Origin of the sequence: Streptomyces sp. NPDC006372 (assembly GCF_040612515.1) — a bacterium.
GTDB lineage: Bacteria > Actinomycetota > Actinomycetes > Streptomycetales > Streptomycetaceae > Streptomyces.
Window position 1 is genome coordinate 54,510 of the sequence record NZ_JBEXQJ010000017.1, and the last position, 56,025, is coordinate 110,534.

57 protein-coding genes and 1 riboswitch (2 of these 58 running past the window's edge) are annotated in these 56,025 nt (G+C 71.9%); of the genes, 20 read left to right on the plus strand and 37 right to left on the minus strand.

All coding sequences use genetic code 11. The annotated features are described in order from the left end of the window. The 13 genes from ABZ016_RS23990 to ABZ016_RS24050 form a co-directional block, all read right to left on the minus strand. Nucleotides 1-461 carry the 5' portion of a cell division protein FtsK gene (locus ABZ016_RS23990; RefSeq protein WP_356918704.1) on the minus strand. It extends 1,621 nt beyond the left edge of the window, so only the first 461 of its 2,082 coding nucleotides appear in the window; the start codon lies at nt 459-461; the stop codon falls past the left edge of the window. Between the two features lie 84 nt (nt 462-545). Then, the gene (locus tag ABZ016_RS23995) at nt 546-719 is read right to left on the minus strand and encodes a DUF6257 family protein (protein ID WP_356918705.1); all 174 of its coding nucleotides are present in this window, start codon (nt 717-719) and stop codon (nt 546-548) included. Further along, nucleotides 712-924, minus strand: coding sequence for a hypothetical protein (locus ABZ016_RS24000; RefSeq protein ID WP_356918706.1), 213 nt, complete (start codon nt 922-924; stop codon nt 712-714). Before ABZ016_RS24000 ends, ABZ016_RS23995 begins: the two co-directional genes overlap by 8 nt. An 80-nt stretch (nt 925-1,004) precedes the next feature. Next, the gene (locus ABZ016_RS24005; protein ID WP_356918707.1) at nt 1,005-1,217 is read right to left on the minus strand and encodes a hypothetical protein; all 213 of its coding nucleotides are present in this window, start codon (nt 1,215-1,217) and stop codon (nt 1,005-1,007) included. Nucleotides 1,218-1,219: 2 nt separating this feature from the next. After that, on the minus strand, nt 1,220-1,543 hold the full coding sequence (locus ABZ016_RS24010; protein WP_356918708.1) for a hypothetical protein: 324 nt from the start codon (nt 1,541-1,543) through the stop codon (nt 1,220-1,222). Continuing rightward, nucleotides 1,540-1,710 carry a hypothetical protein gene (locus ABZ016_RS24015; protein WP_356918801.1) on the minus strand — a complete coding sequence of 57 codons (171 nt, stop codon included), beginning with the start codon at nt 1,708-1,710 and terminating at the stop codon, nt 1,540-1,542. The genes ABZ016_RS24010 and ABZ016_RS24015 overlap by 4 nt, the downstream gene beginning before the upstream one ends. Beyond that, complete coding sequence (locus tag ABZ016_RS24020) at nt 1,707-2,825, minus strand: hypothetical protein (RefSeq protein WP_356918709.1); 1,119 nt, start codon at nt 2,823-2,825, stop codon at nt 1,707-1,709. Before ABZ016_RS24020 ends, ABZ016_RS24015 begins: the two co-directional genes overlap by 4 nt. Further along, nucleotides 2,822-3,331: a hypothetical protein gene (locus ABZ016_RS24025; protein WP_356918710.1), complete on the minus strand. Its 510-nt coding sequence runs from the start codon at nt 3,329-3,331 to the stop codon at nt 2,822-2,824. The genes ABZ016_RS24020 and ABZ016_RS24025 overlap by 4 nt, the downstream gene beginning before the upstream one ends. Beyond that, nucleotides 3,328-3,510, minus strand: a complete 183-nt coding sequence (locus ABZ016_RS24030) for a hypothetical protein (RefSeq protein WP_356918711.1) — start codon at nt 3,508-3,510, stop codon at nt 3,328-3,330. Before ABZ016_RS24030 ends, ABZ016_RS24025 begins: the two co-directional genes overlap by 4 nt. Nucleotides 3,511-3,521: 11 nt before the next feature. Then, entirely contained in the window at nt 3,522-3,890 is a 369-nt protein-coding gene (locus ABZ016_RS24035) for a hypothetical protein (RefSeq protein WP_356918712.1), read from the minus strand. Then, on the minus strand, nt 3,887-4,108 hold the full coding sequence (locus ABZ016_RS24040; RefSeq protein WP_356918713.1) for a hypothetical protein: 222 nt from the start codon (nt 4,106-4,108) through the stop codon (nt 3,887-3,889). Before ABZ016_RS24040 ends, ABZ016_RS24035 begins: the two co-directional genes overlap by 4 nt. Beyond that, the gene (locus ABZ016_RS24045) at nt 4,105-4,554 is read right to left on the minus strand and encodes a hypothetical protein (RefSeq protein ID WP_356918714.1); all 450 of its coding nucleotides are present in this window, start codon (nt 4,552-4,554) and stop codon (nt 4,105-4,107) included. Before ABZ016_RS24045 ends, ABZ016_RS24040 begins: the two co-directional genes overlap by 4 nt. Continuing rightward, on the minus strand, nt 4,551-4,946 hold the full coding sequence (locus tag ABZ016_RS24050; protein ID WP_356918715.1) for a hypothetical protein: 396 nt from the start codon (nt 4,944-4,946) through the stop codon (nt 4,551-4,553). Before ABZ016_RS24050 ends, ABZ016_RS24045 begins: the two co-directional genes overlap by 4 nt. Before the next feature lie 99 nt (nt 4,947-5,045). Here ABZ016_RS24050 and ABZ016_RS24055 point away from each other — a divergent pair, with 99 nt between their 5' ends. From ABZ016_RS24055 to ABZ016_RS24070, 4 genes are all read left to right on the plus strand, one after another. Beyond that, nucleotides 5,046-6,431 (plus strand): ATP-binding protein, encoded by a 1,386-nt coding sequence (locus ABZ016_RS24055; protein WP_356918798.1) that lies wholly within the window; start codon nt 5,046-5,048, stop codon nt 6,429-6,431. Beyond that, a complete protein-coding gene (gene dprA / locus ABZ016_RS24060) occupies nt 6,428-7,588 on the plus strand; it encodes a DNA-processing protein DprA (RefSeq protein ID WP_356918716.1) in 1,161 nt (386 codons plus the stop codon). Before ABZ016_RS24055 ends, dprA begins: the two co-directional genes overlap by 4 nt. A gap of 272 nt (nt 7,589-7,860) precedes the next feature. Continuing rightward, entirely contained in the window at nt 7,861-8,703 is an 843-nt protein-coding gene (gene whiG, locus ABZ016_RS24065) for an RNA polymerase sigma factor WhiG (protein WP_356918717.1), read from the plus strand. Between the two features lie 94 nt (nt 8,704-8,797). Beyond that, nucleotides 8,798-9,355, plus strand: a complete 558-nt coding sequence (locus ABZ016_RS24070; protein ID WP_356918799.1) for a TetR/AcrR family transcriptional regulator — start codon at nt 8,798-8,800, stop codon at nt 9,353-9,355. Between the two features lie 118 nt (nt 9,356-9,473). Here the strand turns inward: ABZ016_RS24070 and ABZ016_RS24075 are convergent, their stop codons facing one another. Then, nucleotides 9,474-10,052, minus strand: a complete 579-nt coding sequence (locus tag ABZ016_RS24075; protein WP_356918718.1) for a M23 family metallopeptidase — start codon at nt 10,050-10,052, stop codon at nt 9,474-9,476. A 273-nt stretch (nt 10,053-10,325) separates the two neighbouring features. Here ABZ016_RS24075 and rpsB point away from each other — a divergent pair, with 273 nt between their 5' ends. The 6 genes from rpsB (at nt 10,326) to ABZ016_RS24105 (ending at nt 15,623) form a co-directional block, all read left to right on the plus strand. Beyond that, nucleotides 10,326-11,252, plus strand: coding sequence for a 30S ribosomal protein S2 (rpsB, locus tag ABZ016_RS24080; protein ID WP_356918719.1), 927 nt, complete (start codon nt 10,326-10,328; stop codon nt 11,250-11,252). A gap of 152 nt (nt 11,253-11,404) precedes the next feature. Continuing rightward, nucleotides 11,405-12,241 (plus strand): translation elongation factor Ts, encoded by an 837-nt coding sequence (gene tsf, locus ABZ016_RS24085; protein ID WP_356918720.1) that lies wholly within the window; start codon nt 11,405-11,407, stop codon nt 12,239-12,241. Between the two features lie 184 nt (nt 12,242-12,425). Further along, nucleotides 12,426-13,184 (plus strand): UMP kinase, encoded by a 759-nt coding sequence (gene pyrH, locus ABZ016_RS24090; protein ID WP_010044452.1) that lies wholly within the window; start codon nt 12,426-12,428, stop codon nt 13,182-13,184. A 166-nt stretch (nt 13,185-13,350) separates the two neighbouring features. Continuing rightward, nucleotides 13,351-13,908 carry a ribosome recycling factor gene (gene frr / locus ABZ016_RS24095; protein WP_006136598.1) on the plus strand — a complete coding sequence of 186 codons (558 nt, stop codon included), beginning with the start codon at nt 13,351-13,353 and terminating at the stop codon, nt 13,906-13,908. Next, nucleotides 13,908-15,035, plus strand: coding sequence for a phosphatidate cytidylyltransferase (locus ABZ016_RS24100; protein ID WP_356918721.1), 1,128 nt, complete (start codon nt 13,908-13,910; stop codon nt 15,033-15,035). The genes frr and ABZ016_RS24100 overlap by 1 nt, the downstream gene beginning before the upstream one ends. Before the next feature lie 135 nt (nt 15,036-15,170). Beyond that, nucleotides 15,171-15,623 (plus strand): SRPBCC family protein, encoded by a 453-nt coding sequence (locus tag ABZ016_RS24105; RefSeq protein WP_356918722.1) that lies wholly within the window; start codon nt 15,171-15,173, stop codon nt 15,621-15,623. Nucleotides 15,624-15,641: 18 nt separating this feature from the next. Here ABZ016_RS24105 and ABZ016_RS24110 read toward each other — a convergent pair whose 3' ends face one another. Continuing rightward, on the minus strand, nt 15,642-15,995 hold the full coding sequence (locus ABZ016_RS24110) for a DUF6233 domain-containing protein (protein ID WP_356918723.1): 354 nt from the start codon (nt 15,993-15,995) through the stop codon (nt 15,642-15,644). Between the two features lie 68 nt (nt 15,996-16,063). Further along, on the minus strand, nt 16,064-16,747 hold the full coding sequence (locus ABZ016_RS24115) for a hypothetical protein (protein WP_356918724.1): 684 nt from the start codon (nt 16,745-16,747) through the stop codon (nt 16,064-16,066). Nucleotides 16,748-16,976: 229 nt separating this feature from the next. Between ABZ016_RS24115 and rlmN the strand changes: the two genes are divergently transcribed. The 5 genes from rlmN (at nt 16,977) to ABZ016_RS24140 (ending at nt 22,859) form a co-directional block, all read left to right on the plus strand. Beyond that, entirely contained in the window at nt 16,977-18,083 is a 1,107-nt protein-coding gene (gene rlmN, locus ABZ016_RS24120; RefSeq protein WP_356918725.1) for a 23S rRNA (adenine(2503)-C(2))-methyltransferase RlmN, read from the plus strand. 24 nt (nt 18,084-18,107) lie between these two features. Next, a riboswitch (TPP riboswitch) is annotated at nt 18,108-18,214 on the plus strand. Between the two features lie 76 nt (nt 18,215-18,290). Next, a complete protein-coding gene (locus ABZ016_RS24125) occupies nt 18,291-19,376 on the plus strand; it encodes a thiamine ABC transporter substrate-binding protein (RefSeq protein ID WP_356918726.1) in 1,086 nt (361 codons plus the stop codon). Then, nucleotides 19,352-21,016: an iron ABC transporter permease gene (locus tag ABZ016_RS24130; protein ID WP_356918727.1), complete on the plus strand. Its 1,665-nt coding sequence runs from the start codon at nt 19,352-19,354 to the stop codon at nt 21,014-21,016. The genes ABZ016_RS24125 and ABZ016_RS24130 overlap by 25 nt, the downstream gene beginning before the upstream one ends. After that, nucleotides 21,017-22,036 carry an ABC transporter ATP-binding protein gene (locus tag ABZ016_RS24135; RefSeq protein ID WP_356918728.1) on the plus strand — a complete coding sequence of 340 codons (1,020 nt, stop codon included), beginning with the start codon at nt 21,017-21,019 and terminating at the stop codon, nt 22,034-22,036. A 25-nt stretch (nt 22,037-22,061) separates the two neighbouring features. Continuing rightward, nucleotides 22,062-22,859, plus strand: coding sequence for a maleylpyruvate isomerase family mycothiol-dependent enzyme (locus tag ABZ016_RS24140; protein WP_356918729.1), 798 nt, complete (start codon nt 22,062-22,064; stop codon nt 22,857-22,859). Between the two features lie 58 nt (nt 22,860-22,917). Here the strand turns inward: ABZ016_RS24140 and ABZ016_RS24145 are convergent, their stop codons facing one another. From ABZ016_RS24145 to ABZ016_RS24175, 7 genes are all read right to left on the minus strand, one after another. Further along, nucleotides 22,918-23,607 (minus strand): LAETG motif-containing sortase-dependent surface protein, encoded by a 690-nt coding sequence (locus tag ABZ016_RS24145; protein ID WP_356918730.1) that lies wholly within the window; start codon nt 23,605-23,607, stop codon nt 22,918-22,920. 143 nt (nt 23,608-23,750) lie between these two features. Further along, entirely contained in the window at nt 23,751-24,875 is a 1,125-nt protein-coding gene (locus tag ABZ016_RS24150) for an LOG family protein (RefSeq protein ID WP_356918731.1), read from the minus strand. A 23-nt stretch (nt 24,876-24,898) separates the two neighbouring features. Further along, the gene (locus tag ABZ016_RS24155) at nt 24,899-25,306 is read right to left on the minus strand and encodes a VOC family protein (protein WP_356918732.1); all 408 of its coding nucleotides are present in this window, start codon (nt 25,304-25,306) and stop codon (nt 24,899-24,901) included. A 98-nt stretch (nt 25,307-25,404) separates the two neighbouring features. Then, nucleotides 25,405-26,985, minus strand: a complete 1,581-nt coding sequence (locus ABZ016_RS24160) for a hypothetical protein (protein ID WP_356918733.1) — start codon at nt 26,983-26,985, stop codon at nt 25,405-25,407. Continuing rightward, nucleotides 26,967-27,716 carry an ATP-binding cassette domain-containing protein gene (locus tag ABZ016_RS24165; RefSeq protein WP_356918734.1) on the minus strand — a complete coding sequence of 250 codons (750 nt, stop codon included), beginning with the start codon at nt 27,714-27,716 and terminating at the stop codon, nt 26,967-26,969. Before ABZ016_RS24165 ends, ABZ016_RS24160 begins: the two co-directional genes overlap by 19 nt. Nucleotides 27,717-27,934: 218 nt before the next feature. Beyond that, nucleotides 27,935-29,296, minus strand: coding sequence for an aspartate aminotransferase family protein (locus ABZ016_RS24170; protein ID WP_356918735.1), 1,362 nt, complete (start codon nt 29,294-29,296; stop codon nt 27,935-27,937). A 19-nt stretch (nt 29,297-29,315) separates the two neighbouring features. After that, nucleotides 29,316-29,831, minus strand: a complete 516-nt coding sequence (locus ABZ016_RS24175; RefSeq protein ID WP_356918736.1) for an Lrp/AsnC family transcriptional regulator — start codon at nt 29,829-29,831, stop codon at nt 29,316-29,318. Nucleotides 29,832-29,995: 164 nt separating this feature from the next. Between ABZ016_RS24175 and ABZ016_RS24180 the strand changes: the two genes are divergently transcribed. Beyond that, nucleotides 29,996-31,435 (plus strand): gamma-aminobutyraldehyde dehydrogenase, encoded by a 1,440-nt coding sequence (locus tag ABZ016_RS24180; RefSeq protein WP_356918737.1) that lies wholly within the window; start codon nt 29,996-29,998, stop codon nt 31,433-31,435. Between the two features lie 76 nt (nt 31,436-31,511). Here ABZ016_RS24180 and ABZ016_RS24185 read toward each other — a convergent pair whose 3' ends face one another. The 11 genes from ABZ016_RS24185 to ABZ016_RS24235 all read right to left on the minus strand — a co-directional run bounded on the left by ABZ016_RS24185 (nt 31,512) and on the right by ABZ016_RS24235 (nt 45,337). Beyond that, nucleotides 31,512-32,990, minus strand: coding sequence for a zinc ribbon domain-containing protein (locus tag ABZ016_RS24185; RefSeq protein ID WP_356918738.1), 1,479 nt, complete (start codon nt 32,988-32,990; stop codon nt 31,512-31,514). Beyond that, complete coding sequence (locus ABZ016_RS24190) at nt 32,987-33,547, minus strand: phage tail protein (protein ID WP_356918739.1); 561 nt, start codon at nt 33,545-33,547, stop codon at nt 32,987-32,989. Before ABZ016_RS24190 ends, ABZ016_RS24185 begins: the two co-directional genes overlap by 4 nt. Further along, complete coding sequence (locus tag ABZ016_RS24195) at nt 33,544-35,508, minus strand: putative baseplate assembly protein (RefSeq protein WP_356918740.1); 1,965 nt, start codon at nt 35,506-35,508, stop codon at nt 33,544-33,546. The genes ABZ016_RS24190 and ABZ016_RS24195 overlap by 4 nt, the downstream gene beginning before the upstream one ends. Next, nucleotides 35,508-35,948, minus strand: coding sequence for a GPW/gp25 family protein (locus tag ABZ016_RS24200; protein WP_356918741.1), 441 nt, complete (start codon nt 35,946-35,948; stop codon nt 35,508-35,510). The genes ABZ016_RS24195 and ABZ016_RS24200 overlap by 1 nt, the downstream gene beginning before the upstream one ends. A gap of 55 nt (nt 35,949-36,003) precedes the next feature. Further along, nucleotides 36,004-37,908: a VgrG-related protein gene (locus ABZ016_RS24205; protein WP_356918742.1), complete on the minus strand. Its 1,905-nt coding sequence runs from the start codon at nt 37,906-37,908 to the stop codon at nt 36,004-36,006. After that, on the minus strand, nt 37,908-38,633 hold the full coding sequence (locus tag ABZ016_RS24210; protein ID WP_356918743.1) for a tail protein X: 726 nt from the start codon (nt 38,631-38,633) through the stop codon (nt 37,908-37,910). Before ABZ016_RS24210 ends, ABZ016_RS24205 begins: the two co-directional genes overlap by 1 nt. 35 nt (nt 38,634-38,668) lie before the next feature. Continuing rightward, nucleotides 38,669-39,091: a phage tail protein gene (locus tag ABZ016_RS24215; RefSeq protein ID WP_356918744.1), complete on the minus strand. Its 423-nt coding sequence runs from the start codon at nt 39,089-39,091 to the stop codon at nt 38,669-38,671. A gap of 3,458 nt (nt 39,092-42,549) precedes the next feature. Next, nucleotides 42,550-42,708, minus strand: coding sequence for a DUF6760 family protein (locus tag ABZ016_RS24220; RefSeq protein ID WP_356918745.1), 159 nt, complete (start codon nt 42,706-42,708; stop codon nt 42,550-42,552). Continuing rightward, entirely contained in the window at nt 42,705-43,232 is a 528-nt protein-coding gene (locus ABZ016_RS24225) for a hypothetical protein (RefSeq protein ID WP_356918746.1), read from the minus strand. Before ABZ016_RS24225 ends, ABZ016_RS24220 begins: the two co-directional genes overlap by 4 nt. After that, the gene (locus tag ABZ016_RS24230) at nt 43,232-43,675 is read right to left on the minus strand and encodes a phage tail protein (protein ID WP_003993305.1); all 444 of its coding nucleotides are present in this window, start codon (nt 43,673-43,675) and stop codon (nt 43,232-43,234) included. The genes ABZ016_RS24225 and ABZ016_RS24230 overlap by 1 nt, the downstream gene beginning before the upstream one ends. Nucleotides 43,676-43,747: 72 nt before the next feature. Beyond that, nucleotides 43,748-45,337: a phage tail sheath subtilisin-like domain-containing protein gene (locus tag ABZ016_RS24235; RefSeq protein ID WP_356918747.1), complete on the minus strand. Its 1,590-nt coding sequence runs from the start codon at nt 45,335-45,337 to the stop codon at nt 43,748-43,750. A gap of 293 nt (nt 45,338-45,630) precedes the next feature. Here ABZ016_RS24235 and ABZ016_RS24240 point away from each other — a divergent pair, with 293 nt between their 5' ends. Continuing rightward, a complete protein-coding gene (locus tag ABZ016_RS24240) occupies nt 45,631-47,052 on the plus strand; it encodes a hydrolase (RefSeq protein WP_356918748.1) in 1,422 nt (473 codons plus the stop codon). Nucleotides 47,053-47,056: 4 nt separating this feature from the next. Next, entirely contained in the window at nt 47,057-48,478 is a 1,422-nt protein-coding gene (locus ABZ016_RS24245) for an RICIN domain-containing protein (RefSeq protein WP_356918749.1), read from the plus strand. A gap of 31 nt (nt 48,479-48,509) precedes the next feature. On the opposite strand, the gene ABZ016_RS24250 is transcribed toward ABZ016_RS24245, so the two are convergent. The 3 genes from ABZ016_RS24250 to ABZ016_RS24260 form a co-directional block, all read right to left on the minus strand. Next, nucleotides 48,510-50,495, minus strand: coding sequence for an ATP-binding protein (locus ABZ016_RS24250; RefSeq protein ID WP_356918750.1), 1,986 nt, complete (start codon nt 50,493-50,495; stop codon nt 48,510-48,512). 170 nt (nt 50,496-50,665) lie between these two features. Then, complete coding sequence (locus tag ABZ016_RS24255; RefSeq protein ID WP_356918751.1) at nt 50,666-51,349, minus strand: DUF4255 domain-containing protein; 684 nt, start codon at nt 51,347-51,349, stop codon at nt 50,666-50,668. Between the two features lie 162 nt (nt 51,350-51,511). Next, a complete protein-coding gene (locus tag ABZ016_RS24260) occupies nt 51,512-52,180 on the minus strand; it encodes a response regulator transcription factor (RefSeq protein WP_356918752.1) in 669 nt (222 codons plus the stop codon). A 336-nt stretch (nt 52,181-52,516) separates the two neighbouring features. Here ABZ016_RS24260 and ABZ016_RS24265 point away from each other — a divergent pair, with 336 nt between their 5' ends. Continuing rightward, the gene (locus ABZ016_RS24265) at nt 52,517-55,369 is read left to right on the plus strand and encodes an AAA family ATPase (protein ID WP_356918753.1); all 2,853 of its coding nucleotides are present in this window, start codon (nt 52,517-52,519) and stop codon (nt 55,367-55,369) included. Nucleotides 55,370-55,494: 125 nt separating this feature from the next. Beyond that, nucleotides 55,495-56,025 carry the beginning of a sigma-70 family RNA polymerase sigma factor gene (locus ABZ016_RS24270; RefSeq protein WP_356918754.1) on the plus strand. 1,116 nt of this gene lie beyond the right edge of the window, so the window shows 531 of its 1,647 coding nt (coding positions 1-531); it begins with the start codon at nt 55,495-55,497; the stop codon falls past the right edge of the window.

The window sequence follows — 56,025 nt, forward strand, 5'->3', positions numbered from 1 at the left end:
AGGCCGAACACGGCGTCGACCACGACGATCAGGCCGCGCAGGCGGACGCGGTTACCACGGAGCCGGGCGAGGTGCAGGTACTCGTCGACGTCCTCGGTACGGACGGCGTGGTCGCGCAGCGGGGCGGCCTCGCGGTCCCACATCCACCGGTTCGTCTCGGCGACGAAGCGGCAGGCGCCGCGCGGGGACATGGCGGCCAACTGCACGGCGTACCAGGGGGCCCGGAGCCCGTGATAGGCGGCGGCGTACCCGAGACGGTTCGCGGTGTGGCGGGTGGTCGTGGCGAACTCGGTGCGGTCCTTCAGCCACGCGGGCAGGATCGGGCGCCGCTTCTCGTCGGTGACGCCCGGTGCGGGCAGCTTCGGGTTGTCGACGGGTACGGGCGTATCCGGCTGGTCGGGTACGGCAGGTGCGGGTGTACTCGGGGCCTCGGCGTTGGCGGGTACGACGGTGTCCGTCACGCTGGTCTCTCCGGTCGTTCTTGTGGCGGTCCGGGGCCCGGGGCGGCCGGTCGCTTGGCCGTGGACGGCCGCCCCGGGGCGCGGCTACTTCTTGCTGCTGGCGGCCCGCTTGCGGGCCTTCTCCTTGATGCGCTCGATGCCGCGGTCGATGTCGGGCTGGTGGGTGATGCCGGCGGCCGCGCGGCGCAGGCCCTTCACCTCCAGGCGGACGATGGCGGCCTTCTCGCTGAGCGTCAGCTTCACCTCGGGCTCAGGCATCGGTGGTCTCCGTCTCCTCGGGCAGGGCGTCGGCGAGGGCAGCGTGGGTGCGGGCGATGTCCGCCCACAGCGCGCCGACGGCGGCGAGCGGTTCGGCCCGGTGCCGGTCGTTGTGGCTGTGAGCGGCGTCCTCCGCGTATCCGGCGAGGCGCTCGGCGCGGAGCAGGGCCTCGTCGGCGCAGTTCATGTGCTTGGTGTGGTTCACGGGTTCCTCCAGGTTGTGGGCCGGGCTGTCCGGCCCCACCGCTCCCCCACGGGCGGGCCGTGGGGGACGGAAGGGCCAGGTCAGCGGCGGGGGTAGCCGTGGCCGGGCGGGGGGTAGGTGGTGCCGTGCTCCGGGACGGCGGCACCGAGGACGGTCTCCTCGAACTCGTCGAGCGGGCCGCCGTCGACCGGGTCGCCGGTGCGGGCGGCGTAGGCGTCCTCGACGCCCTGAAGGATCCGGTTGGTGCGGGCGTCGTCGTCCGACGCCGTCTCGGTGCGGCGGAAGAAACCCATGGTCAGCGTCCCTTCTGGTAGTCGCGCCACATCGAGCGCAGGACGAGGGCGAGGATTGCGACGGAGATGCCGCCGATGGCGATGGCGATCGAGGCGAACGCGATCCCCACGCCGCCGATGCACACGGCGCAGGCGAGGGCGAGCCACTCGCCCGTGCTCCGGCCGGGCTTGTGCTGGTGCTCGCACGCCGGCCGCGCGGCGGGCTGCTGTGCCTGGGCGGCCTGGGCCACCTTCAGCGCGGCCATGGCCAGGGCCAGCACGTCGGAGTTGCTCTCGGCCTTGGCGACGGCGGCCTCGGCCTTGTCGAGGGGGGTCGGCTCGGTCATCGTGCCCACCCCCTCGGCAGGTGCGGGCGGGCTACGGCACCGAGGGCGAACGCAACGAGCAGAGGCTGGGACAGCAGGGCCGTGCCGATGGCGGCCACGACGGCGAGCACCGGCGGGAAGGTGACGAGCAGGCCGAGCAGGACGCCGAGCATCAGGTAGCGCATCACGCGTATCCCCCTTCCATCGGCTTGGCCGGGGCCTCCGGCTGGGGCTTCTTCGCGGCCCGCGACAGGGCGGTGCGCACGTAGGGCTCGTCGACCAGCAGGCGCCGGTGCTGGGCGATGTGCTCGGCGATCTCGCGCGGTGATGCGCCATCGCCGAGAGCTGATGCGGCTTCCTCGACGGCGCCTTGCAGGTTCACCGGTTCCAGGGCGTTGACCTGCTGATGCGCGGACGCATCAGGTCGATGCACCTCGTACTCCGGGGGCCGCTGCCCGAGGACCAGGGCGACCGCGACGGCGTCCACCGGTACGCCGTAGGTACCGAGCAGGTGGGCAAGCTCGGCCGGGGCAGCATCAGGTCGCGCATCATGTGCCAGGCGGATCGCATCAGCCGGGTCCATCTCAGCGAAGCGGGCGCGCAGTACCTCGGTGGCGGAGGCCGGGCGGGTCGGTGCGGGCGCCTCCTCGACAGCCGCAGTGACGGCCTGGCCGTACATGCCAGCAAGGGCGGCATCAGCTCCGCCGCGGACGCGGACACGCTGGACGTCGACCAGGCCGGCGCCCAGCTCGGCGTCGCCCACGCCCACGTGCTTCGCCAGGCTCCAGTACCGCCGGACGGCGATGCGTCGCTTCCACGCCCCGGGATGGCCGTTGGCGACCGCGTGGTGATGGGCGAGCTGCCGGGCGGCATCGGCGTTGCGGCGGAGCGTCTCGGCGTCCACGCCGGTGCGGTAGACGACGATGCTCCGGGCGATGAAGCTGAGGCCCTCGGCGGCGCCAGACATGGCGAGCGGGGTGACCGCGTACACCGCGGCCTCGCGTGGGCTGCTGGCGATGGTGACGCCGATGCAAGCGGCAGACACGGGGGCGAGCCACATGCCCGCCCGGACCACGGCCGGGGAGGACATGCCGAGCATGGTCCGGCCGAGCATGACCATTCCGAGGATGACGGTGAGGCCCTCGCCCGCGGCGACGACGCCGGCGGCGGTGGCCTGCCGGTGGAACTCGGAGACGGCGTTGCCGTAGGTGCCGATGCCCCCAGCGACGCCGACGGCGACCATGGCGGCGGCGGCCGCACCGAGGACGAGGGCCTGACCGCGGGTGAGTTCACGGGGGTTCATCGCGCCTCCCCTGCCAGCGGCATCGGCTGGATACGCCAGGCCACCTCGGTGGCGTGGCAGTCGGTGCCGGGGGCGCCCTGAGTAAGCCAGCCGTCGGGGTGCGCGCCGTCGCGCTCGGCGGCCTTCTCGGCGTCCTCCCGGCTGGGGTGGACACTGTGGAGCTCACCGCGGCGCATCAGGACGAACACGTGCTGCTGCGCCGTGGCGGTCTTCCGGGCGGTGCGGAGCAGCATCCGCAGGGCGGCCCGGTCCTCGGTGTCGAGGAGCACCTGGGCGCGCAGCGTCTCCAGCTCCCCCTCGTTGCGGGCGGCGCTGGTCACCGTGCGGGCGTGCTCGGTGCGCAGGTCTTCGAGGGCGGTCTCGGCTCGGATCGCGGAGTCGGCGGCCGTTCGGGCTTCCTTCCGGTGCTGTTCGGCCTCGGCGCGGGCGGATGCCGTGGCGGTCTCGGCCTCGGTGAGACCGGCGTGCAGCGTGCGCAGGGTCTTCGTACGAACGATTCGGATCATGCTTCGCCCACCTCCGGGGCGGCGGCGCGCACGGCACGGTGCGCGGCGAGGCAGACGCCCTCGCGGTCGCGGCGCTCGTTCGCGACGAGCAGCGCGGCCATCAGGGCGGGGACAGGGGGGAGGCGCCGGGCGGACCGGGCCGCCGCGCGGATGGCGGCGACCTCGGTCGGGCGGCGCACGGGGCCGCGGCTCACTCGGCACCCCCGTTGACGAGGCTGGCCAGCTGGTCGGCGAAGACCCGCATGTGGTCGGCGGCCGTGTCGAGGGCGGCGGCGAGGTCGTACAGGCTGGCCGGGTCCAGGGAGCCGGTGTAGTCGGACTGCTCGACGTACGCCCCGACGTCGCGGCTGGCCCGCTCGGCGAGCGGGGACTGCGTGAGCATGAGCCGGAACAGCTCGCTCCCGTTGAAGGTGAGGCGGTGTTCGGGGCCGTAGTGGGTGAGGTCGGCGCGGTGCTGGGGCTGCGGGTTGCGGTGTCCGGCGCACCAGGAGGGTTCGGGGAGGGTGACGTTCCCGTGGTCCTCGGTGGGGAGCGTGACCGTGCGGGGCTCGGTGGTCACCGGTGCTCACCCCGTTCGGCGTCCAGCGCGGCGAGCAGGTCGTGCAGGACGTAGTGGGGGCCGTAGGCGGCGCGGATCATCTCGTCCCGGTCGTGGATGTTCGCCTTGGCCTTCTCGTCGAGGATCTTCCGGGCCCGGTCGATGGCGTGCTCCAGCGACGGGACGACGACGTGCGCGTCCCTCTCCAGGTCGAACAGCGGGTCGTAGGAGGTGCTCACTGGCTGGCACCTCCAGCGGCGCGGAAGACGCGGCAGGCGGTGCCGGCCGTGGCGTGGGGGAGGGTGATGACGTAGCTGCCGGGCAGCAGGGTGAGGAGTCGGACGGCGTGACGCTCGCAGCCGTCGGCTCCGGTGTTGCTGCGGTCGAGGACGGTGACGACGGGCGGCCCGTCGCACGGCGTGGGGTCGTCGGCGTCGGCGGCCGGGCACCGTTCGGCCGGGCGCCGGGCGGGCTCGGCGCCGAGGACGCGCAGCAGGATGCGCAGGGACTCGGTGAGCGCGCCGTGGGCACGGTTCAGGGCGAACAGGTCGCGGTGGTCGACGTCCTGGTGCTCATCGAGGAGCAGCTGCGCGACGCGGGCCGCCACGGCGAGGTTGCTGGGAAGGGCCGGGGGCAGGGCGCCCGCCGTGGTGGCGGGCGCCTGCGTGGCCTTACGGCTGCTCATCGGGCGGTGCCGGCGAGGGCGGCGATGCGGGCGACGGCCGCGCGGTACTCGGGCTTGCGCGGCTTGTAGGCGCGGATCAGCATCCGGACCTGGCCGAGGGTGTAGTGGGAGACGCCGTGGGTGCGGTGGGCGCGGCCACCGGCGACGGTGCGGCGGGTGCGGGCGGTCGCCGCGGGGGTGAGGCCGATGCGCTTCGCGACCGACCGGAGGCCGTTGGCGCAGCCGGCGGCGGTGGTGCGGTCGACCCCGGCGGCGATCGCCACGGTGGCGAGGGAGCGGGGGCGGCGACGGCACGAGGACGCGAGGCGGGTGGCGGCGCCTCGGCGGCGGAGCTCGGCACGCAGGGTACGGCGGGTGGCACGACGGCCACGGCGAATGGAAGGATGCGTCACAGCGGACTCCTGGTTAGGTCAGGTCGTTCCGTGAGGCCCTCGGATGGTGTTGGTAGCACCGCCGGGGGCCGCTTGCGTTAAGAGCGTCTCAGTTCAGGTATTGCCCTGGCCGTCGCGGCGGCGGTCCTCGGCGCGGCGGAGCGCATCGACCCGAGGGTCCTCGCCGACATCGTGATGATCGGCGAACTGGGGCTGGACGGGCGGGTGCGTCCGGTCCGTGGCGTACTCCCGGCGGTGCTGGCGGCGGCGGACGCGGGATACGAGCAGGTGGTGGTGCCGGAGTGTGCCGCCGCCGAGGCGTCCCTCGTGCCCGGGGTCTCCGTGCTGGGCGTGCGGAGCCTGCGACAGCTGATCGCCATCCTGGCCGACGAGCCCGTGCCCGACGAGGAACCGGATGGACCGGGCCGCCCGGATCCGCTCCTCGCCGGCCTGCGCGTGCCCGGCACGGGCGCGGCCACCGGCATGCACAGCATGGGCGCGTCCCAGCACGACCACGGCCACGACCTGGAGGACGTCGTGGGCCAGATCTCCGCGCGCACAGCGGTGGAGGTGGCCGCGGCCGGCGGGCACCACCTCTTCCTGGAAGGGCCTCCCGGCGCCGGCAAGACGATGCTCGCGGAACGGCTGCCCAGCATCCTGCCCCGACTCGGCCGGCAGGCTTCCCTGGAGGTCACCGCCGTGCACTCCGTGGCGGGCCTGCTGCCCCCGGGCAAGCCCCTGATCGACGTCGCCCCCTACTGCGCCCCGCACCACTCGGCCACGATGCAGGCACTCGTCGGAGGCGGCCCGGGCATCGCGCGGCCCGGCGCGGTGTCGCTGTCCCACCGGGGCGTCCTGTTCCTGGACGAGACGCCCGAATTCAACAGCCAGGCCCTGGACGCGCTGCGCCAGCCGCTGGAGGCAGGGCACGTCGTGATCGCGCGCAGCGCGGGAGTCGTGCGCTTCCCGGCGAAGTTCCTCATGGTGCTCGCCGCCAACCCCTGCCCCTGTGGTCGTTTCTCCCAGCGGGACGATCTGTGCGAGTGCCCTCCCTCGGCGATTCGCCGCTACCAGGCCAGACTCTCCGGCCCGCTGCTGGACCGGGTCGACCTGCGCGTGGAGGTGGACCGCGTCACCCGCACCGAGCTGACCGCCTGCGGGCCACGGGGCGAGTCCACCGCGACGGTCGCCGACCGGGTGCGGGCGGCCCGGGAACGGGCCGCGGAGCGCCTCGCCGGTACGCCGTGGCACACCAACAGCGAGGTACCCGGCCGTGAGCTGCGCAGCCGCTGGTACGCCGCGGCGGGCGCCATGGACGAGGCCGAGCGGAACCTGGAGCGTGGCGTCCTGACCGCCCGCGGCCTCGATCGCGTCCTGCGCGTGGCCTGGACCGTCGCCGACCTCGTCGGTCACGACCGGCCCGACGCGACGGACGTCGCCCTCGCGCTCCAACTGCGCACGGGCGTGCCGAGGGGCGTCCCCATGGCCATCGGAGCACTGACGTGAGCGTCACCGGCGAACCGGACGACGAACTGCTCGCCCGGATCTTCCTCACCCGTGTCCTCGAGCCCGGCGACGAGGTCGGCGGGCGGTGGGTGCGGGAGTTCGGGGTGGGGGAGGTGGCCCGGCGGCTGCGGGAGCGTGGGCTGCCTCTGCCCGGGGCGAGCGGCAAGCGGTGGGCCGGGCTGCTGGCCAGGGCCGAGGCGGCGCGGCCGCGTGCGGATCTCGCCGTCGCCCAGGACGCCGGGATGCGGTTCGTCTGCCCCGGCGGCGTGGAGTGGCCGGGACAGCTCGACGACCTCGGGGATGCCCGGCCGCTGGGCCTGTGGGTGCGGGGGCGGGCCGGTCTGCGGATGTGGGCGCTGCGGTCCGTCGCCGTCGTGGGGGCCCGGGCCTGTACCGAGTACGGGGCCCACATGGCGGCCACCCTCGCCACCGGCCTCGCCGAGCAGGGCTGGGTCGTGGTGTCCGGCGGTGCCTACGGGGTCGACGGCGCCGCACACCGCGGTGCCCTCGGCGCGGGCGGCGCCACCGTCGCCGTCCTCGCCTGCGGCGTCGACCGCCCCTACCCGCGCGGCCACACCCAGCTGATCAACAGGATCGCCGAGCAGGGGCTCGTCGTGGGGGAGTTGCCGCCCGGGGACCACCCGACGCCGAGCCGGTTCATCCTGCGGAACCGGGTGATCGCCGCCCTGACCCGCGGCACGGTGGTCGTCGAGGCCGCCCACCGCAGCGGCTCCCTGGTCACGGCGCGGGCGGCACAGCGCCTCGGCCGGCTCACGATGGGTGTACCCGGCCCCGCCACCAGCGGCCTGTCCGCCGGCGTTCACGAACTGCTGCGCGGGGAGGCGACCCTGGTCACCGACGCCGCGGACGTCGTCGAACTGGTCGGGGACATGGGACAGCTGGCCCCCGACAGACATGGCCCCGTCCTGCCCCGGGACCTGCTGGAACCGGCCACCCGGCAGGTGCTCGCCGCGCTGCCGGCCCGGGGGGCCGCCCGGCCGGACGAGATCGCCCGCGGCGCGCAGACCACGCAGGACGACGCGATCGCGAGGCTGTACGAACTACGAGCACTCGGTTACGTCGAACGACACGACGACGGCTGGAAGTTGACACGCCAGGCGATGATGTCGGTCCGCGGTGGTCCCGGACCACCCTGACCCGACCGGTTCGGCCGTCCGGGGGAACGCCGACACCCCTTGGAAATTCGCCCAGTTGGGGTTCTCCGGTGATCACACCGAGCGGCCGCGGCAACCCAGCGGAAGGCCTTCCGGAACGTATCTGCGCCGGCATCGGCCTCCGCCCTTCGCGCACCGCGACACCACAGTCACGCTACGCTCACGAGGATCCCGAAACGGACAGGCAACTCGACATCACACAGACAGCCCACCCCAGCAGCACCACTCCGCAGCAGAACGGCACAAGGCGACGAATGCCCCAGCACACCTCCGGGTCCGACCGGGCGGCGATCCCCCCAGCCGCCCGTGACGGTGGCAGCGTGCGGCCGCCCGCTCCCTCGACGCTCGACGAGCTGTGGCGGTCGTACAAGGCGACGGGGGACGAGCGGCTGCGGGAACAGCTGATCCTGCACTACTCGCCGCTCGTGAAGTACGTCGCCGGACGGGTCAGCGTGGGCCTGCCGTCCAACGTCGAGCAGGCCGACTTCGTCTCTTCCGGGGTGTTCGGGCTGATCGACGCGATCGAGAAGTTCGACATCGACCGGGAGATCAAGTTCGAGACGTACGCGATCACGCGGATCCGCGGCGCGATGATCGACGAGCTCAGGGCGCTGGACTGGATCCCGCGGTCCGTGCGGCAGAAGGCGCGGAACGTGGAGCGGGCTTACGCGACCCTGGAGGCGCGGCTGCGGCGGACGCCGACGGAGGGCGAGGTGGCCGCCGAGATGGGCATCGGGGTGGAGGAGCTCCACGCGGTGTTCAGCCAGCTGTCGCTGGCCAACGTGGTGGCCCTGGAGGAGCTGCTGCACGTCGGGGGCGAGGGCGGCGACGGCCTGAGCGTCATGGACACGCTGGAGGACACCGCCGCCGACAACCCGGTGGAGGTCGCCGAGGACCGTGAGCTGCGAAGACTCCTGGCCCGGGCGATCAACACGCTGCCCGAGCGGGAGAAGACCGTGGTCACGCTGTACTACTACGAGGGCCTCACCCTGGCCGAGATCGGCAACGTGCTGGGCGTGACGGAGAGCCGGGTCAGTCAGATCCACACCAAGTCGGTGCTCCAGCTGAGAGCGAAACTGGCGAGCTTCGGCCGTTGACCTGGCCGGATGACGGTTGGTCAGCGGGAGCTACTCCCGTCGGGCCGGGCGCGTCCGTAAAGTGGTTGACGTGCCAAGGATTCGAGCGGCCTCCGTGGCCGAGCACCGGTCGATGCAGCGAGCCGCCCTGCTGGACGCGGCTCGTTCCTTGTTGTCCGAGGGTGGTACGGAGGCGCTGACCTTCCCGGCCCTCGCCGAGCGGACGGGCCTCGCGCGGTCCTCCGTCTACGAGTACTTCCGGTCCCGGGCAGCCGTCGTCGAGGAACTGTGCGAGGTCGACTTCCCCGTCTGGGCGGCGGAGGTGTCGGCTGCGATGGAGCGGGCGGGGACGCCCGAGGCCAAGGTCGAGGCGTATGTGCGGCAGCAACTGGAGCTGGTCGGGGACCGGCGGCACCGGGCCGTGGTCGCGATCTCCGCGAGTGAGCTGGACGCGGGGGCGCGGGAGAAGATCCGGGCGGCGCACGGGGGGCTCGTCGCGATGATCGTCGAGGCGCTGGGGGAGATGGGGCACGAGCAGCCTCGGCTCGCGGCGATGCTGGTGCAGGGGGTGGTGGACGCTGCCGTGCGGAGGATCGAGCTGGGGGCGGCGGAGGAGCCGGCGGTCATCGCGGACGCGGCTGTGGGGATGGCGCTGCGGGGCGTGCGGGGCTGAGGGCGTGGGTGTTCCGCGGCCCGGCGGCGCGGGGTGCCGCTGCGCCCACCTTCCTCCAAGCTCTCGGCTCCGCTCGAGCAGGGCCCCCCATCGCCCTTAGCGGCACGATTGCCCGCAGCTAGGTGTTCTCGTAGATCGGCAGTAGTCTCGACGGCCCCCTCTGCAGGAGCCACGGCGGCAGGAGCGACAGCGGGTTCAGGTAGGTCTCCCCGTGACGCAACCCCCAGTGCACACAGGTGGCCGTGCAGTGCGAGCCGCTCGCGTCCACCGTGCCGACCACCTCGCCCGGTTCCACCTCGTCGCCCTCCTCCACCGACGCCGTCACCGGTTCGTAGGTCGTGCGCAGGGGCGGGTCGCCCGTCCCCGTCAGTTCCACCGAGACCACTCCCTTTCCGGCCACCCGGCCCGCGAAGGAGACCCGGCCCGCCGCCACGGCCCGTACCGGCGTTCCGGGCGCTGCCGCCAGGTCCACGCCTCGATGGCCCCGGCCGTAGACCGTCGCCGGGGGTTCCCAGCCGCGCAGGACCGGGGGGCGTGAGCCGACGGGCCAGGCGCGGCCGACCGCCGGCACGCCGGCATCTCCGACGGAGGAGCCCGCCGCGAGCAGCCGTGGCGGCGGGGCCAGCAAGGCCCACACCGTGAGGAGCAGCAGCAGGACCAGTCGCGTACACACGCGGACACATCGGTTCACTCGCATGGGGAAAGCGTCCCGGAGCAGCGCCCGCCACCACCCCTGGCTGTGGATCATCCCCCGGTTGTGGACAACGGCGTCACCGGGTACCCCGCGGGTCCCGTACACTTCTGGTGGCGATCCGGGTCACCGGGTCGACTTCGCACGCCCCTATACGGACCCCGGCAACGGGCCGTAGCAGCGCCCCTCGGTCCCTCGTGGCACGGCGCGCAGTGGGCGTCAGGCGCGGAAGCCGTCCGGCATCCGCGGCACAACCGAGAAATTCAAGGAGATACGGCCATGGCCGTCGTCACGATGCGGGAGCTGCTGGAGAGCGGCGTCCACTTCGGTCACCAGACCCGTCGTTGGAACCCGAAGATGAAGCGCTTCATCTTCACGGAGCGCAACGGCATCTACATCATCGACCTGCTCCAGTCGCTGTCGTACATCGACCGCGCCTTCGAGTTCGTCAAGGAGACCGTCGCCCACGGCGGCACGGTCATGTTCGTCGGCACGAAGAAGCAGGCGCAGGAGGCCATCGCCGAGCAGGCCACCCGCGTCGGCATGCCCTACGTCAACCAGCGCTGGCTGGGCGGCATGCTCACCAACTTCTCGACCGTCTACAAGCGTCTGCAGCGCCTCAAGGAGCTCGAGCAGATCGACTTCGAGGACGTCGCCGCGTCCGGTCTGACCAAGAAGGAGCTTCTCGTGCTCTCGCGCGAGAAGGCCAAGCTGGAGAAGACCCTCGGTGGTATCCGCGAGATGCAGAAGGTGCCCAGCGCCGTCTGGATCGTGGACACCAAGAAGGAGCACATCGCCGTTGGTGAGGCCCGGAAGCTGAACATTCCGGTCGTCGCGATCCTCGACACCAACTGCGACCCCGACGAGGTCGACTACAAGATCCCGGGCAACGACGACGCGATCCGCTCCGTCACCCTGCTCACCCGCGTCATCGCCGACGCCGTCGCCGAGGGCCTCATCGCCCGCAGCGGTGTCGCCACCGAGGGCAAGGGCGAGAAGGCCGCGGGCGAGCCGCTGGCCGAGTGGGAGCGCGACCTGCTCGAGGGCGAGAAGAAGGCCGACGAGGCTGCCCCCGCCGCCGAGGCTGCTCCGGCCGCCGAGGCCGCGCCTGCCGCTGAGGCTGCTCCGGCCGCTGAGGCTGCTCCGGCCGCCGAGGCCGAGAAGCCGGCCGAGGGCGAGAAGGCCGCCGAGGCCGAGCAGGCCTGACCCGTCAGTCCGAGGTGACGGCGGGAGCGCGCGACATGAAGTCCGCTCCCGCCGTTCACCCGTAGGTCAGCGGATGGACAGCGCCCCCCGGCTCCATGGGGCGCATCCGCAGATCTTCGATCTTCCAGACTTCGAGAGAGATTCACAGACTCATGGCGAACTACACCGCCGCCGACGTCAAGAAGCTCCGTGAGCTCACGGGCGCCGGCATGATGGACTGCAAGAAGGCGCTGGACGAGGCCGAGGGCAACGTCGAGAAGGCCGTCGAGGCGCTCCGCATCAAGGGCCAGAAGGGCGTCGCCAAGCGCGAGGGCCGCTCCGCCGAGAACGGTGCCGTCGTCTCGGTCATCGCCGACGACAACTCCTCCGGTGTCATCGTCGAGCTGAAGTGCGAGACGGACTTCGTCGCCAAGGGTGACAAGTTCCAGGCCGTGGCCAACACCATCGCCGAGCACGTCGCCAAGACCGCCCCGGCCGACATCGAGGCCCTGCTCGCCTCCGAGATCGAGGCCGGCAAGACCGTCCAGGCGTTCGTCGACGAGGCCAACGCCAACCTGGGCGAGAAGATCGTCCTGGACCGCTTCGCGCAGTTCGGCGACGGCTACGTCACGGCGTACATGCACCGCACGATGCCCGACCTGCCCCCGCAGATCGGTGTCCTCGTCGAGCTGGACAAGCCGAACGCGGAGATCGCCAAGGGCGTCGCCCAGCACATCGCCGCCTTCGCGCCGAAGTACCTCTCCAAGGAGGACGTCCCGGCCGAGGTCGTCGAGTCCGAGCGCCGCGTCGCCGAGGAGACCACCCGCGCCGAGGGCAAGCCCGAGGCTGCCCTGCCGAAGATCGTCGAGGGTCGCCTCAACGGCTTCTTCAAGGACGCCACGCTGCTCGGTCAGCCGTACGCTCTCGACAACAAGAAGTCCGTCCAGAAGGTCCTGGACGAGGCCGGTGTCACCCTGAAGCGCTTCGCGCGCATCAAGGTCGGCATCTGAGTCCGTACCGCGATCGACGCCCGACCCCGATAGGGTCGGCAGCAGTCGTCCGTGTACGCCGTCACATGGGTGGCGGACGACAGCAGATCTGACGAGGAGGCCATTGCCGTATGGGATGCGAACCACGCCCCACCGGCAATGGCCTTCTTCGTATGTGCAACACGTGAAAGAGGCGGGATCCCCCATGACCACCAAGGCCCAGAAGAGCGACGACGGCAAAGTGCGCGGCCGGTTTCTGCTGAAGCTGTCCGGAGAGGCCTTCTCCGGCGGTGGGGGCCTGGGCGTCGACCCCGACGTGGTGCACAAGATCGCCCGCGAGATCGCGGCCGTCGTGCGCGACGGTGCGCAGATCGCGGTCGTCATCGGCGGCGGCAACTTCTTCCGCGGTGCCGAACTCCAGCAGCGCGGCATGGACCGGGCCCGCTCCGACTACATGGGCATGCTCGGCACCGTCATGAACTGCCTCGCCCTTCAGGACTTCCTGGAGAAGGTCGGGGTGGACTGCCGGGTGCAGACCGCCATCACCATGGGCCAGGTCGCCGAGCCGTACATCCCGCTGCGCGCCGTGCGGCACCTGGAGAAGGGCCGTGTGGTCATCTTCGGCGCCGGGATGGGCATGCCGTACTTCTCCACCGACACCACCGCCGCGCAGCGCGCCCTGGAGATCGACGCCGAGGCGCTGCTGATGGGCAAGAACGGCGTGGACGGGGTCTACGACTCCGACCCGAAGACCAACCCGGACGCGGTGAAGTTCGACCACCTCGGCTACGGCGAGGTCATCACGCGCGACCTGAAGGTCGCCGACGCCACCGCCGTGACGCTGTGCCGCGACAACAAGCTCCCGATCGTGGTCTTCGAGCTGCTGGCGGAGGGCAACATCGGGCGCGCCGTCAAGGGTGAGAAGATCGGCACGCTGGTGGGGGACCCCGGCAGCCGGGACTGAGTTTCCGGGAACAACCCCGTCCGGGGGACGGACGGGACGGAGCCGGGCCGGGGGATGGACAATGTCCCGCCGGTCGGGAACCGTGCAGGAAGAAGACGCGACGCAGCCGGCCGCCGCCCCACATGGAACCGCAGCCGGGCCTACTCAAGACACGCAGGAGCAAGTGGTGATCGAAGAGACCCTCCTCGAGGCCGAGGAGAAGATGGAGAAGGCCGTCGTGGTCGCCAAGGAGGACTTCGCCGCGATCCGCACCGGGCGTGCGCACCCGGCGATGTTCAACAAGATCGTGGCCGACTACTACGGCGCGCCGACCCCGATCAACCAGCTGGCCTCGTTCTCGGTGCCCGAGCCGCGCATGGCCGTGGTGACCCCGTTCGACAAGAGCGCGCTGCGCAACATCGAGCAGGCGATCCGCGACTCCGACCTGGGCGTCAACCCGAGCAACGACGGCAACATCATCCGGGTGGTGTTCCCCGAGCTGACCGAGGAGCGCCGCCGCGAGTACATCAAGGTCGCCAAGGGCAAGGGCGAGGACGCGAAGATCTCGATCCGCTCCGTGCGCCGCAAGGCCAAGGAAGCCATCGACAAGCTGATCAAGGACGGCGAGGTCGGCGAGGACGAGGGCCGCCGTGCGGAGAAGGAGCTCGACGACACCACCGCGAAGTACGTCGCGCAGGTGGACGAGCTCTTGAAGCACAAGGAAGCGGAGCTGCTCGAGGTCTGATGAACGACTCTTCCTGGGGGGCGCCGCCACAGGCCGGGTACTGGGGGCCCACCGACCAAGGGCATGGCCACGGGCATGTCCACAGCCCTGGCCACGGCTACGTCCAGGGAGCCGCTCAGGCGGGTCCCGCATACGATGCGCATGAAGCGCCTCAGACTCGCCCCATGCCCATCGTGCCCGACGTAGCCGAGTTCGGCGGCAACCAGGATGACGACCGGGGCGTGGGTCGGCTGAGCGGCGCCCCGGTCCGAAACGAGACGAATCCGGAGCCCATGCCCGACGCCGCACAGCCGCCCCCCAAGCCGCAGAAGAAGAGCGCGGGGCGCGATCTCAGCGCCGCGATAGGGGTCGGCGTCGGGCTCGGCGCGGTGATCGTCGCGTCGCTGTTCATCGTCAAGGCCGTGTTCGTCGGGGTCGTGGCCGTCGCCGTCGTGGTGGGCCTGTGGGAGCTGACCAAGCGGCTGGACGAACGCAAGGGCATCCGGGCACCTCTCGTGCCGCTCGCGCTCGGTGGGGCCGCGATGGTCGTCGCCGGGTACGTCCGGGGTGCCGAGGGCGCCTGGGTCGCCATGGCGCTCACGGCCCTGGCCGTGCTCGTGTGGCGGATGACGGAACCGCCCGAGAACTACCTCAGAGACGTCACGGCGGGTGTCTTCGCGGCGTTCTACGTGCCGTTCCTGGCGACGTTCGTCGCGATGATGCTGACGGCGGACGACGGGCCGCAGCGGGTTCTCACCTTCCTGCTGCTGACGGTCGTCAGCGACACCGGCGCCTACGCCGTCGGATGGCGTTTCGGCAGGACGAAGCTCGCGCCGCGCATCAGCCCCGGCAAGACCCGCGAGGGCCTGGTCGGCGCGGTCACCTTCGCCATGGCCGCCGGCGCGCTGTGCATGGAGTTCCTGATCGACGACGGCGCCTGGTGGCAGGGCCTGGTGCTCGGCCTCGCGGTCGCGGTCAGCGCCACGCTGGGCGACCTCGGCGAATCCATGATCAAGCGGGACCTCGGCATTAAGGACATGGGCACCCTGCTGCCGGGACACGGCGGCATCATGGACCGGCTGGACTCCCTGCTGCCCACGGCTCCGGTGGTGTGGCTGCTCCTCGTGCTCTTCGTCGGGTCCGGCTGATCGACGGGCCCGGCCGAACCGGCCGGTTGTGTCGACGAGCTCCCGTCCGGCCGGACGGGAGCTCGTCCTCGTCTCGGGGAGACGGCCGGGGGACTGAGTGGGACGATTCAGATGTACCTCGCAAAGGGGGTCATCATGTCCATCATCCGAGAGACCATCGATGTCGACCGCCGTCCCGAGGACGTCTACGACTACGTCATGGACGCACAGCACATGCCGGAATGGCAGCTGAGCGCCATCTCGGTCGAGCGCCTCGACGAGGGCCCCGTCGGTGTCGGGAACCGGGTCCGCGTGACCCGGCACATGGGACGCCGCCGCGTCATGCCGATGACCATGGAGGTCACCGAGTACGACCCGCCGCACAGCTGGGCCATGCGCGGTGTCGACGGCCCGGTCAGGGCCCATGTGCACGGCGAGGTCGAGCCGTTCGACGAGGGCCGGCGCTCGCACGTGACGATCGACATCGACTTCGAGGGCCACGGCGTCGGCAAGATGCTGGTGCCGCTCGTCGTACGCCCCCAGGTCCGCAAGGAACTACCGCGCAACGAGCAGCTCCTCAAGGACCGGCTGGAGCACACGGGCGAGTAGGCGACGGGCTCCGGCGCGCTACTCCAGGAAACTGAGCGCCGTGTCGGGGCGGCAGTAACTGCACGCCGGCACCTGCTGCCGGAGGGCGTCGAGCGCCTGTGCCCGTGAGGCGCCGACGCACCTGCCGCTCTTCGTCACCTTCCAGCAGTCCCCGGTGTGCACCGCGACCAGGTTCCTCTTGTCCAGGCCCCGCTCGATCAGCCACTCGGGCGGGGCCGGTCGCATCTCCTCGCCCCTCAGGCGCTCCGCCTCCCGGCGCTGCTCATCGGTGATCCACCGGTCCAGCTGGGCCAACGCGGCCCTCGCCTGCTGCACCACGACACGGCGCGCGAAGAGCAGCAGGTCCAGACGGGAGGGCGAGGAGTCGTTCACGCGTTCGATTTTAGTCAGGGCTGGAGGGCGGGCGGGCATCGGCCCCGCTGCTGTCCGCCCGGGCCTGGTCACTCCTTCGCAGGCTTGAGAACGCCGCTGAAAGACACCTGCCACCTAGAGCGCCCCTTGAATACCCACCCATCTTGCTCCACGCTGATTCTGCGGTCAGACAGCAACTTCACATGCAAATATCCGTTTTCGCTGCAGATCCACGGGCCGCGCTCTTTATTGACGTCGAGGGTTGCGTCGGTCGAGTCTGCGGTGATCGCGTGCCCGGACACAGCCCACTCGCAGAGATTCTTCCCTACGACAGTGAATGAACCGTTCAAGCTGTCTGCTGATCCGGAAACCTTGAGAGTGCTTTTCAGCGGGCGGTCGAATCCTCCCTGCCGCACCTCTCCGGACCATCCTCCCCTGAGTGCAGGCTCCTCCTCCTCGAGAAGCGCACGCCCCCAGCCTGGGGCGTAGTGGACGAAAACCAGGAAGACGCCGGCGGCCAGCGCGAGTGACGACACGACGCCCAGCGTGTCAGAAATCCTCTGCCTGATGACTCCCAGGCTTTCAGTGCCATCAGGTTGGGACAGAAGCAGAGACGTTGCGGTGCCAAGCACCGTCACCACAATCAGGACGCCGAGGGCAATCTTTCCGCTAGGAACGTGTTTGCCGATCTCGTCGGAAAGAAGACTGCCGGCGATTGCCGCCGCCAGGGTCGCAATGCCGATCACCAAGAGTTTGACGCCAGATCCGCCCATGCTGCTCTCCCCCCGAAGTCGCCCCTCATGAAACACCAGGGCGATGCTGACGTAAATAACGCTGCCGTTCGAAAAACGGATGAGCGATCCGCTCTGCTGTGCGGGCCCGAGGGTGGGGTCGTCCGTGGGCCGTCCGAGGGTGGCCCACGGCGACCGACGACCAGCCGGCGGCCGGCCTGTCCGGGCAAGCCGCAGGCCACACGAATCGATCTGCGACACTGGTACGGCCATGCCTAAGCCCGGAGAACTCACATTCGTCGCCCCCCGCGGAGCCAAGAAGCCGCCGCGGCACCTTGCCGATCTCACTCCTGCCGAGCGCAAGGAGGCCGTTGCCGCGGTCGGGGAGAAGCCGTTTCGTGCCAAGCAGCTCTCGCAGCACTACTTCGCGCGGTACGCGCACGATCCGGAGCAGTGGACCGATATTCCGGCCGGTGCGCGGGGGCGGCTGCAGGAGGCCCTGCTGCCCGAGCTGATGACCGTCGTGCGGCATCTGTCGACCGACCAGGGCACCACCCGCAAGACGCTGTGGCGGCTGTTCGACGGGACGCTCGTCGAGTCGGTGCTGATGCGTTACCCGGACCGGGTGACCATGTGCATCAGCTCGCAGGCCGGCTGCGGGATGAACTGCCCGTTCTGCGCGACCGGGCAGGCGGGGCTCGACCGGAACCTGTCCACCGCCGAGATCGTGCACCAGATCGTGGACGGGATGCGGGCCCTCAGGGACGGAGAGGTCCCCGGCGGCCCGGCACGGCTCAGCAACATCGTGTTCATGGGCATGGGCGAGCCCCTCGCCAACTACAACCGGGTCATCGGGTCCATCCGGCGGCTCACCGACCCCGAGCCCGACGGGGTGGGGCTCTCGCAGCGCGGGATCACCGTCTCGACGGTCGGTCTCGTCCCGGCCATCCACCGGTTCGCCGACGAGGGCTTCAAGTGCCGGCTCGCCATCTCGCTGCACGCGCCGGACGACGAACTGCGTGACACCCTCGTGCCCGTGAACACGCGGTGGAAGGTCCGGGAGGTGCTGGACGCCGGCTTCGAGTACAGCGCCAAGTCCGGACGTCGGCTGTCCATCGAGTACGCGCTGATCCGGGACATCAACGACCAGGCCTGGCGCGGTGACCGGCTCGGGCGGCTGCTCAAGGGCAAGCCCGTGCACGTCAACCTCATCCCGCTGAACCCGACGCCCGGGTCCAAGTGGACCGCCTCGCGGCCCGAGGACGAGAAGGCGTTCGTGGAGGCCATCGCCGCGCATGGTGTGCCGGTGACGATCCGGGACACCCGTGGTCAGGAGATCGACGGGGCGTGTGGTCAGCTCGCGGCCACCGAACGGTAGTCTGACCACCGTAAGAACATCTGCATATTCCGACAGGGGAGCGCCACAGCGCTGAGAGTGCGGCACACGGCCGCAGACCCTCCGAACCTGGCCCAGGTCATTCTGGGTAGGGAGATCGGTCACCACTCGAGCTGTTGCGCCCTGCCCGGGACCACGGAAGTCCCGGGCAGGGCCGCGTCTTCTCCTGGTCACTCCAGGAGGAATCCAGTGAGCAACAAGAAGAAGCGGCTGACGGCGGCGGTCGTCGGGCTCGGCATGGCCGGCACGCTCGCCGCGTGCGGATCGTCCGACGGCGGCCAGGGGGCCGGCGACTCCAAGACCGTCACCCTCGTCAGCCACGACTCGTGGGCCGTGTCCAAGGACGTCATCGCGGCCTTCGAGAAGCAGTCCGGCTACAAGGTGAACGTCCTGAAGGACGGCGACGCCGGGCAGGCCGTGAACAAGGCGATCCTGACCAAGGACAACCCGCAGGGCGACGTCTTCTTCGGCGTCGACAACACCCTGCTGTCCCGCGCCCTCGACAACGGGCTCTTCCAGCCGTACGAGGCGAAGGGCGCCGACCAGGTCAAGGCCGAGTACCGCGTCGACCAGGACCAGCACCGGGTCACGCCCGTCGACACCGGCGACATCTGCGTCAACTACGACAAGAAGTACTTCGCCGAGCACAAGCTGCAGCCGCCGCGGAGCTTCGACGACCTCGTCAAGCCGCAGTACAAGAACCTGCTCGTGACCGAGAACGCCTCCGCCTCCTCGCCCGGCCTCGGCTTCCTGCTCGGCACCGCCGCCGCGTACGGCGACGGGGGCTGGCAGGGCTACTGGAAGAAGCTCAAGGCCAACGGCGTGAAGGTCGTCGACGGCTGGGAGCAGGCCTACAACGAGGAGTTCTCCGGCTCGGCCGGCGGGAAGAAGGCCAAGGGTGACCGGCCGCTCGTCGTGTCGTACGCCTCCTCGCCGCCCGCCGAGGTCGTCTTCGCGGACCCGAAGCCGAGCACGGCGCCGACCGGCGTCGCCGAGGGCACCTGCTTCCGGCAGGTCGAGTACGCCGGGCTGCTCAGCAACGCCGGGAACACCAAGGGCGGCAAGGCGTTCCTCGACTTCCTGCTCAGCAAGAGGTTCCAGGAGGACATGCCGCTCAACATGTTCGTCTACCCGGTGCGCGAGGGCGCCCAGGTGCCGCCGGAGTTCGTGAAGTACGGGCCGCAGACGAAGGATCCCGAGACCATGGACCCGGCGAAGATCGCCGACCACCGTGACCAGTGGGTCAAGTCGTGGACCTCACTCGTACTGAAGTAGCGCGCCGGACGCGCGGGAACGCGGCGCGGCTCGGGCTCCTCGCCGTGCCCGTCGCGTTCTTCGCGGTCTTCTTCGCCTACCCCGTCGCCGCGATCGTCGCGCGCGGTCTGAAGGTCGACGGGGCCTGGCAGCTCGGGCGGATCGGCGAGGTGCTCGCGCAGCCCGACGTCCGGCACGTCCTGTGGTTCACCACCTGGCAGGCGCTCGTCTCGACCGCGCTCACCCTGCTCGTCGCACTCCCCGGCGCCTACGTCTTCGCGCGCCTGGACTTCCCGGGCAAGCAGGTCCTGCGAGCGGTCGTGACCGTGCCGTTCGTGCTGCCCACGGTCGTCGTCGGCACGGCGTTCCTGGCACTGGTCGGACGGGGCGGGCTGCTCGACGAGTTGTGGGGCGTCCGGCTGGACACCACCGTGTGGGCGATCCTCCTCGCGCACGTCTTCTTCAACTACGCGGTCGTCGTGCGGACCGTCGGCGGGCTCTGGGCACAGCTCGACCCGCGGCAGGAGGAGGCCGCGCGGATGCTCGGCACGTCGCCCCTGCGGGCCTGGCGGCGGGTCACGCTCCCGGCGCTGGCGCCCGCCGTGGCCGCCGCCGCGCTCATGGTCTTCCTGTTCACCTTCACCTCCTTCGGTGTCGTCCAGATCCTCGGCGGGCCCACCTTCTCGACCCTGGAGGTGGAGATCTACCGGCAGACGTCGGAGATCTTCGACCTGTCCACGGCGGCCGTCCTGACACTGATCCAGTTCGCCGCGGTGGGTGCGATCCTCGCCGTGCACGCCTGGACCGTACGGCGGCGCGAGACCGCGCTGCGGCTGGTGGACGCCTCCGTGACCGCACGCCGGCCGCGCGGCGCCGGGCAGTGGGCGCTGCTGGGCGGGGTGCTGGCCACCGTCCTCGTGCTGCTCCTGCTGCCGCTCGCCGTGCTGGTGCAGCGGTCCCTGGGCGCGGCCGGCTTCGGCTACTACCGGGCGCTGACCAGGAACGACGGGGGAGTGTTCCTGGTCCCGCCCATCGAGGCGATCGGCAACTCCCTGTCCTACGCCGTCGCCGCCACGCTCATCGCCGTGGTGATCGGCGCGCTCGCCGCTGTCGCGCTGACCCGCCGGGACGCCGGGCGGTTCGTGCGCGGCTTCGACGCGCTGCTGATGCTGCCGCTCGGGGTGTCCGCGGTGACCGTCGGCTTCGGGTTCCTGATCGCCCTCGACGAGCCCCCGCTGGACCTCAGGTCGTCGTGGATCCTGGTGCCGCTCGCGCAGGCGCTGGTCGGGGTGCCGTTCGTCGTGCGGACCATGCTGCCCGTGCTGCGGGCGGTCGACGTGCGGCTGCGGGAGGCGGCCGCGGTGCTGGGGGCCTCGCCCTGGCGGGTGTGGCGGGAGGTGGACCTGCCGATGGTGCGGCGGGCGCTGCTGATCGCGGCCGGGTTCGCCTTCGCCGTCTCGCTCGGGGAGTTCGGGGCGACGGTGTTCATCGCGCGGCCGGACCGGCCGACGCTGCCGGTGGCCGTGGCGCGGCTGCTGGGCCGGCCCGGTGAGCTGAACTACGGCCAAGCGATGGCCCTTTCGACGATCCTTATGGTGGTGTGCGCCGTGGCCCTGCTGGTGCTGGAGAAGCTGCGGACGGACCGGAGCGGGGAGTTCTAGATGCTGCTGAGCCTGGAGGGCGCGACGGTCCGTTTCGGCGGGCGGGCCGTGCTGGACGGCGTCGATCTGGAGGTCGCCGAGCACGAGATCGTGTGCGTGCTCGGGCCCAGCGGCAGTGGCAAGTCGACCCTGCTGCGGGTGGTGGCCGGGTTGCAGCCGCTCGACTCCGGGCGGGTGGTGCTCGACGGGCGCGACCAGGCGGGCATCCCCGCGCACCGGCGTGGCGTCGGCCTGATGTTCCAGGACCACCAGCTGTTCCCGCAGCGGGACGTCGGCGGCAACGTCGCCTTCGGGCTGCGGATGCACGGGGCACAGAAGCGGCAACAGGCCGAGCGCGTACAGCAGTTGCTGGACCTGGTCGGGCTGCCGGGCGCGGACCGCCGGGCCGTCGCGGCGCTGTCCGGCGGGGAGCAGCAGCGGGTGGCACTGGCCCGGGCCCTCGCGCCGAGCCCGAGGCTGCTGATGCTGGACGAGCCGCTGGGCCAGCTCGACCGCTCGCTCAGGGAGCGGCTCGTCGTCGAACTGAAGGAGCTGTTCGGCCGGTTGGGCACGACCGTGCTGGCCGTCACGCACGACCAGGGGGAGGCCTTCGCGCTGGCCGACCGGGTCGTGGTGATGCGGGACGGGCGGATCGCCCAGGCCGGTACGCCGCTCGAGGTGTGGCAGCGGCCCGCCGACGCGTTCGTGGCCCGGTTCCTCGGCTTCGAGAACGTCGTCGAGGCGACGGTCGGGGCGGAGGCCGCGGACACGCCGTGGGGCAAGGTGCCGGTGCCGGAGGGCGCCCCGCAGGGCAGCCGGACCGTCCTGGTACGGCCCGCTGGCGTACGCCTGGTGCCCGCCGACGCGGGCCTGCGCTGCACGGTGACCGCCCGCACCTTCAAGGGCACCCATGTCTCCGTCCACCTCCAGCCGGAGGACGCCCCGCGCCTGGAGGCGGCGTGCGCGCTGCGGGCGGCCCCGGAGGTCGGGGACGAGATCGGGGTGGAGTTCGACGCGGCCGAAATCGTGGTGCTGGGCTGATCGTCCCGCGCCTAGGGTGCGGGGCATGACGTCACTCGCACACGACCGCTACTGCGACGAGATCGCCCACCAGACCGTCCTGTTGAGGTCGGTGGTGACCTCTGGCGCCGATTTGACCGCGACCGTGCCGACCTGCCCGGACTGGTCGCTGGAGCAGTTGGTCCGGCACATGGGCGGTGCCCTGCGCTGGGTGGAGCTCATGGTGCGGACCAGGGCCCGGGAGGAGGTGCCCGAGGAACAGGTACCGGGTGCCGAAGGGCCTGAGGACCGCGGGGACGCCGCCGCGCTGGACGCCTGGCTGGCGGAGGCCGGCGAGCAGGTCGTCGCCGCGCTGCGGGAGGCCGGGCCCGACGCGAAGGTGTGGGGCTGGGCGGGGACGCTCAGCGCCGGTTTCTGGGCCCGCCGTATGACGCACGAGATCACCGTGCACCGCGCGGACGCCGCGCTCGCCGCCGGACTGCCCTTCGAGGTCGCGCCCGACGTGGCCGCCGACGCCGTCGACGAGTGGCTGCAGATCGTGGAGCACGTGCAGCGGACGGCACCGCACGACGCGGCGCGGGAACTGCGCGGCCCGGGCCGCAGCATTCACCTGCACGCCACCGACACCGGGCCCGAGCTGAACGCCGAGTGGCTCGTCGAGCTCACCGAGGAGGGCGTCACCTGGCGCCGGGGCCATGAGAAGGCCACGGTCGCACTGCGCGGGCCGCTCACCTCCGTGCTGCTCGCGTTCTACCGCCGGCTGTCGCTGGACGCCCCCGAGCTGGAAGTGCTGGGGGAGCGGGAGCTGCTGGAGTTCTGGCTGGAGCGGGCCACGTTCGGATGAGACGCATGTGGCCCGCCCCTGCGAGAGGGGCGGGCCACATCACGGAGTGCCGCGGGCGTCAGCTGTCGTTGTTCGCCCCGCGACGGCGCATGCCGAAGAAGACCGCGCCGCCACCGACGACGACCAGGGCCGCCGCGACACCGGCGATGATGCCGGTGTTGGAGTTGGCGCCGGTCTCGGCGAGGTTGGAGTCACCGGCCGGGCCGGGCGCGTTGCCCGCCGGCACGGTGCTCTCGCTCTCCGACGGCTCCGGAGCCGGGGTGTCCGTCTCCTCGGCGGGCTTCGAGGGGGAGGCCGACGGGGTCGGCGTGGCCGGGGGAGTCGAAGCCGGGGGCTCCTCCTCCTTCTTGCACGCCGTGGCCGGGGTGACGAGGTTCGGCTTGATGTCCTCGTCGACGTACGGAGCGGCCTTCACGTGGATGCGGTACTCCGCGCTCGGCTTCCAGTTCTCGGTGAAGGTGATGCTGGTGCCCTCGCGGGAGCCCTTGACCACCTGCTCGCCGACCTTCTTGACGTCGGCGCCGTTGTTCTCCTGGTACACGGTGACCGTCGCCGGAACACCGGCGGGGTCCACGTCGGTGACGGTGATGACGCCCTTGTCGCCATCGCACTTCGCCTCGGCCGAGAACTCGCTGATGTTGCAGGCGAGCGCGGTGCCGGAGGCGCCGAGCGCGAGCGCGGCCGAGGCGGAGACGACACCGAGGATGCGCACGGCGCGTGCGCGGCGGAATACGGACAGAACTGCCACGTTTGTCCTTTACAGGATATGAAGAGCGGGGGGTTGAGGCAGTGTTGACTGTGCATCAGCACCACCACCAGGCTCACAGGTCTATAAGCGCTGCATAAGTAGTGTCAACGCATATGCAGCGTGCAAGCACTTGCTTTGCCTTCTTATTGCCCGCCGAGACGTTTCAACGCCTCCGGCGCCTCCTCGATCCGCTCCACCAGCGCGATCCGCTCCTCCATCGAACGCCCCCTGGCCAGCGACCGGAGCAGCGGCCATGTGGGCAGCTCCTCCGTCCAGTGCGTGCGGTTCACGAGCACCATGGGCGTCGGCTCGCCGCGCGACTCGTAGTAGTTCGGCGTCGCGTTGTCGAAGATCTCCTGCACGGTTCCGGCGGCGCCCGGCAGGAACACCACGCCGGCGGTGGACCGGGCCAGCAGGCCGTCCTCACGGGTGGCGTTGGCGAAGTACTTGGCGATGTGCGAGGCGAACGCGTTCGGCGGCTCGTGCCCGTAGAACCAGGTCGGGATGCCGACGGAGCGGCCGCCCTGCGGCCAGCGGGTGCGGATCTCGAAGGCGGCGGACGCCCACTGGGTGATCGACGGCGTGAAGTGCGGTGCCTTGGCGAGCAGTTCGAGCGACTCGGTCAGCATCTCGTCGTCGAACGGGGCGGCGTGGGCGCCGAGGTTCGCCGCCTCCATCGCGCCGGGGCCGCCGCCGGTCGCCACCGTGAACCCGGCGCGGGCCAGCTCCCGGCCGAGCCGTGCGGCTCCCGCGTACTCCTCGGTGCCGCGGGCCATCGCGTGGCCGCCCATCACACCCACGACCCGGGCGCCGGAGAGGAGTTCGTCGAGCGCGTCCGAGACGGAGTCGTCGTGGACCGCGCGCAGCATGGAGGCGTAGATGTCCCCGTCCGCCTTGGTCCGCTGGAACCAGGCGTAGGCGCGGGCGTCGGGCGTGGCCTCGTAGCCGTCGGCCAGTGATGTGAACAGTTCGTCCGGCGAGTAGACCACGCCGCGGTACGGGTCGAAGGGCAGGTCCGGGACCGGCGGGAAGACCAGGGCGCCGTCCGCGCGTATCTTCGCGGCGGCCTCCTCGCGCATAGCGCAGCCGAGGAAGACCGCGGCCGCGGTGTCCGTGGAGAGCAGCTCGCGCGTACGGTCCGTCAGGTCGACGGCCTGCACGCGGTACCCCGCGAGCGTCCCGCGCGCCGAGACGGTCGCGTCGAACTCCTCGAGGGTCTCTATCTCACGGTCGTCGTGGTGGGCCGCATGGGCGGGCATCGTCTGCACCCGCCCATGCTAGGCACACGGGTTCAGCCCTGGACGGCGGCCGGGTCCATCCACACCACCTCGAAGGTGTGGCCGTCCGGGTCGTCGAAGGCGCGGCCGTACATGAAACCGTGGTCCTGGGTCTCGCCCGTGACGGAGCCGCCCGCCGCGACCGCCTTCTCGACCAGCTCGTCGACCTTCTCCCGGCTCTCTGCGCTCAGCGCGATCAGCACCTCGCTGGTCTTCTTCGAGTCCGCGATCTCCTTCTTCGTGAACTGCAGGTACTTCTCACCGGTGTGCACCATCACCACGATGGTGTCGCTGATCACGACGGAGGCGGTGGTGGCGTCGCTGAACTGCTCGTTGATCGTGTAGCCGAGCTCGGTGAAGAACTTCCTGGACGCGTCGAGGTCGGTGACGCACAGGTTCACGAAGATCATCTGCTGGTACATGTGAGGTCTCTCCCAACGGGTCCGTGTCGTTACGCGGATACAGACCGGGGTCCGGCGCGGAACTCATCGCCGTCCGGGGATTTTTTTCGTACCGGTTCTCAGTGCGCCAGGGGCAGCGCCGCCAGTTCGGCGACCGTCAGCGTGAGCGGGCCGAACAGGGCGAGCAGCACGCTCGCGCGCAGGGCGGCGGCGCCCCGCAGCATCGTCGCGGGGGCGCCGAGCCGCACCAGCGCGGCGGTGGTGTCGGCGCGTGCCTGCCGGGCCTCGACGGCGGCCGTGAGGAGAGTCGCCACGGTGCAGCCGGTCACGAGGACCACGCCGAGGGTGGTGAGCGGACCGAGCGACAGTCCGTCCGGGCCGTGCAGCAGCGCCATGGCGAACGCGGCCGACAGCACCGCGCAGACCACGCCCAGGGGACGGCCGATACGGGTGGCCTCCGCCATGAGGACCCGCCCGGCCAGCAGCCGGAGGGCGCCGGGGCGGGCCGACTGGAGCAGCCGGCCGCACAGATGGGTCAGGCCCGGACCGGCCAGGGCCAGACCCACGGCGGCCAGCGCCCAGCCCATCAGGACGCCGGGCGCCGCGCCGGAGAAGGTGAGGTCGGGGGGTGTGGGGGCGGTGCGGCTCGTGTAGGTCTCCACGGCGAGACCCGCGGTCAGGACGGCGATGCCCCAGGGGAGGCCGGACGGCGCGGCGGTGGGGGAGCCGAGCAGGGCCGCCTCCGGCACGGCGAGGGCGGCGGCGGTGTCCGCGTCGTCGGCGAAGTCGGCGGCGTGCCGGGTCTGCTGCCGAGCGGCGTCGCCGGCCGACTCGACGGCGAACTGCAGGGCGGGGTTCCCGGCCGTGCTCGAGCCGGGCACGGCGTCCGGAGCCTCCGGGTGCGGGCCGGACGGCCGAGCGGGATCGTCGGCCACGCTCACGGCGGTCCCGGTGTCCCGTACGGCCGTGGCCGTCGCCGGGACGGATCCGCCCGTCCGGGCGGACGGAGGCGCACCGTTGCGCCCGTCGGACCCGGCCGGCTCCGCCTGCTCCCCGGCCCCGCTGTCCGTCGGCCGGACGATCTGCCGCCCGAAGCGGCCGTACGTCCCGAACGTCTCGGGCGCGCTCGTACGCCGGTAGGCGCCGAAGCGGCCGTACGTCCGGCCCGCCGGGGCCGGTGCCGGCCCCGCCTCCCTCGGCCGCAGTGTCAGGGCGACCGCGACCGAAGCGCCCAGGGGCACGATCGCGAGCAGGGTCAGGGCCCCGGGCAGTGGCAGCGGCCGATCCGCGGCGAGGAAGTCGGCGGCGGCGCCGTCGAAGGGCATGCCCGTCAGGTCACCGCGCAGATGCAGGAAGAACAGCAGCGCCAGCATCGAGCCCAGCGTGCCGGAGAGAGCCGTCGTCGTCGCCGAGACGGCCATCAGGCGCAGCGGGCCCAGGCCGATCGCCGAGAGGCCGGGACGGGGCTTGGTACCGGGGTCGGTGCGGGCCACCGCGACCGCGAAGTACACCGTGGCGGCCAGCGGAGGGGCGCACCAGGCCAGGCGCAGCAGGCCGGTGCCGGGGGAGCCGGGGCGGCCCATGGCGTAACCCAGGGCGCAGAGCAGCAGGAAGGACGTGCCCGCCGAGGCGGCCGTGACCAGGAGACGGCGCAGCTGGACGGCGGGGTGGGCGTCGCGGGTCAGACGGAGAGCGAGCACGCCGCCCGGCCTTTCGGCTCAGCGGTCTCGGGGACCGGAGGCAGGTGCACCGTCTGTACGCACCGCCCGTCGATCAGGGACAGCGTGCGGTCGGCGAGCGCCGCGGTCTCCGGGTCGTGGGTGGCCAGGACGACCGTGATGCCGTGGGAGCGCGCCGCCGTGGTGAGGGTGCGCAGCGCGTGGGCGCGGTCGGCGCGGTGCAGGGGCGCCGCGGGCTCGTCGGCGAACAGCACCGACGGGGCGGGGGCGAGGGCGCGGGCGATGCACACCCGCTGCCGCTCGGCCTGCACCAGCTGGTGCGGTCGCTTGCGGGCGCTCTCGCCGATGTCCAGCCGCTCCAGCCACTCCAGGGCCGCCTTCTTGGCACGGCGCCGGCTGGTGCCGCGCAGCATCAACGGCAGGGCGGTGTTCTCCCAGGCGTTGAGCTCCGGGACCAGCGTGGGGGCCGGGTCGATCCAGCCGAAGCGGTCGCGGCGCAGCCGCTCCCGGGTGAGGGGGCCCATGGTGTGCACGGGCACGCTGTTGAACCACACCTCGCCGCGCCGGACGGGCAGCAGACCGGACAGGCACCGCAGCAGGGTCGTCTTGCCACTGCCGCGCGCGCCGCTGACGGCGAGGATCTCGGCCTCCCGCACGCCGAGCGAGACACCGCTGAGAGCGGGGGAGCCGTCCTCGTGCTGGAAGTGCAGCGCGCGTGCCCAGAGCACGTCGTTGTCCGGCGGGGCCTCCATGTGCGTACACCTCGGTTCAGATCCGTAGTTCCCGTGCCGTTCCCCCGTGCGGGGGAACGAAGGCAGGGCCGATCAGTCACTTGGCACGCTAGGCAGAAGGCGGCGGGACGCCGGACAGCACGCGGCCCCGGGCCGCCGTTTCTCACTCGAACGGGCGGCACCGGGGCTGGTGTTGATCATCCAGGCAGACGATCGGAGAGGCGACGGCCGGGCGGCGGTCAGAGCTTCGTCCACGCCTCCGACAGGGTGGCGCGCAGGATCTGCTCGATCTCGTCGAACGTCGACTGGTCGGAGATCAGCGGCGGCGCGAGCTGGACGACCGGGTCGCCGCGGTCGTCGGCGCGGCAGTACAGGCCGTTCTCGTACAGCTTCTTGGAGAGGAAGCCGTACAGGATCCGCTCGGTCTCGTCGGCGTCGAAGGACTCCTTGGTGGCCTTGTCCTTGACCAGCTCGATGCCGTAGAAGAAACCGTTGCCGCGGACGTCGCCGACGATCGGCAGGTCGTGCAGCTTCTCCAGGGTGGAGCGGAAGTTGCCCTCGTTGTCCAGGACGTGCTGGTTGAGGTTCTCGCGCTCGAACAGGTCGAGGTTGGCCAGGCCCACGGCCGCGGAGACCGGGTGGCCGCCGAAGGTGTAGCCGTGCAGGAAGGTGTTGTCGCCCTTGTAGAACGGCTCGGCCAGGCGGTCGGAGACGATGCACGCGCCGATCGGGGAGTAGCCCGAGGTCATGCCCTTGGCGCAGGTGATCATGTCCGGGACGTAGTCGAACTTGTCGCAGGCGAAGTACGTGCCCAGACGGCCGAAGGCGCAGATGACCTCGTCCGAGACGAGCAGCACGTCGTACTGGTCGCAGATCTCGCGGACCCGCTGGAAGTAGCCCGGCGGGGGCGGGAAGCAGCCGCCGGCGTTCTGCACCGGCTCCAGGAAGACCGCCGCGACCGTGTCCGGGCCCTCGAAGAGGATCTGCTGCTCGATCTGGTCGGCGGCCCAGCGGCCGAAGGCCTCCGGGTCGTCGCCGAAGATCGGGGCGCGGTAGATGTTGGTGTTCGGCACCTTGTGCGCGCCCGGCACCAGCGGCTCGAACGGGGCCTTCAGGCCCGGCAGGCCGGTGATCGACAGGGCGCCCTGCGGGGTGCCGTGGTAGGCGACCGCCCGGGAGATGACCTTGTGCTTGGTGGGCTTGCCGACGAGCTTGAAGTACTGCTTGGCGAGCTTCCAGGCGGTCTCGACCGCCTCACCGCCGCCGGTGGTGAAGAAGACCTTGTTCAGGTCGCCCGGGGCGTGACCGGCGAGGCGCTCGGCCAGCTCGACGGCCTTGGGGTGGGCGTAGGACCACACCGGGAAGAACGCCAGCTCCTGCGCCTGCTTGAAGGCGGTCTCGGCGAGCTCGACGCGGCCGTGCCCGGCCTGTACGACGAACAGGCCGGCGAGACCGTCCAGGTAGCGCTTGCCCTGGTCGTCGTAGATGTACGTGCCCTCGCCCCGGACGATGGTGGGGACGGGGGACTTCTCGTACGACGACATGCGCGTGAAGTGCATCCACAGGTGGTCGTACGCGGTCTGGGAGAGGTCCTTGCTCACGGCTATCGGGTCCTCACGGTTATCGGGTTCCCCACATGTAGGTCTGCTTCTTGAGCTTCAGGTAGACGAAGCTCTCGGTGGAGCGCACTCCGGGGACGGCCCGGATGCGTTTGTTGATGACGTCCAGGAGGTGGTCGTCGTCCTCGCAGACGATCTCCACCATCAGGTCGAAGGAGCCTGCGGTCATCACCACGTACTCGCACTCGGACATGGCCGACAGCGCGTCCGCGACCGACTCCACGTCGCCCTCGACGTTGACGCCGACCATCGCCTGTCTGCGGAAGCCCACGGTGAGCGGGTCCGTGACGGCGACGATCTGCATCACGCCCTGGTCGAGCAGCTTCTGGACCCGCTGGCGCACGGCCGCCTCGGAGAGGCCGACGGCCTTGCCGATGGCGGCGTACGGCCGGCGGCCGTCCTCCTGGAGCTGTTCGATGATGGCGAGGGAGACGGCGTCCAGTTGGGGACCGCCGTTCCTGGACTCGCGGGAGTCCCTCTGGTCTGCGCTTCGACTGGCCACGGGGTCACTGTGCACGAGGTCTCGACACTTCCGCAAGGTCTGATCGATGAAATCCGTCGTTTGCGTCCCCTGCAACTGCGGATTCCGCATGTATGACGGGGGAGGGGGTGTTGAAAACGTGGTACGGCCGACTAGGGTGGGTGTCTCAAGTACTGGACATCCGAACTGGAGGGCCGGCAGTGAGCACCGAGCTTCGTCGTCTGCGCAACTACATCGGCGGTGAGTTCCGGGACGCCGCCGACGGACGGACCACCGAGGTGGTCAATCCCGCGACGGGTGAGGCGTACGCGACCGCTCCGCTGTCCGGGCAGGCGGACGTGGACGCCGCGATGGCGGCGGCCGCCGAGGCCTTTCCCGGCTGGCGAGACACCACGCCCGCCGAGCGTCAGAAGGCCCTGCTGAAGATCGCGGACGCCTTCGAGGAGCGCGCCGAGGAGCTGATCGCGGCCGAGGTGGAGAACACGGGCAAGCCGATCGGGCTGACCCGCTCCGAGGAGATCCCGCCGATGGTCGACCAGATCCGCTTCTTCGCGGGCGCGGCGCGGATGCTCGAGGGCCGCTCGGCCGGCGAGTACATGGAGGGCCTGACCTCCATCGTGCGCCGTGAGCCGGTCGGGGTCTGCGCGCAGGTCGCCCCGTGGAACTACCCGATGATGATGGCCGTGTGGAAGTTCGCCCCGGCGCTCGCGGCGGGCAACACGGTCGTGCTGAAGCCGTCCGACACCACCCCCGCCTCGACGGTCCTCATCGCCGAGATCATCGGCTCCGTCGTCCCCAAGGGTGTCTTCAACGTCATCTGCGGCGACCGCGAGACCGGCCGCCTGATGGTCGAGCACGACACCCCGGCGATGGCCTCCATCACCGGCTCCGTACGGGCCGGCATGCAGGTCGCCGAGTCCGCCGCCAAGGACGTCAAGCGCGTCCACCTGGAGCTCGGCGGCAAGGCGCCGGTCGTGGTCTTCGAGGACACCGACATCGCCAAGGCCGTCGAGGACATCTCCGTCGCGGGCTACTTCAACGCCGGGCAGGACTGTACGGCCGCCACGCGCGTGCTCGTCCACGAGTCCATCCACGACGAGTTCGTCTCCGCGCTGGCGAAGGCCGCGTCCGAGACGAAGACGGGGCAGCCGGACGACGAGGACGTGCTGTTCGGGCCGCTCAACAACCCCAACCAGCTCGCGCAGGTCGAGGGCTTCATCGACAGCCTGCCCGCGCACGCGCGCGTGGAGACCGGCGGCAAGCGGGTCGGCGACAAGGGCTACTTCTACGCGCCGACCGTCGTCTCGGGCCTGAAGCAGGACGACGAGATCATCCAGAAGGAGGTCTTCGGCCCGGTCATCACCGTGCAGTCCTTCCGCGACGAGGACCAGGCGGTCGAGTGGGCCAACGGCGTCGAGTACGCGCTCGCGTCCTCCGTGTGGACCAAGGACCACGGCCGGGCCATGCGGATGTCCAAGAAGCTCGACTTCGGCTGTGTGTGGATCAACACGCACATCCCGCTGGTCGCCGAGATGCCGCACGGCGGCTTCAAGAAGTCCGGCTACGGCAAGGACCTCTCGGCGTACGGCTTCGACGACTACACGCGGATCAAGCACGTGATGACGTCGCTGGACGCGTAGGCGCTCAGCCAGGCTGCGCGCGGCCCCGGACGGTCTGTTTCCGTCCGGGGCCGCGGTGTTGTTCCGGGGAGTGCGCTCAGCCGCCGTTCGCGCTCGACGGGCCGAAGAACTCGATCTCGGCGATGGACACCTGCTTCTTCGCCGAGGTGCCGTAGGCCGAGTCGATGGTGAAGCGGACGGCGGACACCTCGCCCACGCGGAAGGCACGGCGCTGCGGGCCGGCGCCCTGGTCGAGGGTGAGCTTGCGGGTCGTCGTCCTGCCGTCGGCGCCCGTGACGGTGGCCGTGACGCGGTGCGGGAGCGCTGACTTGCGCAGGTCCTCGGCGCGGGTGGAGATGCCCGGCGTGATGATCAGGTCCAGGAGGCGGGTCGGCTGGTCGAAGCGGGCCTCGATCCACTGGCCCTGGGCGGACTCGGACACGCCCGGGCCCCACCAGGTGTCGTTGAGCTTGTCGAACACCAGGTCCGGCTTGTGGCCGGGGTAGTGGCGGGAGGCGCTGTAGCGGTCCGGGGAGACCGGGGCGCGCTTGGCGAAGTGGTCGCGGGTGGCCTGGACGCCCTTCGGGATGTTGAACGCCAGGACGATCAGCAGGGTGAGGACGATCGCGGCGGCCAGCCAGGACAGGACGCGGTCGAAGGCGCGGCGCAGCCGGGGGCGGTCGCCCGCCCAGGGCGCCTCCTTGCTGCCGAAGGGGCCGAACCGCCGCCACCAGGGGAGCCGGCCCGGGGTGGGCCCGGCACCGGCCATCGGCATCGCGCACCGGGCGCAGAAGTGCCGCTCGGGGCGGTTCCGGGTCGCGCACCAGGGGCACGGGGCGCCGCCGTCGACGCCGTGTTCCTCGCCGGGGGCCCGGACGGCCTGCGGACGCTGCGGGGTGGGCCGGCCCGGGAGGACGGGGGAGACGGCGGGGGGCGGGGTGGGGGCGGGCTCGGGCTCGCTGACCGGGACGATGAGGCGGCGGGCGCGGGTGTGGATGCCCGTGGTGGTGGACGGATCCGGGGTCGGGGTCGGGGTGGCCGCGGGGACGGGCTCGGTGGGGGCGGTGTCGTCCGGGGCCGGGTGGGTTCTGTTGTCGGCTGGTGTTTCCGGGTGGTGCGTGGACTGAGGGGAGGGGGCGGCGGAGTCGGGTTCCGGGCGATGAGCGGCCGGGGCGGTGGCGGCTTGCCCGGGGGTGGTGCCGGCAGCGGGGTCGGCGGGGGTGGCGCGAGGAGCGGCGGCCTGCGTCGCACCGGCCGTGCCCAGGCGGTCCCGGGAGGTGTGGGGGAGGCCCGCACCGCCGTCCGGGCGGGAGGAGATGGGTGTGCCGGAGGAACGGGAGGTACCTCTGGCACCGTCGGTACCGGATGCACCGGCCTGGTCGGAGCCACTGGAGGCACCAGAGGCACTGGACGCTTCGGAGGCACTGCGGGTGCCGGCAGTACCGGCGGCGGCGGAACTCCCGGCCGCGGCGGCAGCCCTGTCCCTCCAGCCGAGTACCGCGCCGCACGCGTCGCAGAACGACTGGCCCGGTTGCGCGCGGGTGCCACAGTCGGCGCAGTTCTGGGGGGTCGTCATGGTTGCGGGGTCCTTTCGGCGGTCGCGGTCACCTGGACCGTGTACGGCATGTGAGCAGGGCGGGCGGCGGACACGAGGGTGTCCAGGCGGTGGTGGTCCGCCGTGGTGGGTGCGGGAAGACGCAGGCGGACATGGAGATGGGGGCGCGGATCGCCGGGGAACGGGCCCAGCGGGCGGGCGTTCCAGCTCGCGGCACCGCTCTCCGTGATCTCCGGTTCCACACCGAAGGCGAGCCGTACCGTCTCGGACAGCCCGCGCCGGGTGCCGCGGATGCGGTGCAGATACGCGGCGGCGCCCACGGCGGCCCGCAGCAGCGGCTCGGGTTCGCCGCCCTCGGTCTCCGCGCCGACCCAGTTCCCCAGCCACTGGGTGAAGTCCAGCGGCGCCAGGGACGGCCGGAAGTAGGTGTCGAGACAGTCCAGGACGCTGAGGATCGGCGCGATCACGTCGTCGAGCCCGCCGACGAACCGCTGGGCCAGGTCGTCGTCGGCGAACACCGCCGGCAGCATCGCCCCGATCGGCGCGGAGGATCCGAGACCGTCGATCGAGCCCCTCATGAGGAACCGTCTCCGATCACCCGGACGCGGTGGTCGAAGGAGAAGACCAGCGACGGCGCCGACAGGTCGATACGGTCCGTCGGTTCGCCGCGTTTGCCGGTGAGGGGGTCGGCGGGGTGCAGCACCACCTCGTCGACCAGCTCGACACCCGGCACACGCTGCAGCACCGCGAACACCTCCCCGGCCTGGACGGGCCGCCCGAACGGCCAGCCCGTGCCGTTCGCGCCACCGGTCAGCGGGTCGAGATGCCGGTACAGCGCGTCGTGCGCCTGCCTCCGCACCCGGTCGGTGTCGACACCCCGGAAGGCGTGCACGGTGGCCACGACCGTGACGCCCTGGTAGTACGGCGGCCCCACGGCCAACCGGGTGCCGATCAGGCGCCGTTCGTCCAGGTGCCGGGTGATGCGGTCCAGCAGGGCGTCACCGGGCACCAGTTGCTCGAAGCGGAGGCGGCCACCGGGGTCGGGCACGGCCTGCGGCACGACCAGCACCCGCACGGCGTAGGCCCCGTGCTCGCCCTCCTTGCCCTCCAGGCAGGTGATGCGCGCGGTCTCGGGGGCGGCGCGGCGGGCCAGTTCCTCGTAGTCGCGCAGGGTCACCGCCCGCTCCTGGGCGCGCAGGGTGATCGGGGCCCGGACCTTCGCCTCCTCCACCGTCTCCCCGTCCACCCCGCCGCGCGCGGCCTCGCGATTGACGACCTCGGAGACGTACGGGATGGAGGTGCGCAGGATCTGCACCGCGCCGCGCGCCACGTTGCCGGCGCGGCCACCGCCCGTGCGGTAGCGGCGGGCCCGTACGGGGGCGCCCTTGGGGGCGACCGTGCCGTACTGCCGCAGGGAGCCGTCGGGTTCGCGCACGGCCGGGCCGAACGCGATCTCGCCGGTCGTGGCGTCGAGTGTGATGTGCCGGTCCTCAGGCCCCGACGAGGCGAAGTTCGGCACGACCCGCCAGTCCGTCCAGCCGTCGTGCTCGGCGGTCTGCAGCAGCACCGGAGGGTCGTCGCCGACCACGGGCGCGTGCGCCAGCCGCAGCCGCTGGCCCGGCAGCCCGGTGGACTCGCCGAGCGCCTCGTCGTACACCGTCTCGGCGTGCACGGTGGCGGTGGTGCCGCCGATCGTGAACGCCTCCACGGCCCGCACGGTGGGCGAGGTGGTGTAGAACGGCTGGTCGGGCAGGGGGTCGGTGACCCGGCAGCGCAGCCAGCCCGCCTCCTGGCCGGCGTTGCGGGACAGCACGTGCCCGCCGGGGACGTGCAGCACGACCTCGCCGGGACGGTTGAGCCCGCCGGTGCCGTCCCGGTCGACCTCGCAGGGCTGCCAGCCGTCCGCGGTCCACGCCTCCCAGACCAGCGGCGGCTGCCGCGGATCCACGCCGACGCCGTCGACCCGGCTGTCCAGGTCCAGGGCGAGCGCGCAGTGCGGCACCGCCGCGGTCAGACCGAGCAGCATGCAGTCACCCGGGCGGGGCGACTCGGCGAAGCACAGCAGGTCCTTGTCCCCCGCGGCGAGATCGTGCGTCCGGTCGACGACCGGCTCCCCCTGGTGCTGCACCAGCAGATGACGCAACGCGCTGGGCACCACCATCAGTTCGCGCTCCGTCGCGAAGACGACCGCCTCCTCGCTCTCGGTGCGCAGCGTCGCGACCTCCGTGCCGACCGGCACCCGCACCGGCTCCTCCTGCGGTGCCGACAGCCAGAACGTCACGTCCGTGCGGGCCGCGGACGGCGGGAACAGGGTGATCCCGACGAGGTCCAGGAACGCCAGATGGTTCTTCTCCGGCACCCGGTTGAGCCGGTAGACGATCTGGTCGGCCATGTGGGCGACCGTCTCGACGAGGGTGACGCCCGGGTCGGAGACGTTGTGGTCGGTCCACTCCGGGGCGCGCTGCTGGATGTAGCGCTTGGCGTCGTCGACGAACTGCTGGAAACGGCGGTCGTCGAGGTTGGGTGAGGGCAGGGCCATCAGCGGTCGCTTTCGGGGGCGGCGCCCGCGCCGGGGGCGTCGGGCTCCTCGTGGGACGGAATGACGTAGAAGGGGAAGACCAGGCTGCGGGGGTTGTTGGTGCCGCGGATCGAGTAGCGGACGTCGATGTAGAGCACGCTCTGGTCGGTGCCGGCGCTGACCTCGACCTCGTCGACCTCGATGCGCGGCTCCCAGCGGTCCAGACTGACGTACACCTCGTGCTGGATCCGGCCCGCGGTCTGCTCGTTGACCGGCGCGAACACCAGGTCGTGGATGGCGCAGCCGAAGTCCGGACGCATCGGCCGCTCGCCCGGCGCGGTCGACAGGACCAGCCGGATCGCCTCCTCGATCTCCCGTTCCCCGCTGACCAGCGCGATCCCGCCGGTCGGCCCGATACGCAGTGGGAACGACCAGCCGGAGCCGACGAACTGCTCGGCCATCAGTGGGCCACCTGCCTTCTCCTCATCCTGACGATCTTGAAGAGCTCGACGGTCGTCACGGCAGCGGATACGGCTTGCTGTTGACCAGCACCGCGCCCTGCAGCGCGATGGTGATCGCCCGGATTCCGACATTCGCAATGGTGTTGACCTGGACCGTGCCGCCCGCAGTGAACGTCGCGGCGCCGACCGCCTTGAGATTGAGCGCGCCCATCGCGTCCACGGTGACCGCACCGCCGAGCGACTTGAGGTTGACCAGCCCGCGGCCCTGGATGTTGACCAACCCGCCGCTCTTGATGTTCACGGACCGCCTCGCGCTCAGCGTGAGATCGGTGCCGGCCTCGACCGACACCGACCGGCTGCCCTTGATCGTCACCGACCCCTTGCTGTCCACGACGATCTCGGTCTTGGTCCGGTCCAGGTTGATGGTCAGCTGCTTGTCGCCCGAGACCAGCCGTACCCCCTGCTTGCGGAGGCCGGTCTTCTGGCTGAGCAGGTCCATCCGGTTGCCGTCCCGGTCGGAGACGGTGTGCCGGCTCGCCTTCTTGCGGACGGTGTCGTGCAGCGGCACGTCACCGACCGTGGTCGGCTTGTCCCGCCCGTTGTAGAGACCGCCGATCACGAACGGATGGTCCAGGGCACCCCGGTCGAACGCCACCAGCACCTCGTCGTTGACGTCCATCGGGAACACCCCGCCACCGCCCAGACCGCCCATCTGCACGGTCCTCGTCCAGTCGCTGACGTAACTGTCGTCCAGCCACGGGAACTGCAGCCGGACCCGCCCCTGCTTGAGCGGGTCGTTCACATCGGTGACCAGCGCGTTCGCCACGCTCGGCATCCGGGGCGCGGTCTGCGACCCGCCGCCCGAGGCCAGCCCGTACAGCGAACGCCACTGCCGTCCGCTGACGGTCACCCACGCCTCGTAGTGCTTGCCGTCGCCGAAGTCGTGCCGGACCGAGGTGACGGTGTACTTGCCCTCGAAGGGCACTCCGACGTCCGCCAGCGCCACCGGAACTCCCGGGCGCAGTTTGGGGTTTCCCCGGGCGACGACCTCCAGCTCGGCGAACGAGCCGGTGACGTCGTCGGCGAGGGCGTCGGCGGCGAACCGCACCTCGTTCTGCTTGGCGTAGGGCGTTCCCGTCTCCACGAGCTTCGCGGCCTTGAACTTCCCGGCCGCCGCGCCCGGGGTGGTGCCGATGGTGATGCCGGGATTGCCGGTGGCCGCCGCGGTGGCGGTCAGCTTCTTCTTCGTCGTCACGTCCCAGCCGCGCGACTCGACCTTGGCCACCTGGTCGGCGGCGGTGACGGCGGCCCGCAGGCGCAGGATGTCGTGCCCGCCCTGGAGGACGAACGGGCTCTTGTCGCCGTCGGTCTGCGGGGAGGGCGCCCCGGAGGCCGACTTGGGCTTCACGAACTGGAACTTGCCGTCCGCGTCCACCGACATGACCATCTCGTTCTCGTCGGCGAGCCGGGCGAGGAAGTCCCAGTCGGTGACGTTGGACTGGCTGATGAACTCGTACACCGTCTTCGTCGACTCGATCCGCCCGATCGGCACCCCGTCCTTGCCGGCGAGTTTGCGGGCGATGTCGGAGGCGCTCTGGTTGCGGTAGGCCGCCACCCGGCGCTGGCGCAGCAGCCGGTGCCCGAAGTCGTAGCCGCGGACGACGGTGTAACTGCCGGTGCCGTCGTAGTCGGCCTCCAGGCCGGTGACCTCACCGGTCAGCAGCGGATTCCCGGCACCTTCGCCGTCCGCCACCGGCGCGAACACCACCTCCGTGCCGAAGGTGATGTTCAGCTTGCCCAGCAGCAGCCGGTACGGGTCGCGGAAGGTGAGCCGGAACGCGGCGGGCACACCGACCCCCTGGTCGACGTAGCTCTCCACCAGGTCCGGGGCGAACTCCGGCGGCAGCGGGGCGCCGCCGATCTTCACGTCGACGACGCTCGAAAAGGAGGACTGCACCATCAGTAACGCACCTCCTCGGCGGCCGGCAGCACCAGTTCGACGCCGGTCGGCAGCCGCGCCGGGTCGTCGATGCCGTTGGCCTCGGCGATGGAACGCCAGGCGGCCGCGTTGCCGTACTCCCGCCAGGCCAGCGACTGCAGGGAGTCGCCCGCCACGACCCGGTGCACCCGCTGCGCGGTGAGCGCGCCGGAGGTCGGGTTCTGCCGCTTCGTCTTGCTGGCGATCTCGTGCAGCTGCAGCCGGCAGGTGGCGCGGATCGGCACGCCCGTCGTCGAGAACAGCGTGTAGTCGGCCTCCACGGAGCTGACGTACGCCGTGAACCGGGCCGTCGAGAACGACCCCCACTGGAAGACGACCCAGGGCGGCGACGGCTGCTTGGCGGCGAGGCTCTTGGCCGTCACCTCGCAGCAGGCGAGCAGCGAGTCGACCTTCTTCAGGACGGTGTTGCTGTTCGGCTCGTCGGAGGAGTCGAGGAAGATCTCGACTCCCATCTCCCGGGGCTCGGCGCCCATGAACTCCGGGAGCGGGCCGACGCGTTCCATCTGCGCGGGGGTCGCCTTCCACTGGGCCCGGCGGCTCAGCGACAGCTGTGCCGGGTTGAAGTCGAAGTCGAAGGTCTTGATGATGCCGCCGGGCGTTCTGCTCTTGCCCTTGGGCGGTTCGTGGATGGCGAGTGCGGCGCGAATGAGGCTCTTGCCGGCGCCGCGCCTGCTGCCCTTGGCCATGATGTCCCGCTTCCTCCGTCAGTCCGTTCAGGCCGTCAGTCCGTGAACCCGTGGTGGGTGATCTCCAGCACCTCGGTCGCCACGGCCGGGTTCGCCGGGTCGAGGGTGGGGCCGGTCCAGCTGACGGGCAGCACGTCGATGAGCCCCCACCGCGCGACCTCCGACCCGTCCGCGCGCAGCGCCGTGATCTGGGCGGTGGGCCGCTTGATCCCGGTCTGCAGGGACGAGATCCACTTGGCCACCTTCGTGGTGTCCGGCGTGAGCGGGCGGGTCAGCCGGATCGTCGAGAACGACACGCGGGTCGGCAGCTGCCAGACGAAGCCGTTGTTGCCGCCCTCCTGGCGCTGCTCGATCTCCACCTGCGAGGACAGCCCTTCGCATCCGTTGAAGAAGCCGAGGCTCTCGCCGTCGATGCTGAGGGTGAACCAGATGGTGGATCCCGGATCCTGGCGGGACATCGGGGGCCTTTCTTCGGTGCCGGGTGGGTGTTCCGGGGCGGGTTCGGTCGGTGGCGGTTCGGTCAGTGGCGGGGGTCGCGGAGTCTGCCGATGCGTTCGCGGTCCTGGCGCAGTTCCGTGCGGATGAGGCGGGTGATGCGGCCTATGAGGCGGTGGACGAGCTCGTCGAGCTGGAAGTCGGTGAGTTCGCGGGGGTCGAACGCGCCGGTGGGGACTGCCTGGTAGGCGGGTGGGGGAGGGCCGGCCGGGGGAGCGGGTGGGGTGTACGCCGGTGGTGGGGGTTGGGCTGAGGCCGACGTCGGGGGTGAGGGGGCCGTGGGGGAGTAGGGGGGTGGTGGCGAGGGGGTGAGTGCGGGCGCGGGCGGTTGTGCCGGGGGTGCGGTGTGGCGGGTGAGGGTGGAGGCGACGGTGGCGGCTGCGGCCGCGGCGAGGGCGCCGGTGGCCGAGGTGACCGACCTGCCTGGGGTTTTGGTCGAGTTGGACGAGGTCTTCGACTTGCGGCCGAAACGTTGAACGGTGGGCGTCGAAGTCGAGGTCGGCTGGTGGGGCCGGGGTGGAGTGAGGGGTGCGACCGGGAGGGGAGCGCTTTCGGGTGTCGCGGGTTGGATCGGTTGGGTGAGTGGGGCGCCGATGGGGAGGTGGCGGGTGGTGGGTGTGGTGGGCGGAGTGGTGCGGGGTGTGCCGGGGGCCGCGTCCGGGTGCGTGGGCGTGGGCTTGGGTATCGGCTTGGGCGTGGGTGTGGGCTCGGTGGGGAGCGGGGCTCCGAGGCCCGGGCGGGGTGGGCGGGGGGTGGTGCTGGGTGTCGGGGCGCCGTCGGTGGCGGTGGGGTGTTGGGGGCGTGCGGCGTGGGACGGGTGCCGTTGGACGGTGGGGCTCGGTGCGTTTGCGGAGGCGGTTGCAGGCCGTGCACTGCCGGGCGGGGTCGACGGGGTGCTCGTCCGGCTGTTGTTGTATGAGGTTGCGGGTGTGGTCGTGGCGGAGGGTGGTTGTGGGGGTGCGTCGGCCGGAGCCGGGGACTGGACGGCTGATGACGTCGGGCTCGCGGCAGCGGGCGGTACTGCGCGACGACTCGGTGTGCGCTGGTCGGTGGCCGACCGCTGTACGGGGAGGGCGCCGGATACCGGGTCGGTGCTCTGGGGCTCGGGCCCGGGGTTGGGGCGGGGTGCCGTGGTGACGGCCCTGCGGTGGTCGGTTTTGGGTGCCGTTGCGTTGTGGGCAGGAGGGAGAGGAGCCCGTTGCACCGGGGTGCTTCCGTTGTCCCGCTGGGTTTTCCGGGTTTTGGCGGTGTCGGTCGTAGGTGTGCTGGGCTCGGCTGTTGTGGCCCGTGGCGTGGGACGGGGGCCGTTGTCGGTGGCGGCGGGGGCCTGTACTGGGGTGGTGTTCGGGGCAGCCGCGTGAGGTTCGGTGGCTTGAGCCGTAGGAACTCGCGCTGGGGCGCTGCTCGTTGTCGTGGATGACCGGCCTGCCGGGTCGGCGGTGGTCTGCGCGGGGCGGATCGGCCTGGCCGCAGTACGGGCCTGGCTCGGCACGGCCTGGCGCTGTACCGCCGGAGTCCCGGTAGCGGTCCGCACCTTCGTCAGGGACCCCGGTTGGGGCAGAGGCTTCGCAGGTACGGGGGCCGCCGGGGTGGTTCCTCGTGCTGTCGAGGGGGCGACAGGTACGGCTGAGCGCACCGGCTCACCGGCCGGGGGCGCGGGGACGGCCGGGCGCGAAGGCTCGCGCAGGGGAGCTGCGGGACCCGCGGGGCGCAGGGGCTTGTGTTCGGGAGGTGTTGCGACCGCCGGACGAAGGGGCTTGTGCTCGGGAGGTGTTGCGGCGGCCGGACGCGAGGGCTCATCCACGGGAGCCGCTGGAACGGCCGGACGCCCCGGCCCTCTCACAGGTCCCGCAGAATCGGCCGAGCGCCCTGACCCACCCGCGGGGCCCGCCGGGCTCGAATCGCCCGTGCCCGTCTGCCGGCCCGGACTCGCGGGCATGGACGACGGCGTGCCGGACCCAGCCGGTACGGACCCCGCACCTGCTGCCGAGCCGGCCGCCCTGCCCTCCGAGGCCACGGGCCTCACGCCATCGCCCGCGTCCGGCGACACCCGTGACGACGCACCCGGTGATGGCGTCCGGCTGCCGACCCTGGGCACGCGCTGCACCACGGGCCCGTTCCCCGCGCCTCGGCGATCACGAGGCGTCGCCTGCTCGCTGGGGGCCTTCTCAGCGACAGGGGTTCCAGTCGCGGGCGCAGGCATGGTGGATGACGGTGGGAGTGAGGCTGTCTGCTCAGCCTTGGCCATGGGCCGAACGACGGGTCCGTTCCCCGCGCTTCGGTAATCGTGAGGCGTCGCCTGTTTGCTGGGGGCCGTCTTAGCGGCAGGGGTTCCAGTCGCGGGCGTAGGCATGGTGGTTGATGGCGGTGGTGAGGCTGTCTGCTCAGCCTTGGCTATGGGCCGAACGACGGGTCCGTTCCCCGCGCTTCGGTAATCGTGAGGCGTCGCCTGTTTGCTGGGGGCCTTCTCAGCGGCAGGGGTACCAGTCGCCGACGCAGGCATGCTGGGCGACGCCGGTGGCGAGGCTGTCTGTCCGCCCCTGGTCATGGGCTGCACGACAGGCCCGCTCCCCGCGCCAGGATTTCCAGAACTGGCAGTCGCCCGCGAAGGCATGGCACGCGGCGGCGACACCCGTGACGACGCGCCCGGCGACACCGCGCGGCCGCCACCACTCGGCCTCCGTTGCACGACGGGCCGGCTCCCGGCGGACGGCTGGCCACCTGCCGCCGAACGCCCGGCCGCAGCTCCTCGGGCACCAGCAGCCCCGGGTGCACCAGTCACTCGCGACGACGCGCCCGGCGACACCGCGCGGCCGCCGCCACTCGGCATCCGTTGCACGACGGGTCCGCTCCCGGTGCCCCGCCGGCCGGCTCCCGCCGGACCCCTGCCCGGAGCCCGTCCACCACCCGGAGCCTCCGCAGCCTCTGCTGCCTCCGGAGCAGCAGCCGCTCCCGGCCCCCTGGGCGGAAGCGCCCGCAGTGGCACGGCCGGGGCCCGCTCCGGCACCGGCTCCTGCCCGGCCACGGGCAACGCACCCGCGTGGCGTTCGAGGCCGGACACCGGACGGGCCGTCGTCGGGCGCGGGACGTCGCCGAGTACGGCGCTCGACCGGCCGTCCAGGAGCGTGAGGGATTCCGTACCGGTGAACGACGGGTCCTGCCACGTGGGCAGCCGCCCGCCGAACCCGGCATCCGCGACCCCGGCCCGCCGCTCCGGAGCCAGGGCGCGCTGAATCGGCGGCAGTTTCGGCCAAGAGGCGGCAACCACCGGACGAGCCTCCGTGCCGGAGCCGCCGCCCCCATCAGCAGACGGCGCCTCCGGAACGGAACCCCCGTCCCCGACAGCGGACGGCGGCTCCGGAACAGGACCCGCGCCGGTCTTCCGCCCGCGCCCCCGAACCCGCTCGAAGAACCCCACTTCTCAGCCCTCCGCCCCGGACCGCGTCACCAAGGACGCGATCTGCTCGGTGAAACGGCGGCGGTCATGGTGTTCCAGGTTCAGGATGTCGTCCATGCTCCAGTGGAAGTGGTAGGCGACGTACGCGATCTCCTCGTGCAGCCGGTCGGTCGCGTACGTCACGATTCCCCCAGGCGGCTCCCGCCGAGTTCCACCTCGAACGGCTCGGAGCAGTGCGGGCACTCCACGGCCGCCCGGGTGTGGCCCTCCGCGTTGATCTGGCGGTAGAAGTCCTGGAGGAACGCCAGGTCCGAGGCGAACATGTTCTCCACGATCCCGTCGTGGACCATGGACAGCGTGCCCAGCCGGGTGATCACCCGGCCGAGCAGGACCACCGACAGGTACGCCGGGTTCTCCTGCACGCGGACGTCCCTCAGCGGAACCAGTTCGTCCCTCGCCGTCGACAGGCGCATCACCCCGTCGCGGTGGACGGTGCCGGACTCGTCGACGTAGCCGCGCGGCAGCTGGAAGGGGAACTCGGTGCGCAGGTGGTCCCGTTGAGGAGGCGGAGCCTGCGCGGCGGGGGCGGGGGAGTCCACGGCCGGGACCGGGCCCGGCCCGGGCTCCGTTCCCGCCGGGGCCTCCGCCGGTGCCGCCGCCCGCGCCTCGGGCGCGACCCCGCCCGCCCTCGCAGCCGTACGCCGCATTACTCGATGACCAGTTCTTCGAACACGATGGTCACGGTCTCCGTCAGGGCGGCCGCCTCCCCGGCCTTCACCGTGCTCGTGTCGATCTTGCTGCACCAGGCGTTGCGCAGGTTGTACCGCTTCACCGGGTTGTCCTCGAAGTCCATCATGATGATCGAGGCGTTCTTGCGGGCCGTCGCCATCCGCCCGGCGATGGAATCGTTGATCCACTGCGTGAACGACGCCGACTGGGTCATACCGCGCACCACGGTGCACTGCCCGTTCTTCTGCACGCCCGGCAGCAGGGACACCTCGGGCCTGCCCTGCGCGGAGTTCTGCTGGTACGTGATGACGTCCTGTTCGAGGGTGAGGCCGCTGACCTCGGCGAGGTACTCGACCATCACACCGTCGATCTGCAGGCCGAAGTTGTGTGAGGTGAGGGCGTCACCCGGCTGGAGACTCATGCGTTCGCTGTCCTTGTGAAGGAGGTGGAGGAGGGTGTCAGGGGCGTACGAGGGTGGAGGCGGACGGGCGGGTTACTCCTCCAGCTCGCCGCTGCCGCTGGAGAACTGGGCCAGCCGGAAGATCACGAACTCGGCGGGCTTCACCGGGGCGATGCCGATCTCGCAGATGACCCGGCCGACGTCGACCGACTCGGGCGGGTTGGTCTCCTCGTCGCACTTGACGTAGTAGGCCTCCTCGGGCCGCTGGCCGAAGAGCGCGCCGCTGCGCCACTCGTTGACCAGGAACGCCGAGATGTTGCGGCGGATCCGGGCCCACAGGTTGTGGTCGTTCGGCTCGAACACCACCCACTGCGTGCCGATGAGGATCGACTCCTCCAGGTAGTTGAAGTACCGGCGGATGTTGAGGTAGCGCCAGGCCGGGTCGGAGGAGAGGGTGCGGGCGCCCCACACGCGGATGCCGCGGCCGGGGAAGGCGCGGATGCAGTTGACGCCGATGGGGTTGAGCAGGTCCTGCTCGCCGCGGGTGATCTGGATCTCCAGGTCGACGGCGCCGCGCACGACCTCGTTGGCGGGCGCCTTGTGCACCCCGCGCTCGGAGTCGCTGCGCGCCCAGATGCCGGCGACGTGGCCGCTCGGCGGCACGAGCCGGGACTGGCCGCTGGCCGGGTCGAAGGTCTTGATCCAGGGGTAGTACAGGGCGGCGTACTTGGAGTCGTAGCCGGCCGTCTCCTGGCGCCAGACGCGGATCTGGCGGGCGTTCAGGCCCGGCGGCGGGTCGATCACGGCGACCCGGTCGCCCATCAGCTCGCAGTGCGCGATCAGCCCGAGCTGGACGGCCTTGACGGCCTCCAGGTCGATCGCGCCGCGCTGGTAGGCGGCCATCAGGTCGGGGACGGCCACCATGGAGATCTCGTCCACGGCCTCCAGGCCGCCGAAGCCGGTGCGGTCGGCCGAGTCGCCGAGGTACTGGGCCGGGCCGGGGTGCGAGGTGTCGGGCCTCTCGACAGGAGCGGCCGGCGCGGGCGCGGGGGCCGCCAGTGCCACCGTCTGGTTGTCCGGGCGGACCAGCTGCGCGGCCGGCGCGGCCTCGGTGACGGTGATGAGCTTGGAACGCTCCTTCACCTGCGTGACGACGTAGTTGCGGCCGCCCTTCTTGGCCGTCACGTCGAACGTCTCGGCGGCCTTGCCGCCGTCCTTGACGACCAGCTTGAACCGCTCGGCGGGACCCTCGCCCTCCGGGTCGGCGACCTCGACGCTCAGGTCGCCCTGGGCGATGGCGGTGACGGTGAAGGTGCCCAGCTGCTTCGGCTCGCCCGCGGTCAGCTCGGCCGGGGCCGAGCCGGACCGGCCGGTGACGGCCGCGGGGCCCTGGTCGGCGTCGGCGGACGCGCCCTCGGCGGAGCCGCCCACCCGGACGACGTACGCGGCGGAACCGCCGTTGTTGAAGAAGCCGTAGACGGAGTGCGCGAGGTAGTACCCGTCGGTGAACTCACCGAACGCCGCGACGTACTGCGTCCAGTTGGTCACCAGGGTCGGCTCGTTCAGCGGTCCGGTCGGCGCGAGCCCCACGAAGGCCGCCACCGAGGTCCCCACCCCCTCGATCGGGCGCGAGCCGCTGGCCACCTCCTCGACGTAGACGCCGGGCGACAGGTAGGACGGCATGCTCTGCTCTCCTCGGGGTACGAGACACGAACAGCTCCGACCCTCGCGCGCGTCGGATCGCCCGGGAAACGGCCTCCGGTGCCGGAGTGGGGGCAATCCGGTTGCCCGCGAGGGCAGGAACAGGGTGCGTGCGCGCCCTCAGGAACGCCGGCTCCCGTGCCCGGTCCGCCCTGACGGTGACCGGGACACAGCTCCACGGGGACCTCACGGCCCCGCGGCATGGTCCTTTCGGTCAGCCCATCGTGCCCTCACGCTTCCTGACGCACCGCCGGCACCCGGCTAGCGTCACGACGGTGAGCTTGTGGACTTCCCTGGAACCGGCCTCCGCGACCGTCGACCCCGGCAGCAGTACGACGGTGCGGTTGCGGTTGCGCAACACCGGTGACGTCGTGGACGAGTACCGTTTCGAGCCGGTGGGGCCTGTGGCGCCGTGGACGACGGTGGAGCCGTCTTCGCTGCGCTTGTATCCGGGTACGACCGGGACGGTGGAGCTGACGTTCGCGCCGCCGCGTTCTCCGGATGCGACGGCGGGGCCGAACCCGTATGCGGTGCGGATCACGCCGACGGAGCATCCGGAGGCGACGACGGTTCCTGAGGGGAATCTGACGATCACTCCGTTCACGGAGGTGCGGGCGGAGCTGGTGCCGCCGACGGTGAAGGGGCGGTTCCGGGGCCGGCCGCGGCTGGCGGTGGACAACTTGGGCAACACCAAGCTGACCGCTTCGCTCAGTGGCAGTGACAACGGCGATGAGCTGTCCTATGACCTGCATCCGGCGAATGTGCAGATCGAGCCGGGCCGGGCCGCGTTCGTGAAGACCACGCTCAAGCCGAAGAACATCATCTGGTTCGGCTCCAAGGAGCAACGGCCCTACACGCTGGACGTGCTGCGCTCGGGCGTCTCCCCGATCGCCGTGGAAGGGACGTTCGTCCAGCGCGGGTTCCTGCCCCGCTGGCTCGCCACGTTCTTCGGTCTCTTCCTCGGCCTGGCGATCACGTTCGCGATGCTGTGGATCGCCTACAAGCCCGCCGTCACCAGCGAAGCCGAGCGGACGCTGGCCGCCGGTGCCACCATCGCCCCGAGTGCCTCGCCGACACCCTCACCGGTTCTGCCACCGGCTCCTACGGAGACCGCGGCACCGCCGTCCCCCGACACCGGTTCGGGCGGTTCGGGCGGCTCGGGAGGTGGGGGTGGGGGCGCCGCCCCCACGGTGACGGCCAAGCCCAAGGCGGACACGGCGGCGACCGCGGTGAACCGCCTGGCCGCGGGTGACCCCGGCGGGCGGCACATCTGCTACCGCGTCTTCGTCCGGGGCGAGGGCTGGCAGAAGCCGGTGTGCGACGGCACCGTCAGCGGCACGGTCGGGCAGAACAAGCCGATCAAGGCGCTCAACGTGGCGGTGTACGGCGTTCAGGGATCCGCCGGAACCGCCATGGTGCACGACCCGCAGTCGTCCAACGGCCAGGGCAAGTGGCCGCCGAGCTGGACGGCCATCGTCGCGGACGGCAAGGACAACTACATCGGCGGTACGAAGAGGGACTCGCCTCACCTGTTGAACTTCGTCTACAACGTCGGTTCCGGTCAGGCCTGCAACGAGGCCAAGGTCCGCGACCGTGACTGGAGCCGCCAGGTCTGCAACAAGGCCCGCCCCGACCTCAACACCGCCGGGACCTTCGACAACTCGCTCTGGCTCGAAGCCATCAAGCTGACGGTATGAGGACATGACTCTCTGGACTTCTCTGGAGCCCGCCTCCGCGACGGTGGACCCGGGCAGCAGTACGACGGTGCGGTTGCGGTTGCGCAATACCGGTGACGTCGTGGACGAGTACCGTTTCGAGCCGGTGGGGCCTGTGGCGCCGTGGACGACGGTGGAGCCGTCTTCGCTGCGCTTGTATCCGGGTACGACCGGGACGGTGGAGCTGACGTTCGCGCCGCCGCGTTCTCCGGATGCGACGGCGGGGCCGAACCCGTATGCGGTGCGGATCACGCCGACGGAGCATCCGGAGGCGACGACGGTTCCTGAGGGGAATCTGACGATCACTCCGTTCACGGAGGTGCGGGCGGAGCTGGTGCCGCCGACGGTGAAGGGCCGGTTCCGGGGCCGGCCGCGGCTGGCGGTGGACAACTTGGGCAACACCAAGCTGACCGCTTCGCTCAGTGGCAGTGACAACGCTGATGAGCTGTCCTATGACCTGCATCCGGCCAATGTGCAGATCGAGCCGGGCCGGGCCGCGTTCGTGAAGACCACGCTCAAGCCGAAGAACATCATCTGGTTCGGTTCCAAGGAGCAACGGCCCTACACCCTCGCCGTGCAGCGCTCCGGCGTCCAGGCCCTGCCCGTGGAGGGGACGTTCGTGCAGCGGGGGTTCCTGCCCCGCTGGCTGGCGACGTTCTTCGGGATCCTGTTCGCGCTGACGCTCACGTTCGTGATGCTGTGGATCGCCTACAAGCCCGCCGTGGGCACCAAGGCCAACCCCTCGGCGGCCGTCGAGGCAGGCAGCACCCTCGCCCCGTCCCCGAGTCCCACCCCGGCCCTGACCTCCGCGCCCCCACCGCCGTCTCCGACCCCGCAGGAGCCGGAGGACGGCGACGGTGGCGCTGGCGGAGGGGGAGGGGGCGGGGCCCCGCCGCCCCCGGCCAAGAAGCCCCCGAAGCCCGTGGTGCCGGCGTCGAACGTCGTGCTGCGCAACACCACCACCAAGCGGTGCGTGGACGTCCCGGGCTACGAGAAGGGCCAGGCCGAGGGTCCCGTACGCCAGTTCACCTGCAACGAGACACCGCAGGACAACCAGCTGTGGGACCTCGACGTGAAGTTCCCGGAGACGGGGCCGGGCGGCAGCGCGCTCTTCGTGATCCGCAACGTCAAGGACCAGCTGTGCGTGGACCTGCCGGGCGAGGGCGCGGCTCCGGTGCGGTCCCCGATCCAGGAGTTCACCTGCGACGGCTCGACCGACGACAACCAGCTGTGGTGGGTCGACAAGCAGGAGAGCGGCGCCTACTGGATCCGCAACTTCGCGAGCAACAACAAGTGCCTGGACGTGGCCGGCTACAGCACCGGCGTCAACGACACCAACCTGACACTCTTCGACTGCTCCAACACGGACGACCAGGAGTGGAACATCGTCCGCCCGTCGGAAGGATGACGGGCCGGCCCTGACCCCGCAAGGCCGGCCGCTACCAGGTGCCTTCCCCCGGCACCAGGCGGCCGGCCTTGCGGTACTCGCGGCGGGCGCCCTCCAGCAGGTCGGCCGCCGTGACCGGCTCTTCCCGCCCGGAGGCCAGATAGGCGGCCGTCACCACGGCGCTCCGGATCGAACCGCCCGCCAGCTCGAAGTCCCGGACCACCGGACCCAGTTCGACGCCGTCCACGCTGGGCACGTGCGACAGGCTGTGCCGCCACAGGGCGAGGCGCTGCTCCGCGTCCGGGAAGGGGAAGTCGACCACCAGGTCCAGCCGCCGGGTGAACGCCTCGTCGATGTTGGCGCGCAGGTTGGTGGTGAGCAGCGCGATGCCGTCGAAGGACTCCAGCCGCTGGAGCAGATAGGCGCTCTCCAGGTTGGCGTACCGGTCGTGCGCGTCCTTCACTTCGGACCGCTTGCCGAAGACGGCGTCGGCCTCGTCGAAGAGCAGCACGGCATCGGTGCGGTCGGCCTCGGTGAAGATGCGTTCGAGGTTCTTCTCGGTCTCACCGACGTACTTGTCGACCACCGAGGACAGCTGGACCACGTAGAGGTCGAGACCGAGGTCGGCCGCGACCACCTCCGCCGAGAGCGTCTTGCCGGTGCCGGACTCGCCCGCGAACAGGCCGAGGACACCTCTTCCCCGGCCGCCGCCCGCGCTGAGCCGCCAGTCGCCGAGGACCCGGTCACGATGGCGGGCGCGCAGGGCGAGTTCCCGCAGCTGGGACAGGGGCCCCTCGGGCAGGACCAGGTCCCGCCAGTCGACGGCGGGACGGATCCGGCGGGCGTGCTGCTCCAGGCCCGAGGCGGACTGCCGGCGGGCGGCGATCCGCAGATGGGCGGGGGACAGCGGGGCGCCCTCGAACGCGGCGAGACCCTGGGCCGCGCGGACGGCACGGGCGATGTGGTCACCGGCGAGGCGGTACGGGGCGACGGTGACCGCCAGATCGAAGTCCGGCTCCCCGCCGAGGGCGGCCGCCCAGGCACGCACCGCGCCCGCACGCCGTGGGGGAGCGTCCAGGACGAGCGGGTCGCCGTCGCACCACTGGGGGTCGTAAGGGCCCGTCCCGGTGACCAGCACCGGCACATCGGCCGCCTCGGCCAACTGCCGGAACAGCGCCGCCGGTTGCTCCGGCAGTCCGGTGACGACGACGGCGTGGCCGCACAACCGGGCCTCACGCAACAGCTCCGGGACGCGGTCCTCGGGGCCGGAGAAACGCACGGCGGAGACACCCGAGGCGTGCAGCGCCGCCGTGACGCAGGGCAGTCCGTCGCCGTCGCGGCGCTCCCGGAGGTACGCGGTGACCGGCGGGCCGGAGGTGAGCCGGCCGGCCAGCCGGTGGACGAAGCGGGTGAACTCGGTGTCGTCCTCGCCCGGGGTGTCCGGCGGTGGTGCGGGCAGCGGATGCAGGTGCCCGGCGAGTGCCGCGTCGGGGGTGTCGTCGCCGAGCAGATGCGCGACGAGCCGGTCGGGCACGCGCAACGAGCGGCTGAGGAAGGGGCGTTCGGGTTCCTCCACGGTGAGCAGCCCGAGGGCGGCCAGCGGGGCCGTGGGGTGCAGCCGGGCTCGGGCCCCGGCCAGGTGGACGGACAGGCCGCACAGGTCGAGGGCGAGGGCGACGGTGGCCCGGCGCCTGCTGACGTCGTCATTGAGGTAGCCGTACAGCGGCTCGAAACCCCGGTCCAGGTCGGGGGCGAGGGCGGTCAGGAGCAGCGCGCTGTCCAGCGCGGTCAGACCGAGCCGCGCGGACAGGTCCGCCAGACGATCACCGGGTGGGCCCCCGGGCCCGGGACACCCGAGCGGCAACGGCTCGGCCGGCCGCAGCAGATGCCGTACGGCCTCCTCCGAAAGGTACAGACCGCGCAGCGGGTCACCGGCGGTGGGATCGTCGGCGGCGCGGTGCTCGACCAGGAGGGAGACGCGGTGGCGCAGTTCGGAGAGGCGGGTGAGGAGGGCGTCGACGGGGGAGGGCCGGCCCAACGGGCCGGGGCTCTCCGGGCGAGGGTTTTCCGGGTCGGGAGCCTCCGTGCCGGGGCCGACCGGGTCCAGTCCTTCCGGGCGGGGGCGTTCCGGGCCTGGGCCGGTCGCCGCCGATCGGTCCGGGCAAGGGGGCGACGCGGAGGTTGTTTCGGATCCCGGGCTTCGCATGGTCATGTCGCCGTGTTCCGTCCTCGTGCGCGCAGTGCGGCCCGCCGGGCCTCCTTCGCCGCCGCCACCTGCCGGGGGCGGTGGGCGCGTTCCTCCGTGCCGGGTGGTGTGCCGTCCAGGGCACGCGTGCGTACCACCGCGCCCTCGGTGACGGGCGGCCCGACGTCGTACTCGGGATAGGCCGGGAACGGCGCCGTGATCACGAGGTCCAGGGAGGGCTTCAACTCGCCGCCGAGCGCGGACCAGATCTCCGCGAGGGAGCGCGACTCCGTCTGGATGCCGGCCACCGACACCGGGATCGTCAGGCCCAACCCGCCCAGTGAGGGGGGCAGTTCCGAGGGCGGCAGCAGCTCCCGCGGGATGAGTGTGGCCAGCACGGCGGACAGCAGGCGGTGTTCGTCCTGGGGCTGTTTCGTCCACGCCGTCACCAGGTACGACAGCCGGAACCAGCGCGGCGGCTGACGGCGTTTGACGACGATGTCCCGCTCGTCGTGCACCGGGACCCGGCCCCGCTGGCGGCGGTTGATGTCCTCGCGGATGTCGTACAGATAGGCGTTGATCGTCGGCGAGTTGCGGCGGGCGGCCCAGTCACGGGTGGGGGCGTCCAGGGCGACGTCGATCCCGGATCCGGCCAGCGCTCCACCGCTGAGCAGGCCCTTGAGGACCTCGTCCACTTCGTGGATCACCGCTGTGCTCCCGCTTCCGCCCTGCCGTGCCGTACTCGTCCCCGCGCGCCGCCCCGCCCTGACCGATCGTGCCTTTTCCCCCGTCCGCGCCCGCAGGGGCGCCAGGGACGGCGGCAGGGCAGAAAGCGCTGCCCACAGGGGCGAATTCGGCTGCCCGTTCGGTCAGATGTAGCCTTCCCGCAGGGCATGGGCCACGGCATGGGCCCGGTTGCGCAGGTGCAGCCGGGTGGTCAGCCCGTGCATCACGTTCTTGACGGTGCGTTCGGAGTAGGACAGCTTGCTGGCGATCTCACCGGTGTCGAGTCCCTCGGCCACCAGTCGCAGCACGTCCAGTTCACGCGGTGTCATCCCCGAGGCCGGGGCGCCGGGCCGGCCGGCCGTGCCCCGGTGCAGGGTGCCCACCTGGTTGATGAGCCGGCCGAGCAGATCGGCGGGCAGGTCGCCGTCGCCGCGGGCGGCCGCGAGCACGGCCTGCACCAGACGGGTCGCGGTGGCCTCCCGCCGCCACACGATGGCACCGACCCCGCACTCGATGACGTCGAGCAGTTCGGTCTCCCGCAGCGCCCCCACGACGAGCACCGCCCGCGCGCCCTCGCTGCGCACCAGTCGGCGCAGCCGGGTCAGCGCCGTGTCGTCGAGCACGTCGTCGATGAGCAGGGCCACCGTGCCGGGACCGGACGCGCTCTCCTCCCGCAGGTCGATCTCCGGGAAGCGGCGCAACTGGCTGACCGCCCCCTCGCGGGAGATCGGGTCCGCGGCGTGCACGGCCACGGGTATCCGGGCCGAGGCGTCGGCCGTGCCGGGGCGAGTGGTCCGCGATGAGCTGAGCAACCGTTTCCCCTATGTCCGCTTACGCGCCACCCCGGTGGTGCCGGTGGCGGATGTGCACTCTCCACCCTTCTGGGACGCCAGAGCGCGGCGCAATCGTGGATCACCACGAGCGGCACCACGAGATCGGCTTCACGCGGACCACGAGACCGGCTTCGCGCCGGCCACGCGACCGTCCCTCCACCTGACCACGTACGACCCGACGAGGCACGAGGGATGACGGCCCGTTCGGTTCCCCCGGGGCCGGATTCCGCCGCCGTGGCACTTGTCACGGCACCCGTTCCCCGCACCGGCCGTCCTCGAACGCGAGTACACACCACGTCCGACCAAGGAGGCAGGATGCCCGAACCGCAGCGCGAGCACCCGGAGTCCCGGCGGCGACAGCACGCCCGGCCCGGCGCACACCGGCCGGCCGCCGACCTCCTGGCCGCCGGGATCGCCCGGGCCCGCTCCGGTACGGGCGGCCTGGTGCTGGTACGCGGAGCCACCGGCACCGGCAGGACCAGCGTCCTGGAGGCCGCGGCGGAGGACGCCGCCGCCCAGGGCATGCGCGTGCTGCGCTCGCGCTGCGCGCCGGGCCGGTCCGCCGAGCCCTTCGCCGCGGTACGCCGACTGCTCTGCGTCCTGCCGGACTTGGAGGAGCCCGACCCGGCGGGAGACGAACGGGAGCAGGCCGCCCCGCTGTGGCGGGCCCTGCACACGTACGGCGGAGAGTCCCCGTTGCTGCTCGCCGTGGACGACGTCCACCTCGCCGACGGCCCCTCCTACCGCTGGCTGGTCGAGGCCGCCCGACACGTGGACCGATTACCCGTGCCCGTCCTGCTGGCCGTCACCGAACGCAGCCAGTACGACATCGACCCGCCCGCTCCGGGCTTCGCACACACCCTTTCGCCCGCCCTCGTCGACACCTACACGCTCGCCCCGCTGACCGCCGGCTCGGCGACCGGCCTGGTCCGCGCGGAGCATCCCGGCGCCCCGGCCGCGTGGGTCGAGAGCTGCGTCCGGGCCGGCGCGGGCAGCCCGCTGCTGCTGCGGTCCCTCCTCGACGACCTGAGCGCGTCCGGGGCGTTCGCGGCCGGTGCTCCCGATGTCTCCCCCGCCGAGGGCGGGGGCCCCTCCAGCCGCACCACGGCCGGCGGCCCATACCCCGCAGTGCCCGAGACGTCCGCCGCCCTCTACCCCGGTTCGTACGCTGCCGCCGTGCGGTGGTGGCTGGACAGTGCCGGACCCGCCACGGCGGAAGTGGCACGCGTGCTCGCCGCACTCGAGGAGGGAGGGGACCGGACGGCGGTGGAACCGGCCGGCCTGCTGGCCGAACTCGCCGGTGCCGACCCGGCCCGGGTCGCGGGCTGGCTCACCGCGATGACCGGGCTCGGCCTGCTGCGCCCCGGCCCCGACGGCCACCCCCGCTACGCTCATCCGCTGCTGCGGGACGCCGTACTCGCCGGTGTCCCCGACGCCCGGCGGCGCGCGGTGCACCGGACGGCGGCCGAGGCGATGCTGCACCGGGGCGCCCCCACCGGGGCTGTGGCACGGCAGCTGCTGCTGTCCGGCCCGGCGGGCGGCACCTGGGCACCGGCGGTGCTGCGGGACGCCGCCTCGCTCGCCCTGCGCGACGACCGTTTTGACGACGCCGTCGCCTTCCTGCGCAGAGCCCTGGACGAGCCGCTGCCCGACGACCACCGGCAGCGCCTCCTGACCGAACTGGGCTCCCTGGAGTGCGCGGGTCAGGAAAGCTCGGCCGGGATCCCCCGGCTCACCGAGGCGCTGACCCTGCCCGGCACACCGCAGGACCGGGTGCGCGCCGCCGTGGCGCTGGGCACCGCGCTGGCCGGACGCGGCCGGGCTCGTGCCGCCGTGGAGGTCCTGCGCACGGTGGACGGCCAGCTCACCGGGCATCCCGACCTGGGCGCCGCCCTCCAGACCGCGTCCGCGCTGCTCTCCGACCAGGACCAGACCGTCCGCCAGGACGTGTACCGCCGGCTGTCCGACACCGCCGAGCGGTCACCGGAACTCGTCGGACCGGCCACCCGGGCCCTGCTCGTGCGGTACGCGGCCACCGCCGCACTGACCTCGGCGGACGACGCGATGCGGCAGGTGCGCGCGCTGCTCGCCGAGCCGGCCCACCCGCTCACCGAGCCCTTCCTGCTGGGAACGGCGGCCGCGGTCGCCCAGTGGGCCGACGAGCTCGACGAGGCCGACCGCCTCGTGGACCGCGGCCTGGCCGGCCAGCGCCCCGACCTGCTGCACCCGATGCACGCGGCGCTGCTCAACACCCGGGCCGACATCGCCGCCGCGCGCGGCGAGTACGCGCTGCTCCCGGCCGAGCCCCCCACCTCCGCGAACGGCCCCTCCAACGTCCACGCCACCACGCTGCTCGCGCTCGTGGAGACCGGCCGTACCGCCGAGGCCCGGCGGCTCGCGGACGGCTTCGACCTGCGCGAGGCGCCCGACAACTGGGAGCTGAACCGGTTCCTCTACGCACGGGGCGTGCAGCGCGCCGCCGCGGGTGACCCGGCCGGGGCGCTGCACGACTTCCTGGAGTGCGGCCGCCGCCAGACCGCCCGCGCCGTGGTCAGCCCGGTCGTCACGCCCTGGCGTTCCGCCGCCGCCGAGTGCCGCCTGGCCCTCGGCAGTCCGCAGGAGGCGCTCGTACTGGCCGAGGAGGAGCTGCGGCTGGCGCGCGCCTGGGGTACGCCCCGCATCGTGGGCCGCGCCCTGAGGGTCCTCGGCACGGTCACGGGCGGCCGCCGGGGACTGGAGCTGGCCGAGGAGGCCGTACGCATCCTCGAGGACGCGCCACCCGCCACGGAGGGAGAACTGGTCGCCGCGCTCCTCGCCCAGGGCCGGCAGCTGACCGCCGCCGGGGACCGCGCCCGGGCCCGGGACCGCCTGCGGACGGCCGCCGAACGGGCCGAACGCCTGGGCGCGCTGCGGCTGCGGACGCTCGCCGAGGAGGCACTGCGCGAGGGCGGAGCCCGCCGCGCCGCCGATGCCCGCACCGGCTCCGGCGCCCTCACCGGCAGCGAGCTGCGCATCGCGCAACTGGCGGCCGACGGCCGTACGAACGCCGAGATCGCCGGCCTGCTGCACCTCGCCCGGCGCACCGTGGAGACCCATCTGACCAGCACCTACAAGAAGTTGGGCATACGGCGGCGGGGCGAGCTGGGGCGGGCGCTGCACGGGATGTGAAAAAAGTGTTATCCCCACTCCTTCACGCCGTCTCCACCGTGTGATCCCCGACATGGCGAGGACCCCGGGAGCGGCTGAGAGGGTGCGTGCGGAACATCAGTGACCCCAGGCGTCGAGAGGCCCCCGTGGACAGTCAGCACTGGCGCGCCACCATTACGGCGGCGCAGTCCGGCGACCGGCAGGCGCTGGACGAGCTGGTCGCGGGCTGGCTGCCGCTGGTCTACAACATCGTGGGCCGGGCCCTGAACGGCCACGCCGACGTCGACGACGTCGTCCAGGAGACCATGCTGCGCGCGGTCGGCAACCTCGGCTCGCTGCGCGACCCGGACAGCTTCCGGTCCTGGCTGGTGGCGATCGCCATGCGGCAGATCCGCGACCGGGCCCGGCGCCGGACCCCGGACCACCTGGAGGAGGCACCGGCCGCCGACTTCGCCGAACTGACCGTGCTGCGGCTCCACTTGGAGGGGCAGCGGCGTGAGGTCGCCGAGGCGGTGCGGTGGCTCGACGACGACGACCGGCAACTGCTGTCGCTGTGGTGGCTGGAGGTCGCGGGAGAGCTGACCAGGCGCGAGCTGGCCGCCGCCGTGGGCATCACCCGGCAGCACGCCGCCGTGCGCGTCCAGCGGATGAAGGAGCGCCTCGAGACCTCGCGCGGC

Excerpts from the sequence above, each read along its gene's own strand:
- ABZ016_RS24265 (WP_356918753.1), top strand. The coding sequence starts at position 52,517 with ATGCCCGAACCGCAGCGCGAGCACCCGGAGTCCCGGCGGCGACAGCAC.
- pyrH (WP_010044452.1), top strand. The coding sequence starts at position 12,426 with ATGACCACCAAGGCCCAGAAGAGCGACGACGGCAAAGTGCGCGGCCGG.
- ABZ016_RS24215 (WP_356918744.1), bottom strand. The coding sequence starts at position 39,091 with ATGTCCCGCCAGGATCCGGGATCCACCATCTGGTTCACCCTCAGCATC.
- ABZ016_RS24190 (WP_356918739.1), bottom strand. The coding sequence starts at position 33,547 with ATGAGGGGCTCGATCGACGGTCTCGGATCCTCCGCGCCGATCGGGGCG.
- rpsB (WP_356918719.1), top strand. The coding sequence starts at position 10,326 with ATGGCCGTCGTCACGATGCGGGAGCTGCTGGAGAGCGGCGTCCACTTC.
- ABZ016_RS24115 (WP_356918724.1), bottom strand. The coding sequence starts at position 16,747 with ATGGGCGGATCTGGCGTCAAACTCTTGGTGATCGGCATTGCGACCCTG.
- ABZ016_RS24230 (WP_003993305.1), bottom strand. The coding sequence starts at position 43,675 with ATGAGTCTCCAGCCGGGTGACGCCCTCACCTCACACAACTTCGGCCTG.
- ABZ016_RS24155 (WP_356918732.1), bottom strand. The coding sequence starts at position 25,306 with ATGTACCAGCAGATGATCTTCGTGAACCTGTGCGTCACCGACCTCGAC.
- ABZ016_RS24005 (WP_356918707.1), bottom strand. The coding sequence starts at position 1,217 with ATGGGTTTCTTCCGCCGCACCGAGACGGCGTCGGACGACGACGCCCGC.
- ABZ016_RS24245 (WP_356918749.1), top strand. The coding sequence starts at position 47,057 with ATGACTCTCTGGACTTCTCTGGAGCCCGCCTCCGCGACGGTGGACCCG.
- rlmN (WP_356918725.1), top strand. The coding sequence starts at position 16,977 with ATGCCTAAGCCCGGAGAACTCACATTCGTCGCCCCCCGCGGAGCCAAG.
- tsf (WP_356918720.1), top strand. The coding sequence starts at position 11,405 with ATGGCGAACTACACCGCCGCCGACGTCAAGAAGCTCCGTGAGCTCACG.
- ABZ016_RS24075 (WP_356918718.1), bottom strand. The coding sequence starts at position 10,052 with ATGCGAGTGAACCGATGTGTCCGCGTGTGTACGCGACTGGTCCTGCTG.
- ABZ016_RS24140 (WP_356918729.1), top strand. The coding sequence starts at position 22,062 with ATGACGTCACTCGCACACGACCGCTACTGCGACGAGATCGCCCACCAG.
- ABZ016_RS24225 (WP_356918746.1), bottom strand. The coding sequence starts at position 43,232 with ATGCGGCGTACGGCTGCGAGGGCGGGCGGGGTCGCGCCCGAGGCGCGG.
- ABZ016_RS24235 (WP_356918747.1), bottom strand. The coding sequence starts at position 45,337 with ATGCCGTCCTACCTGTCGCCCGGCGTCTACGTCGAGGAGGTGGCCAGC.
- ABZ016_RS24020 (WP_356918709.1), bottom strand. The coding sequence starts at position 2,825 with ATGAACCCCCGTGAACTCACCCGCGGTCAGGCCCTCGTCCTCGGTGCG.
- whiG (WP_356918717.1), top strand. The coding sequence starts at position 7,861 with ATGCCCCAGCACACCTCCGGGTCCGACCGGGCGGCGATCCCCCCAGCC.
- ABZ016_RS24025 (WP_356918710.1), bottom strand. The coding sequence starts at position 3,331 with ATGATCCGAATCGTTCGTACGAAGACCCTGCGCACGCTGCACGCCGGT.
- ABZ016_RS24105 (WP_356918722.1), top strand. The coding sequence starts at position 15,171 with ATGTCCATCATCCGAGAGACCATCGATGTCGACCGCCGTCCCGAGGAC.
- ABZ016_RS24165 (WP_356918734.1), bottom strand. The coding sequence starts at position 27,716 with ATGGAGGCCCCGCCGGACAACGACGTGCTCTGGGCACGCGCGCTGCAC.
- ABZ016_RS24195 (WP_356918740.1), bottom strand. The coding sequence starts at position 35,508 with ATGGCCCTGCCCTCACCCAACCTCGACGACCGCCGTTTCCAGCAGTTC.
- ABZ016_RS24185 (WP_356918738.1), bottom strand. The coding sequence starts at position 32,990 with ATGACGACCCCCCAGAACTGCGCCGACTGTGGCACCCGCGCGCAACCG.
- ABZ016_RS24100 (WP_356918721.1), top strand. The coding sequence starts at position 13,908 with ATGAACGACTCTTCCTGGGGGGCGCCGCCACAGGCCGGGTACTGGGGG.
- ABZ016_RS24045 (WP_356918714.1), bottom strand. The coding sequence starts at position 4,554 with ATGAGCAGCCGTAAGGCCACGCAGGCGCCCGCCACCACGGCGGGCGCC.
- ABZ016_RS24010 (WP_356918708.1), bottom strand. The coding sequence starts at position 1,543 with ATGACCGAGCCGACCCCCCTCGACAAGGCCGAGGCCGCCGTCGCCAAG.
- ABZ016_RS23995 (WP_356918705.1), bottom strand. The coding sequence starts at position 719 with ATGCCTGAGCCCGAGGTGAAGCTGACGCTCAGCGAGAAGGCCGCCATC.
- ABZ016_RS24135 (WP_356918728.1), top strand. The coding sequence starts at position 21,017 with ATGCTGCTGAGCCTGGAGGGCGCGACGGTCCGTTTCGGCGGGCGGGCC.
- ABZ016_RS24205 (WP_356918742.1), bottom strand. The coding sequence starts at position 37,908 with ATGGTGCAGTCCTCCTTTTCGAGCGTCGTCGACGTGAAGATCGGCGGC.
- ABZ016_RS24210 (WP_356918743.1), bottom strand. The coding sequence starts at position 38,633 with ATGGCCAAGGGCAGCAGGCGCGGCGCCGGCAAGAGCCTCATTCGCGCC.
- ABZ016_RS24200 (WP_356918741.1), bottom strand. The coding sequence starts at position 35,948 with ATGGCCGAGCAGTTCGTCGGCTCCGGCTGGTCGTTCCCACTGCGTATC.